This is a genomic window from Promicromonospora sp. NPDC023987 (genome assembly GCF_040639055.1).
Classification (GTDB): domain Bacteria; phylum Actinomycetota; class Actinomycetes; order Actinomycetales; family Cellulomonadaceae; genus Promicromonospora.
In genome coordinates, this window is the sequence record NZ_JBEZZF010000046.1 from 1 (window position 1) to 48,320 (window position 48,320).

Annotated in this window: 35 protein-coding genes; 30 read left to right on the forward strand and 5 right to left on the reverse strand. The window is 71.7% G+C overall.

From position 1 onward, the window contains the following. Window positions 1–220 precede the first annotated feature (220 nt). The 11 genes from AB0F40_RS18810 to AB0F40_RS18860 all read left to right on the forward strand — a co-directional run bounded on the left by AB0F40_RS18810 (window position 221) and on the right by AB0F40_RS18860 (window position 18,601). Window positions 221–3,490 (forward strand): FtsX-like permease family protein, encoded by a 3,270-nt coding sequence (locus AB0F40_RS18810; RefSeq protein ID WP_357470843.1) that lies wholly within the window; start codon window positions 221–223, stop codon window positions 3,488–3,490. Next, on the forward strand, window positions 3,490–6,333 hold the full coding sequence (locus tag AB0F40_RS18815; RefSeq protein WP_357470846.1) for an FtsX-like permease family protein: 2,844 nt from the start codon (window positions 3,490–3,492) through the stop codon (window positions 6,331–6,333). The genes AB0F40_RS18810 and AB0F40_RS18815 overlap by 1 nt, the downstream gene beginning before the upstream one ends. 39 nt (window positions 6,334–6,372) lie before the next feature. Then, window positions 6,373–7,401 (forward strand): ABC transporter ATP-binding protein, encoded by a 1,029-nt coding sequence (locus tag AB0F40_RS18820; protein WP_357470849.1) that lies wholly within the window; start codon window positions 6,373–6,375, stop codon window positions 7,399–7,401. Next, entirely contained in the window at window positions 7,398–8,090 is a 693-nt protein-coding gene (locus AB0F40_RS18825; protein ID WP_357470852.1) for an ABC transporter ATP-binding protein, read from the forward strand. Before AB0F40_RS18820 ends, AB0F40_RS18825 begins: the two co-directional genes overlap by 4 nt. A 237-nt stretch (window positions 8,091–8,327) precedes the next feature. Beyond that, a complete protein-coding gene (locus AB0F40_RS18830) occupies window positions 8,328–8,780 on the forward strand; it encodes a hypothetical protein (protein ID WP_357470856.1) in 453 nt (150 codons plus the stop codon). A gap of 913 nt (window positions 8,781–9,693) precedes the next feature. After that, complete coding sequence (locus tag AB0F40_RS18835; RefSeq protein WP_357470859.1) at window positions 9,694–11,370, forward strand: ABC transporter substrate-binding protein; 1,677 nt, start codon at window positions 9,694–9,696, stop codon at window positions 11,368–11,370. A 153-nt stretch (window positions 11,371–11,523) separates the two neighbouring features. Further along, window positions 11,524–12,450 (forward strand): ABC transporter permease, encoded by a 927-nt coding sequence (locus tag AB0F40_RS18840; RefSeq protein ID WP_357470862.1) that lies wholly within the window; start codon window positions 11,524–11,526, stop codon window positions 12,448–12,450. After that, window positions 12,443–13,402 (forward strand): ABC transporter permease, encoded by a 960-nt coding sequence (locus AB0F40_RS18845; protein ID WP_357470865.1) that lies wholly within the window; start codon window positions 12,443–12,445, stop codon window positions 13,400–13,402. Before AB0F40_RS18840 ends, AB0F40_RS18845 begins: the two co-directional genes overlap by 8 nt. Then, a complete protein-coding gene (locus AB0F40_RS18850; protein WP_357470868.1) occupies window positions 13,399–15,141 on the forward strand; it encodes an ABC transporter ATP-binding protein in 1,743 nt (580 codons plus the stop codon). Before AB0F40_RS18845 ends, AB0F40_RS18850 begins: the two co-directional genes overlap by 4 nt. Window positions 15,142–15,425: 284 nt before the next feature. Beyond that, window positions 15,426–17,363, forward strand: a complete 1,938-nt coding sequence (gene typA / locus AB0F40_RS18855; protein WP_357470934.1) for a translational GTPase TypA — start codon at window positions 15,426–15,428, stop codon at window positions 17,361–17,363. A 32-nt stretch (window positions 17,364–17,395) separates the two neighbouring features. Continuing rightward, complete coding sequence (locus AB0F40_RS18860) at window positions 17,396–18,601, forward strand: PIG-L family deacetylase (RefSeq protein ID WP_357470871.1); 1,206 nt, start codon at window positions 17,396–17,398, stop codon at window positions 18,599–18,601. 38 nt (window positions 18,602–18,639) lie between these two features. Here AB0F40_RS18860 and AB0F40_RS18865 read toward each other — a convergent pair whose 3' ends face one another. Then, window positions 18,640–19,209 carry a hypothetical protein gene (locus tag AB0F40_RS18865; RefSeq protein WP_357470874.1) on the reverse strand — a complete coding sequence of 190 codons (570 nt, stop codon included), beginning with the start codon at window positions 19,207–19,209 and terminating at the stop codon, window positions 18,640–18,642. A gap of 94 nt (window positions 19,210–19,303) precedes the next feature. Here AB0F40_RS18865 and AB0F40_RS18870 point away from each other — a divergent pair, with 94 nt between their 5' ends. Next, window positions 19,304–19,666, forward strand: coding sequence for a hypothetical protein (locus AB0F40_RS18870; protein ID WP_357470876.1), 363 nt, complete (start codon window positions 19,304–19,306; stop codon window positions 19,664–19,666). 412 nt (window positions 19,667–20,078) lie between these two features. Here the strand turns inward: AB0F40_RS18870 and AB0F40_RS18875 are convergent, their stop codons facing one another. Next, window positions 20,079–20,900: a hypothetical protein gene (locus AB0F40_RS18875; protein WP_357470879.1), complete on the reverse strand. Its 822-nt coding sequence runs from the start codon at window positions 20,898–20,900 to the stop codon at window positions 20,079–20,081. Window positions 20,901–21,117: 217 nt separating this feature from the next. Here AB0F40_RS18875 and AB0F40_RS18880 point away from each other — a divergent pair, with 217 nt between their 5' ends. From AB0F40_RS18880 to AB0F40_RS18900, 5 genes are all read left to right on the forward strand, one after another. Beyond that, window positions 21,118–23,238 carry a VanW family protein gene (locus AB0F40_RS18880; RefSeq protein ID WP_357470881.1) on the forward strand — a complete coding sequence of 707 codons (2,121 nt, stop codon included), beginning with the start codon at window positions 21,118–21,120 and terminating at the stop codon, window positions 23,236–23,238. 19 nt (window positions 23,239–23,257) lie between these two features. After that, the gene (locus AB0F40_RS18885) at window positions 23,258–24,097 is read left to right on the forward strand and encodes a hypothetical protein (RefSeq protein ID WP_357470884.1); all 840 of its coding nucleotides are present in this window, start codon (window positions 23,258–23,260) and stop codon (window positions 24,095–24,097) included. Next, window positions 24,094–25,080 (forward strand): prephenate dehydratase domain-containing protein, encoded by a 987-nt coding sequence (locus tag AB0F40_RS18890; RefSeq protein WP_357470887.1) that lies wholly within the window; start codon window positions 24,094–24,096, stop codon window positions 25,078–25,080. The genes AB0F40_RS18885 and AB0F40_RS18890 overlap by 4 nt, the downstream gene beginning before the upstream one ends. After that, on the forward strand, window positions 25,077–26,153 hold the full coding sequence (locus AB0F40_RS18895) for a prephenate dehydrogenase/arogenate dehydrogenase family protein (protein WP_357470890.1): 1,077 nt from the start codon (window positions 25,077–25,079) through the stop codon (window positions 26,151–26,153). The genes AB0F40_RS18890 and AB0F40_RS18895 overlap by 4 nt, the downstream gene beginning before the upstream one ends. 156 nt (window positions 26,154–26,309) lie before the next feature. Beyond that, on the forward strand, window positions 26,310–26,471 hold the full coding sequence (locus AB0F40_RS18900; RefSeq protein ID WP_357470893.1) for a hypothetical protein: 162 nt from the start codon (window positions 26,310–26,312) through the stop codon (window positions 26,469–26,471). 41 nt (window positions 26,472–26,512) lie between these two features. Here AB0F40_RS18900 and AB0F40_RS18905 read toward each other — a convergent pair whose 3' ends face one another. Together AB0F40_RS18905 and glgX are read right to left on the reverse strand one after the other, a co-directional pair. Continuing rightward, window positions 26,513–28,228, reverse strand: a complete 1,716-nt coding sequence (locus tag AB0F40_RS18905) for an FAD-binding dehydrogenase (protein WP_357470895.1) — start codon at window positions 28,226–28,228, stop codon at window positions 26,513–26,515. 69 nt (window positions 28,229–28,297) lie between these two features. Continuing rightward, a complete protein-coding gene (glgX, locus tag AB0F40_RS18910) occupies window positions 28,298–30,610 on the reverse strand; it encodes a glycogen debranching protein GlgX (protein WP_357470898.1) in 2,313 nt (770 codons plus the stop codon). Between the two features lie 72 nt (window positions 30,611–30,682). Here glgX and AB0F40_RS18915 point away from each other — a divergent pair, with 72 nt between their 5' ends. From AB0F40_RS18915 to AB0F40_RS18950, 8 genes are all read left to right on the forward strand, one after another. Beyond that, on the forward strand, window positions 30,683–31,510 hold the full coding sequence (locus tag AB0F40_RS18915; RefSeq protein WP_357470902.1) for an electron transfer flavoprotein subunit beta/FixA family protein: 828 nt from the start codon (window positions 30,683–30,685) through the stop codon (window positions 31,508–31,510). Between the two features lie 41 nt (window positions 31,511–31,551). Then, on the forward strand, window positions 31,552–32,529 hold the full coding sequence (locus AB0F40_RS18920; protein WP_357470905.1) for an electron transfer flavoprotein subunit alpha/FixB family protein: 978 nt from the start codon (window positions 31,552–31,554) through the stop codon (window positions 32,527–32,529). A gap of 144 nt (window positions 32,530–32,673) precedes the next feature. After that, on the forward strand, window positions 32,674–33,765 hold the full coding sequence (locus AB0F40_RS18925; RefSeq protein WP_357470908.1) for a HesA/MoeB/ThiF family protein: 1,092 nt from the start codon (window positions 32,674–32,676) through the stop codon (window positions 33,763–33,765). Between the two features lie 116 nt (window positions 33,766–33,881). Beyond that, on the forward strand, window positions 33,882–36,107 hold the full coding sequence (locus tag AB0F40_RS18930) for a PhoX family phosphatase (RefSeq protein ID WP_357470910.1): 2,226 nt from the start codon (window positions 33,882–33,884) through the stop codon (window positions 36,105–36,107). 202 nt (window positions 36,108–36,309) lie between these two features. Continuing rightward, on the forward strand, window positions 36,310–37,599 hold the full coding sequence (locus tag AB0F40_RS18935; RefSeq protein WP_357470937.1) for a cysteine desulfurase family protein: 1,290 nt from the start codon (window positions 36,310–36,312) through the stop codon (window positions 37,597–37,599). Next, window positions 37,596–38,879: a tRNA 2-thiouridine(34) synthase MnmA gene (gene mnmA, locus AB0F40_RS18940; RefSeq protein WP_357470913.1), complete on the forward strand. Its 1,284-nt coding sequence runs from the start codon at window positions 37,596–37,598 to the stop codon at window positions 38,877–38,879. The genes AB0F40_RS18935 and mnmA overlap by 4 nt, the downstream gene beginning before the upstream one ends. 99 nt (window positions 38,880–38,978) lie before the next feature. Beyond that, the gene (locus tag AB0F40_RS18945; RefSeq protein WP_357470917.1) at window positions 38,979–40,016 is read left to right on the forward strand and encodes a hypothetical protein; all 1,038 of its coding nucleotides are present in this window, start codon (window positions 38,979–38,981) and stop codon (window positions 40,014–40,016) included. A gap of 149 nt (window positions 40,017–40,165) precedes the next feature. Further along, complete coding sequence (locus AB0F40_RS18950) at window positions 40,166–41,188, forward strand: hypothetical protein (RefSeq protein ID WP_357470920.1); 1,023 nt, start codon at window positions 40,166–40,168, stop codon at window positions 41,186–41,188. A gap of 75 nt (window positions 41,189–41,263) precedes the next feature. Here the strand turns inward: AB0F40_RS18950 and AB0F40_RS18955 are convergent, their stop codons facing one another. After that, window positions 41,264–43,483: a prolyl oligopeptidase family serine peptidase gene (locus AB0F40_RS18955; RefSeq protein ID WP_357470922.1), complete on the reverse strand. Its 2,220-nt coding sequence runs from the start codon at window positions 43,481–43,483 to the stop codon at window positions 41,264–41,266. 323 nt (window positions 43,484–43,806) lie between these two features. On the opposite strand from AB0F40_RS18955, the gene AB0F40_RS18960 reads away from it, so the two are divergent. From AB0F40_RS18960 to AB0F40_RS18980, 5 genes are all read left to right on the forward strand, one after another. After that, complete coding sequence (locus AB0F40_RS18960) at window positions 43,807–45,486, forward strand: ATP-binding protein (RefSeq protein WP_357470924.1); 1,680 nt, start codon at window positions 43,807–43,809, stop codon at window positions 45,484–45,486. After that, entirely contained in the window at window positions 45,483–45,896 is a 414-nt protein-coding gene (locus AB0F40_RS18965) for a roadblock/LC7 domain-containing protein (protein ID WP_253876930.1), read from the forward strand. The genes AB0F40_RS18960 and AB0F40_RS18965 overlap by 4 nt, the downstream gene beginning before the upstream one ends. Window positions 45,897–46,006: 110 nt before the next feature. Beyond that, the gene (locus AB0F40_RS18970) at window positions 46,007–46,360 is read left to right on the forward strand and encodes a DUF742 domain-containing protein (protein WP_129789316.1); all 354 of its coding nucleotides are present in this window, start codon (window positions 46,007–46,009) and stop codon (window positions 46,358–46,360) included. Beyond that, entirely contained in the window at window positions 46,341–46,952 is a 612-nt protein-coding gene (locus tag AB0F40_RS18975; RefSeq protein ID WP_357470929.1) for an ATP/GTP-binding protein, read from the forward strand. The genes AB0F40_RS18970 and AB0F40_RS18975 overlap by 20 nt, the downstream gene beginning before the upstream one ends. Beyond that, window positions 46,949–48,211, forward strand: a complete 1,263-nt coding sequence (locus tag AB0F40_RS18980; protein WP_357470931.1) for a cytochrome P450 — start codon at window positions 46,949–46,951, stop codon at window positions 48,209–48,211. The genes AB0F40_RS18975 and AB0F40_RS18980 overlap by 4 nt, the downstream gene beginning before the upstream one ends. The last annotated feature ends 109 nt before the right edge of the window (window positions 48,212–48,320 follow it).

Sequence of the window (48,320 nt, forward strand, 5' to 3'; positions counted from 1 at the left end):
AGCCCCTCCTCCCCAATCCTGCGGGTGTAGGTGGTCACGCCGAACGGGCGACCGCCGACCCCCCCGACCCCACCTACAGGGATCGGGCCCAGAACTGACGTCGGTTCTGGGCCCGATCCCTGGGTAGACGTGCGCCGTGGCGTGAGCACGTGACCGGATCGTTGCCTCGGGCGGCGATAGTTTTGTCGTCAGTGTCACAGGGCACGGCTAGTTTGGGCCCGTGAGTCGAGCCACCCTCCTTGCCCGCCGGTCGACGGCGCACCGTGGCCTGCTCGCGCTCGTGTGGCTGCTGGTCGCGGTCCTGACGGGCGCCCTTGGCGTGACCGTCGGCTGGACGCAGGCCGCCGCCACGGCCGAGGCCCGCGACGGGTTCGCGGCCGCCGAGCCGTCGGGCCGGGCGGTGCAGCTCGCCACCCGCCTCGCGGACGACGGCGGGGCCGACGCCCAGGACACCCGCGTCCAGGAGGTGCTCGCCGACCTGCTCGGCGGCGTGCCGCACCGCGTCGCCTACGACGTGCGGACCGAGCCGCAGTACACGAGAGGCAGCGACGGCGAGGACCTGGGCCGCTGGTCGGTGGCGCTCCTGCCCGCCTCGTCGCGGGCCGAGGCATTGGCGGGGGAGGGGGCCGCCGGCGTCACCGTCGTGGACGGGACCTGGCCCACCGGCGCGTACGACGCGGCGGTGCAGGCCGACGCCGCGGAGGCCGCCGGCCTGGCGGTCGGCGACACGATCCGCCTGGGCGTGGACCCCGACGCCCCGACGACCACCGGAACTCCGCTCGCCATCACGGCGACCTGGCGCGTCACCGACCCCGACGACGCGGTCTGGCTCGGGGACCCGGTAGCGCTGACGGGGGCCGACGGCGCCCATCCCGGCCCGGTGGTGGTGAGCCAGGACGTCGTCGCGGGCCTGGACACGGATCCGTTCGCGCGCTGGACCGTGGTCCCGGACAGCACCGAGCTCACTCCCGCGCACCTGCCCGCCCTGGCGGCACTCACCGCCGAGGTCGAACGCGGTCTGGGTGAGGACGACTCCGTCGCGCCCCGGGGGCTGACCATCACGGGCACGCTCAGCACGACGGCCGCCGATCTCGGGGCCGCGCTGCGTGCGGCGGACGCCGTGGCCCTGGTGCCGCTCTGCCTCCTTGCGCTCGTGGGCCTGGTCGCGCTGGTGCAGGTGGCGCGTCTGCTGGCAGCGACCCGTGAGCCGGAGGTCGCGCTGCTCGTCTCGCGCGGAGCCGCGCCCGGGACGGTGGCGGGGGCGGCCCTCGTGGAGGGGGCGCTGCTGGCGCTGACCGCCGCGGCGGCAGGCGGCGCCGCGGCGTGGGCGGCGCTACGGCTCGTCACCCGGTCGGACGCCGGGGCAGCCGTCCCCGCCGCGACGCCCCTGGCCGTGGCTCTGGCGGTCGCCGTCGTGGCGGCCGCGACCCTCCTGCTGGTCGCGGCGCTGCAGGCGCAGGCAGCGGCGCGACGACAGGTGACCGACCGCTCGGGGCGGGTGCGCCAGGTGGCGGCCCTCGGCACGGTGGTGCTGACCGTGGCCGCCGCCGCGGTGAGCGTCACCCAGCTGCTGCGCTACGGCTCACCGCTGTTGACCACGCCGGACGGTCCGCGCACCGATCCGACGGCCGCCGCGGCTCCGGCGCTCGCCCTGGCAGCCCTCGCCGTCGTGGCCATGGCGGTGCTCGGCCCGGCCACCCGCCTGTGGGCAGGGCTCGCCGGCCGGTCGCGCGGTGTCGTCGGGCCGTTGGCGGCACGGCAGGTAGCTCGACGGCTCGTCGTCTACGTGGTGCCGGTGGTCCTGCTCGTGCTCGCCGGCGGTGCCGCGACGCTCGCGGGTGGCTACGCCGGTACCGCCGAACGGCTGCGGGCCGACGTCGACGTGCTCGCCAACGGCGCCGACGTGCGGGTCACGGCGCCCGAGAGCGGACGTCTTGATCCCACGCCGTACCTGGAGGGCGGTGCCGACACCGGGGGGCCGGGTCCGGACGCCGTCGCCGCGGCGCCCGTCCTGTCCGCTACGGCGTACTCAGACGGGCTACCGGTCACGGTGCTGGCGCTGCCGGCGGCCGCGGCTTCGGCGGTGATGCGGGCGCCGGTGGAAGTGCTCGACGTCGGGCGGCTGGCCGACGACCTGGCGAGCGACGCCTTTGCCACGGCTCCTGCCCTGCCCGACGGCGTGCGCGACGTCGGACTCACGGTGAGCGGCCGCATCAGCCCCACGACCGACGTGCCGCTGCCGCCGGGCGCGCCCGAGCACCGGCTCGACGTGTCGCTCGTGCTCGCGGCGCCCGACGGCACGCTGGCCACGGTCGACCTCGGGCAGCTGACCCAGGGCGACGGGAGCGGCGACACGCTGGGTGCGGACCCGACGACCCACGAGCTGTCCGGAGCGGTGCCACCGCCTCCGGAAGGTCAGGCATGGCGGGTCGCCGCCCTGGACGTAGGTACCGAGCCCGGGCGGGCGCCGGCGGAGGTGACGCTGTCCGTGGTCGGGCTCACTGCCGACGGAGCACCCGTCGAGGACGCGAGCTGGACCAGGTCGGAGACGCTCGACGGTGCCGCAGGCCTGGAGCTGGGCACGGACGCACCACCTGGCCAGGTCGAGCTCACCATGCCGCTCGGCAACGATGGGACGGCAGCCAGCAGACTGCGTCTCCTGACCACGCCGGACGCCGGTCCGATCCCGCTGCTCGGCTCGGCGTCGCTGTTCAGCGATCTGGGCATCGCCACGCAGGACACCTTCGAGATGACCCTCGGCGGGACACGGCTGCCGGTGGTCGCCGTCGCGTCGTCGGGCACGGTCCCCGGGGCGCTCGAGCCGTACGCGGCCCTGGTGGACCGCGGTGCGCTCGCCGCCGCGCTCGTCCGGGAGGTGAGCGACCCGGTCCTCACGAGCGAGGTCTGGCTGGCCGCGGGCCCCGCCGGCGCCGGCGCTCCGGTCGACGCCGTGACCCGCCTCGCCGGTGCCGCTACCGCCGTCGCGGAGGCCACCGGCGCGAGCAGCCGCGAGCAGCCGACGGTCACTACACCCGGCTACGGCTCGACGGACACGGCCGCCCCGGTACGCGTCTCGTTCTGGCTCGCAGCCGCCGGTGCGAGCGTGCTCGCCCTGGCCGGTGTGCTCGCCGTCGCCGTGGCGACCCTGCGTGAGCGACGCGGCGAGGTCATCGTGCTGCGCGCCGTGGGCCTCGGCCCCGTCGCGCAGGCCAGGGCGCGCTCCGCCGAGCTGATCGCGGTCGGCGCGGTGGCGCTCGCGGTGGGTGCCGTCGCAGGATGGGCTGTCGCCCGGCTCACTGCCGGTGGGCTCGCCGGCGCGACGCTCACGGGTATCGACGCAGCGCCGCCTGCCCGGTTCGTCCTGGAGACCGCGGGGACCGGCTTGGTGCTGGCCGCGGCCGTGGCAGGTCTCGTCCTGGTCGCGATCGGGGTGGGCGGACGCGTGGCCGCGCAGGCCCGCGACACCACCTACCGCGAGGAGGTCCGCTGATGGGGGCACTGTCCGGGCTGGGCCTGCTCGCGCGGCGACAGCTGCGCACCTCCTGGGGTGCGACCGCGACGCTCGGCGTGGTCGCCTTCCTCGCGGCCGGTGTGCTGTCGACCGCGCCGCGCGCTATCGCGACGATGCACGCCGACCAGGTGACCTATGAGACGGCGGCGGCCTCTGGACCGGCGCGTGACGTGGTCTCCGTCGCCGGTGCGATTCCCGGGGAGCCGCCCGGTGGGATCTACGGCTACGCACCGCCCGACATCGGAAGTGGCGTCCCCGCCGAGCCTGACTGGGCGCCGTTCCTCGCGAACCTGGACACCGTCCGCACCGAGACGGAGGATCCGCTGCGCTCGGTGATGGGCGCCCCGCACTTCCACGTGACCTCGGCGGAGCCCGCGTACACCGAACCGGTGCCCAGCTCCCAGCTGGCCGAGGCCAAGGTCTTTCTCCGCTCGGCCACCGACCTGGCGGACAACACCGAGCTCCTCGAGGGCCGGTGGCCCGGCGCGACGCCAACGCCGTCGTTCGAGGAGGACACGTGGTCCCCCGCGACACCACAGGAGGAGGCGCCGGCGTTCGAGGTGGCCGTCTCGCGCGCCGTCGCGGAGACCTACGGCTGGGAGCTGGGCGGCCGGTACGACAACCTCGGCGGCTCGGGCATCATCGCCCTGGCCGAGCGCTACCCGGCCCTGGTCGTGACCGGGATCTTCGAGGCGGGCGACCCGGACACCGACTACTGGCTCCACCACAGCCTGGCGGCCCGGGCATCGGTGATCACCGACCCGAACCGCGGCCTCCTCGGCACCGCGTCCGTCTACGTCAGCCCGGCGATGATCACGCCGATCACCCTGGGTATCGGGAAGACCCGCGTCTGGTATCCGGTGAACACCGACGGCGTGACCGCGGCCGACGTTCCGCTGCTCCTGGCCCAGGCCAACGGTCAGTCGGCCCAGACGTTCCGCGTCCCGGTGGGTCCCGACGACTCCGTAGCGATGGAGCTGCGCCCCACCACCCGCCTCAGCGAGATCCTGGAGCGCCTGCTCGCACAGCGGACCGGCGTCGACGCGATAGTCGCGGTGCTCGCCGTCGGGCCGCTCGGCGCCACCGTCGCGGTGCTCGCCCTCGGCGCGCGGCTCGTCGTCGACCGACGACGCCCTGCGCTCGCCCTGCTCCGCGCCCGCGGGGCCTCCGGGACACAGCTCCGCCTGCTCATGGGCGGCGAGGGCCTCGTCGTCGGGCTCGGATCCGCGGTGGCGGGGTTCGCGGGCGGGCTCGCGCTCACCTCCGGCCTCGGCCTCGACGCGCCGGTCACCGTGAGTCAGGTGGCGTTCGCCCTCGCCGCGGGACTCGCGCCCGCGACCGCCCTGGCCCTCGCCACCTCGCCCGGCGGCCTGCGGACCACCCGTGCGGACCTCGCGCCCCGCTCGCGCAGCCGCGTGCGGTGGGTGCTCGAGGTGCTGGTCGTCGCGGGCGCGGCCCTCGCGTCCTGGCTGCTGCTCTCGCGCGGTGTCGTCGCGGGCTCGGGGGCCGGCCCCGGCGTCGACCCGCTGGTCGCCGCCGCGCCGCTGCTGGTCTCCCTCGCGCTCACCCTGCTCGCCGTGCGGGCCTACCCCTGGCTCGCGCTCGCGCTCGAACGGGCGCTCGCGCCCCGGCGGGACCTCGTCCCGTTCCTCGGCGCGGCGCGGGCCACGCGCGACCCGGCCGGCGGACCCGTACCGGCGGTCGCGCTCGTGCTCGCCGTGGCCGTCGCGGCGACGTCAGCGGTGCTCTACTCGACGGTCTCCGGTGGCGTGGTCCGCGAGGCGTGGCGCGCCACGGGGTCCGACCTGCGTGTCTCCGGCCCGATCATCGACGAGCCGGCGGCCGAGCAGCTCGCCGCGCTCGACGGGGTCGAGGCAGTCACCGCCGTCGCCGACGTGGGTGACGCCGTGCTGCATGGCACCGCGTCGTCCCCGCGCACCGGGGTGTACTCCGTCGACGCCGCGGCGCTCGCGATGGTCCAGGAGGACGTGCCAGGGGCGCCCGAGTCGCTCGGTGAGCTGACCCGGGTGCCCACCGGTGGGGCGGACGCCGCGGTGCCCGTGATCCTCACCAGGTCGGCCGCCGGTCCCGGTGTCGGTCCGGGGAGCACGGGGCTCACCCTCGCGACACAGGAGGGCAGCGTGCCGATCAGTGTGGTCGACGTGGTCGACGAGCTGCCCGGCCTGCCCGCCGGCCGCGCGCTGGTACTGGCGGACACTGAACGGCTCACCGCGAGCACCGGCGAGACCAGCTACGCGCGGCTCGCGCTCGTCGGCCTGGCCGACGACGCCGATCGCGCGGCGGTGACCACCGAGATCTCGCAGGTGCTGCCGTCGGCGCTGGTGGAAGACCCAGACCAGGAGGCGGCCACCATGCTCGAGGCGCCCGTCTCGGGCGGGCTGGTGATCGCTTTCGTGCTGGCAGTGCTGCTCGCGGGGCTGCTCTGTGCGGCGGCAGTGGTGATGACGCTCATGCTGGCCGCACCCGCCAGGGCCCGGCTGCTCGCCGTGCTGCAGACGCTCGGCCTGTCGCCGCGCCAGGGCCGCGGGCTCGTCGGCTGGGAGATCGGGCCGTGGGCGGTGGTGGCGCTGCTGGTGGGCGCCGTGCTGGGGGTTGCCGTGCCGTCGCTCGTGCTGGCCGCGGTGGACGTCACGGCCCTGACCGGCGGCGTCACACAGCCCGCCCCGGAGTACGACCCGCTGCTGCTCGGTGCGGCCGCCGCAGGCTTCGTCGCCGTGGTAGTGGCCGCCGTGGGCGTCGCCGCGGCGCTGAGCAGGCGTGGCGAGGTAGCCGCCCAGCTCCGGATGGGCAGCAATGACTGACATGACTACCGCGGACCCAGGCGTTCGAGAGGAGACCCGATGAGCACGACCATCGAGCTGACGAACGGCGGCGCGCCCGCGTCGGCCGGGCCGGCCCAGGACGGCGGCGAGATCCGCTGCGACGACCTGGTCCGGATCTTCGCCACGGACGGCGTGGAGGTGCAGGCCTTGCAGGGCCTCACGCTGAGCGTCGACCCGGGCGAGATCGTCGCCGTCGTCGGCGCGTCCGGTTCCGGGAAGTCCACGCTGCTGACGATCTTGTCCGGCCTGGACACACCGACGGGCGGCTCGGCCGTGGTCGCCGGCACGGACCTGCTCACCATGCGGCACGCCGAGCGGGTGCGCTACCAGCGGTCGACCGTCGGCTTCGTGTGGCAGCAGACGTCGCGCAACCTCCTGCCGTACCTGACGGCGAGCGAGAACGTGCGGCTCCCGCTGGAGCTGGCCAACACCCTGCCGCGGCGTGAGCGGCGGCGTCGCGTCGAGGCCCTGCTGGAGCTGCTGGAGGTCGGCCAGGTGGCCGGACGGCGGCCCGGCGAGATGTCCGGCGGCGAGCAGCAGCGGACGGCGATCGCCGTCGCCGTGGCCAACAGCCCGCGCGTGCTGCTGGCGGACGAGCCCACCGGCGAGCTCGACGAGGCCACCTCCGTCGAGGTGCTGGAAGCCCTGCGCGGCGTGAACCGGGAGACCGGTGTGACCACGCTGATCGTCACGCACGACCCGACGGTGTCCGAGCACGTGGCCCGCACCATCCAGATCCGCGACGGCCGGACCTCGACGGAGACGCTGCGGCGCACGGAGACGGACGAGCACGGCCAGGCACGGCATGTGTCGGAGGAGTTCGCGGTGCTCGACCGGGTGGGCCGCCTGCAGCTGCCGCAGGACTTCGTGCACGCGCTCGACCTCCGAGACCGCGTTCGCCTGGCCCTCGAGCCGGACCACGTGGGCGTCTGGTCGGCGACGCCGGCTTCGTCGGTCGAGGCGGGCCCGGTGGTCGAGCCGAGCCCGGTGGTCGAGCCGGGCCCGGTGGTCGAGCCTGTCGAGACCCCGACCGAGGAGGACCGATGACCGCCACCGCTCCGGCGCGCACCGTGCTGCGTGCCCAGGGCCTCACCCGCGTGTTCGGCACCGGCGCTGGCAAGGTGCGCGCGCTGACGGACGCCGCCCTGCAGGTCGCGGCGAGCGAGCTACTCGTGGTGCGGGGCCCGTCCGGCTCCGGCAAGACCACGCTGCTGAACTTGCTGGGTGGCCTGGACCGCCCGACGTCGGGCAGCGTGTGGCTGGGCGACGCCGAGCTGACCGCGCTGGGGGAGAAGGCGGTCCTGACGGCACGGCGGGAGCGGATCGGCTACGTGTTCCAGTCGTTCGGGCTGGTGCCCGTGCTGTCGGCGGCGGAGAACGTGGAGGTGCCGCTCCGGCTGCGGCGCACCCCGCCGGCCGAGCGGGCGGAGCGAGTGGCCGCGGCGCTGGACGCCGTCGGGCTGGCCGGGCACGCCAAGCAGCGGCCCTACGAGCTGTCGGGCGGCCAGCAGCAGCGCGTGGGCATCGCCAGGGCCCTCGTCGCCGAACCCGAGGTGCTGCTCGCGGACGAGCCCACCGGACAGCTCGACTCGGGGACGGCCGCCGTGGTGATGGACCTGCTGGCGCGGGTGGCGCACGAGCGCGGCGTGGCCGCCGTCGTCTCGACGCACGACCCCGAGCTGATGGCCCGCGCGGACCGCGTGGTGGAGCTGCACGACGGGCGGGTCGTGGACTGAGGCATCCGTGCAGGCCGTGACGGCGACAGCTCTCACGGGAACTGTGCTCGTGGCAATTTATTGCACACGGGCCGCCTGGGAGGTAGCCTCGCTTAAGTTAGCGGTCCGTCCCAAAGGGGGATGGCTGGTCCAGACTGGAGGGGTGGTTGCGGTATGGGTGTGGCTCAATGGTCTGCGCGGATGAGGTCGCATAGTCCGTTTCGGGTAAGTCGTTCACGACCGCTTGTTGCTGCCCTCGTGGCGGCGCTTGTCGTCTTCGGGGTAACCGCGGTCAACGCTCCAGTGAAGGCTTCGGCTGCCAAGACGGTTGTCAAGCACGTGAACAATGAAAGGGCGATCTGGACGACGACGAACTACAGCAACGCTGCTGGTGACAAGGTCACGCTGTCGGTGATTCCGCAATTCAGGAACCACACGGCGAACTCCGTCAAGGTCACGACCTTCAAGCTGTGCTTCTCGACGACGAGGAACGGTGGTGACTATGGTGTTTCCATCTCGCCGATGATCACCGACAATCGGACCGGATGGGCTCGCGACTGGCAGTATCGGACGTTCGAAAGCGGAACGTGCAGAACGTATACGGTCAACAGGACCTTCCGGAAGAACGGTTCTATCCACATGTTCCGAATCGAGCCAAGGGTCTCGTCCGCCTACATCGGCGGGAGCACCACGGCAGCCTACGTGCGCTAGCCCGCTGGCCGATGGAGGTGGGTCGCCGAGCGGAATGCAGACGCCGATGGTCGTACCGGTGTCTGCGCTCGGCGGCCGCCTTCGTCGCGTCGGACCGGCCCGCGAGCCGACGCGTGGTGAACGCGCGGACCGCCGGCTTGGACAGAAGTGCGATCGGGATTCAGTCGGTCGTCGCAATAGCCGCTCGCTGAAATGATCGCAGGCGCCCGTCGAATGCTTCGGTCGGAATCGATCCGGCGTTCTCGCGAAGAGGCGCGTCGAGTTCGACGGCTCGTATCAGATCTGCGATGCGGTCAGTGTGAGAGTGTGCTCGCACGTGACCCTTTTCTCCTTGGTGGACGACTGTCCCGGGCAAAAGCAGGTCGGTGAACCGGTCCGTATCTCTCGGTGAGGGCCGGTGCGTCAAGATCGTGAATCGCGCGAGGTGCTCCGCCGGGATGTCGCGCACCGAGCGCTATCGCCTCAATGACGAGGTCCTCGAGCGTCCGAGAACGACCTCAGCGCGCGGTTCACTCATCATCGGCTGGGGGCCATGCCGTGACCGCTGTCCATGGCTGGTCGTTCGAGGGCTGTCGAACCGCTGGTGCACCGCTCGACGTGCCAATGCGCGAGTGGCTGGCCGAGTGCCACCGGAGGTAGGTGGTGGACCGAGGCAACAGGGTGAATTTCCTGGCGAACGCCCTCACGACGCTCATGTTACGGGTGTGAGAACCGCCTGGTCAGAACTGTTACCTGGTGTTACTCCCACATACCGAGATGGTCACAACTCGGTGGAGGTTCCCTCACGGTGGTCATCGGTATCTGCATGGAGCGACTACGTTAGGTCTGATAACACTGGGCGCAAAGAAGCGTCCGCATCGCTCCGGAGGACAACTCCGTCGGACGGAGTGGGCACAACGAACCAGGAGGACACGTGACACCTCGAAAGCGACTCATGGGAGTGGGAGCGTTTACGCTCGCCACGGCTCTGGTGCTCTCGGCTTGTGGTGGCGGCGGCAGCGGCGACGGCGAGGAGACCGGTGACAACGCCGGTATCGTCACCGTCGGCAGCGGCGAGCCGCAGAACCCGCTTATCCCGACGATGACCAACGAGGTCTACGGCGGTCTCGTCGTCAGGAACATCTTCGCCGGCCTCGTTCGCTACGACGAGAACGGTGGCATTGAGAACGAGGTTGCTGCGTCCATCGAGTCCGAGGACAACAAGGTCTGGACCATCACCCTCAACGAGGGCTGGGAGTTCTCCGACGGCACCCCGGTGACGGCACAGAGCTTCGTCGATGGCTGGAACTACGGCGCCTACGGTCCCAACGGACAGAGCCTGAGCTACTTCTTCACCCCGATCGAGGGGTTCGAGGACGTGCAGCTCTCCGCGGACCAGCTCAACGACGACGGCACGCCCAAGGAGGGCGAGGTGCCGAAGGCCGAGACCCTGTCGGGCCTCGAGGTCGTCAGCGACACCGAGTTCACGGTGACCCTCACGCAGCCCGAGTCGGACTTCCCCGTGCGCCTGGGCTATGCCGCGTTCTTCCCGGTGCCCGAGGCGTTCAACGAGGACCCGGAAGCCTTCGGTGAGAACCCGATCGGCAACGGCCCGTACGTGCTCGCGAACTGGGAGCACGACTCCGTCCTCGAGCTGCGGCCCAACGAGTCCTACGCGGGTGGCAACACCGTCGAGAACGGTGGCGTCGACCTCCTCGCGTACACGGAGGAGGACGCCGCGTACAACGACCTGCTCGACGACAACCTCGACATCGTCATCAACATCCCGTCGTCGGCCTTCGGCACCTTCGAGGAGCAGCTGGGCGAGCGCGCGATCAACCAGCCGGCCGCGGTGATCCAGGTCATCAACGTCCCGGAGTACAACGAGAAGTTCTCCGGCGAGGCAGGCCTCCTGCGGCGCCAGGCGATCTCCATGGCCATCGACCGCGAGGCGATCACCGAGACCGTGTATCACGGTGCGCGCACGCCGGCCACCGACTACACGTCGCCGGTGATCAACGGCTGGACCGAGGACCTCGAGGGCAACGAGGTGCTGCAGTACAACCCGGAGGAGGCCAAGAAGCTCTGGGACCAGGCCGAGGAGATCGAGCCGTGGGGTGACGAGCCGTTCCTCATCTCGTCCAACGCGGACAGCGACCACCAGTCCTGGATCGACCCGACCTGCAACGGGATCCGCGACGTGCTCGGGATCGAGTGCGAGTTCGACCAGTACCCGGTGTTCGACGAGTTCCTCGACGCTCGTGACAACGAGACGCTCCCGGCCACGGCCATGTTCCGTGGTGGCTGGCAGGCCGACTACCCGTCCATGGGTAACTTCCTCGGCCCGATCTACGGCACCGGTGCCGGCTCGAACGACATGGGCTACTCCAACGAGGAGTTCGACGCCAAGCTCGCCGAGGCGGCCGGTGCGGAGACTCCGGAGGAGGCCACCGAGCTGTACAAGGAGGCCCAGACCATCCTCCTCGAGGACCTGCCGGGCATCCCGCTCTGGTACCAGAACGCAACCGGCGGCCACTCCACGGCGGTCGACAACGTGGCGTTCGGCTGGGACAGCGACCCCATCCTGACCCAGGTCACCAAGTCGGAGTGATGGTGATGACGCCCGGTCGCAGGGCGTAGCCCATTACCCAGGTGCGAGGCGGAGCGTGCAACACTGCACGCTCCGCCTCCCCCTGTGCCGCGTCCTGGCTCCCGGAATGGTCCGGGATAATGGGCGGCGGAAACTTACCAAGGAGATTCAACGATGCTCTGGTACATCGGACGCCGACTGATACAGGTGATCCCCGTGTTCCTCGGCGCCACGCTGCTGCTGTACGCGCTGGTGTTCCTGCGACCCGGTGACCCCGTCGCGGCGCTAGGCGGTGAACGGGGCCTGCCCGAAGCCGTCCAGGCCCAGATCCGCGAACAGTTCCACCTGAACGAACCGTTCATCATGCAGTACCTGTACTTCCTCAAGGGCGTCGTCACGTTCGACATGGGGAACGACTTCACGGGGCAGCCGGTGGCACAGACCATCGCCAACGCGCTGCCCGTGACCTTCCAGCTGGCCATGATGGCCATCGTGATCGAGGCCGTGCTCGGCATCGCCTTCGGCCTGTGGGCCGGCATGCGCAAGGGCAAGTTCTTCGACTCAGTCGTCCTCGTGTGGAGCCTGCTGCTCATCTCGGTCCCCACGTTCGTGACCGGTCTGCTGCTGCAGATCATCGTGGGCGTCCAGCTCGACTGGCTGCCCGTCACCGCGGGACGAGATCCGAACTTCTACAGTCTGCTGCTGCCCGCCATCGTGCTGGCCGCCACGTCGTTCGCCTATGTGCTGCGGCTGACCCGCACGTCGGTCTTCGAGAACATCACCGCGGACTTCGTGCGTACCGCGCGGGCCAAGGGCCTGTCCCGCGCCGTGGTGACGCGGCGACACGTGCTGCGCAACTCCCTCATCCCCGTGGTCACGTTCATCGGTGTCGACCTGGGCAACCTCATGACCGGGTCGATCGTGACCGAGGGCATCTTCAACATCAACGGCGTGGGCGGCACTCTCTTCGAGGCGATCCAGCGCGGCGAGAACACGACGGTCGTCGCGCTGTCGACGGTGCTCGTGATCGTCTACATCGGAGCCAACCTGCTCGTGGACCTGCTGTACGCCGTTCTGGACCCGAGGATCCGTTATGCCTGAGAACACCCGACCAACACCCCGTCCCGGCCAGGAGCACTTCGTCGCAGGCCCCGATGTGGTCAAGCTCCAAGTCATCGACTCCGTGGACACCAGCGAGGCGCCGTCGAGCATGTGGCGCAACGCCTGGAACGAGATGCGCCGCCGCCCGCTGTTCTGGGTTTCGGCCGTCATGATCGTCGTGGTCATCGTCGTGTCGATCATTCCCGGCGTGTTCACCACGGCCCTGCCACGGGACGACTGCGAACTGCGCAACGCGTTCGCGCCGCCGTCCGGCGAGCACCCGTTCGGCACCAGCCAGTTCGGGTGCGACATCTACGCCCGGACCCTGTTCGGCGCCCGGGCCTCCGTGCTGGTGGGCACGCTGACCACCGCCTTCGTGGTGATCCTCGGCACCACCATCGGGGCGATCGCCGGCTACTACGGCGGGTGGCTCGACACCATCCTGTCGCGGATCACCGACATCTTCTTCGCTGTGCCGTTCGTGCTGGCCGCCATCGTGATCCTGAGCCTCGTGCCGGACCGCACCGCACTGACCGTCGCTGTCGTGCTGGCCGCCTTCGGGTGGACGTCGATCGCACGCATCGCCCGCGGGTCGGTGCTCAGCGTGAAGAACAACGAGTTCGTCACGGCGGCCAAGGCGCTCGGCATGGGTCGGTTCGCCATCATGGTGCGACATGCGCTGCCCAACGCCGCCGCGCCGATCATCGTGTACGCGACGGTGGCCCTCGGTACGTTCATCGTGGCCGAGGCCACGCTGACATTCCTCGGTATCGGCCTGGACCCGTCGACGGTCTCGTGGGGTGGCGACCTGTCCATCGGTCGGAGCGCGCTCCGTTCGCACCCGGAGATCATGTTCTACCCGGCGGCCGCGCTCGGCTTCACCGTGCTCGGCTTCATCCTGCTGGGTGACGTAGTCCGGGACGCCCTGGACCCGAAGGCGAGGAAGCGATGAGCACCACCGTCTCCCTGAACGACGCCGTCGAGCAAGAGCCGGAGCCCTGGGAGTCCCAGGACGCGTCGACACCGCTGCTCGAGATCAAGGACCTGCACATCGGGTTCACCACGGGGCAGGGCGTGGTGCAGGCCGTGCGCGGTGTGGACCTCAACGTCTACCCCGGGCAGTCCGTCGCGATCGTGGGTGAGTCCGGTTCGGGCAAGTCCACCACCGCCCACGCGATCATCGACCTGCTGCCGGGCACCGGCAAGGTGACCGCCGGGTCCATCAAGTTCGGCGGGCGCGAGCTCGTCGGGCTGGGCCGTCGCCAGACCGAGGACCTGCGGGGCCGGGAGATCGGCCTCGTGCCGCAGGACCCGATGTCGAACCTGAATCCCGTGTGGCGCGTCGGCACGCAGATCGACGAGGCCCTGGTGGCCAACGGCTTCCAGGGGGACCGGTCGGCGCGCAAGGCGCGCGTCGCCGAGCTGCTCGGCGAGGCCGGGCTGCCGGACGCCGAGGTGCGGGCCCAGCAGTACCCGCACGAGTTCTCGGGCGGTATGCGCCAGCGCGCGCTCATCGCGATCGGCCTGGCCTCGCGGCCCAAGCTGCTCATCGCGGACGAGCCGACGTCGGCGCTCGACGTGACGGTCCAGAAGAAGATCCTGGACCACCTGGAGGGTCTCACCAAGGACCTGGGAACGGCCGTCCTGTTCATCACGCACGACCTGGGCCTGGCCGCCGAGCGCGCCGAGCACCTCGTGGTGATGTACAAGGGCAAGGTCGTGGAGTCCGGCCCTGCGCGACAGATCCTGCAGGATCCGCAGCACGAGTACACCAGGCGGCTGGTCGCCTCGGCGCCGTCGCTGGCCTCGCGCCGCATCCAGTCCGCGCACGAGCGGGGCAAGCCGGCCGACGAGCAGCTCGCCGCCCACGCGGACGAGACCGCGAAGGCCGCACCCGACGTCGTCGTGGCGAAGGACCTGACCAGGGTGTTCCGGCTCCGCGGTGCGCGTCCTGGTACGCACACCGACTTCACCGCCGTCGACAACATCTCGTTCACGCTGCCGAAGGGCCGCACGATCGCCCTGGTGGGCGAGTCCGGCTCGGGCAAGTCCACCGCGGCCAACATGGTGCTGGGACTGCTGGAGCCGACGTCGGGCGTCGTGACCATCAACGACCAGGACATGGCCACGATGTCCGGCAAGCAGTCGTTCGCCATGCGCCGCCGTGTGCAGCCGGTGTTCCAGAACCCGTACGGGTCCCTGGACCCTATGTTCTCGGTGTTCTCCTCGATCGAGGAGCCGCTGCGGCTGCACCGGGTGGGGGACCGGAAGTCCCGCGAGGTACGCGTGCGTGAGCTGCTGGACATGGTGTCGCTCCCGCAGGCGACCATGCGCCGGTTCCCGAACGAGCTGTCGGGCGGACAGCGGCAGCGCATCGCCATCGCGCGTGCGCTGGCGCTCAAGCCGGAGGTGCTCGTGCTCGACGAGGCCGTCTCGGCGCTCGACGTGCTGGTCCAGGCGCAGATCCTGACGCTGCTCAACGACCTGCAGGCCGAGCTCGGGCTGTCCTACCTGTTCATCACGCACGACCTCGCCGTCGTGCGGCAGATCGCCGACCTCGTGGCCGTGATGAAGGACGGCAGCATCGTGGAGCACGCGACCACCGACGAGGTGTTCGACAACCCGCAGCAGGAGTACACGCGGGATCTCCTGGCGGCCATCCCGGGCGCAAGCCTGGAGATCGGCGGCTGACCCGCTTCCCTGCTTCACTCACTGCGCCGAAGTAGAACCAGGGCGAGATAGAACTGCAGCAGCCTGCGGTTCTATCTCGCCCTGGTTCTATCTCGCTGCAGTTCTACTTCGCCCTGGTTCTACCTCGGCACAGCGAGGGTTGCGCAGGTGTTCACCGCACAGTGACACGGTCGACACCTGAGGATTTCGAATCACGGGTAAGATAGTGCTGCCGCGAGACCGGTCCTTTCGGATCAGCGTCCGCGCACCTTGACTCCCCTTCTGGAAATGAGTGCTCCGTGACCGTGCCTGCAACCGCGCCGACCTCGGTCCGTGCGACCCGTTCCGACCTGCGAAACGTCGCGATCGTGGCCCACGTCGACCACGGCAAGACCACGCTCGTGGACGCCATGCTCAGGCAGTCCGGGTCCTTCGGCGCCCGGCAGCACCTCGAGGACCGCGTGATGGACTCGGGCGACCTGGAGCGTGAGAAGGGCATCACGATCCTCGCCAAGAACACCGCCATCCGGTACTCCGGCCCGGCGGCCGCGGCGCACGGCGAGCCCGACGGCATCACGATCAACGTGATCGACACCCCCGGTCACGCCGACTTCGGCGGCGAGGTCGAGCGCGGCCTGTCGATGGTCGACGGCGTCGTGCTGCTCGTCGACGCGTCCGAGGGCCCGCTGCCCCAGACGCGGTTCGTGCTGCGCAAGGCGCTGGCGGCGAAGCTGCCGGTCATCGTCGTGGTGAACAAGGTGGACCGTCCGGACGCGCGCATCTCCGAGGTCGTCGCCGAGACCACCGACCTGCTGCTCGGCCTGGCCAGCGACCTGTCGGACGAGGTCGAGGACCTCGACCTGGACGCCATCCTCGACGTCCCCGTCGTGTACGCGTCGGCGAAGGCCGGCCGCGCCTCCACCGAGCAGCCCGCTGACGGCGGCCTGCCCGACAGCGAGGACCTCGAGCCGCTGTTCGCGACCATCCTCGAGAAGACCCCCGCGCCGACCTACGAGGAGGACATGCCGCTGCAGGCGCACGTCACCAACCTCGACGCGTCGCCGTTCCTCGGTCGTCTCGCCCTGCTGCGCATCCACAACGGAACCCTGGTCAAGGGGCAGAACGTCGCGTGGGCCCGGCACGACGGCTCGCTGCAGACCGTGAAGATCACCGAGCTGCTGGAGACCAAGGCGCTCGACCGCGTGCCGACCGACAAGGCCGGCCCCGGCGAGATCGTCGCCGTCGCAGGCATCGCCGACATCATGATCGGCGAGACCCTCACCGACATCGACGACCCGCGTCCGCTGCCGCTCATCGCGGTCGACGACCCCGCGATCTCGATGACCATCGGCATCAACACCGCGCCGCTCGCCGGCAAGGGCGGCAAAGGCCACAAGGTCACCGCCCGCCAGGTGAAGGACCGCCTGGACGCCGAGCTCGTCGGTAACGTGTCGCTCAAGGTGCTCCCGACCGAGCGTCCCGACGCGTGGGAGGTGCAGGGCCGTGGCGAGCTGGCCCTGGCGATCCTCGTCGAGCAGATGCGCCGCGAGGGCTTCGAGCTCACGGTGGGCAAGCCGCAGGTCGTCACCAAGACGATCGACGGCAAGATCCACGAGCCCATGGAGCGGATGACCATCGACGTGCCCGAGGAGTACCTCGGCTCCGTCACGCAGCTCCTCGCGCAGCGCAAGGGCCGCATGGAGACCATGACGAACCACGGCACCGGCTGGGTCCGCATGGAGTTCATGGTCCCGGCGCGTGGCCTCATCGGCTTCCGCACGCAGTTCCTCACGGACACGCGCGGTACCGGTATCGCGGCGTCGATCGCCGATGGCTACGAGCCCTGGCACGGCCCGATCGAGTCGCGCATGACCGGCTCGCTCGTCTCGGACCGCGCCGGCAAGGTGACGCCGTTCGCCATGATCAACCTCCAGGAGCGCGGCTCCTTCTTCGTGGACCCCACGCAGGAGGTGTACGAGGGCATGATCGTTGGCGAGAACTCGCGCAACGAGGACATGGACGTCAACATCACCAAGGAAAAGAAGCTGACCAACATGCGCTCGGCCAGCGCGGACAACTTCGAGAACTTGATCCCGCCGCGCAAGCTCACGCTCGAGGAGTCCCTGGAGTTCGCCCAGGAGGACGAGTGCGTCGAGGTGACCCCTGAGGTGGTCCGCATCCGCAAGGTGCTCCTGAACGCCACGGACCGCGCCCGCGCGACGGCCCGCGCCAAGCGCGGCTGACCTCCCCTCCGCTGAGTGCTGGATATTCGCCCATGAACGACCGTTCCGGGGGCGAATATCCAGCACTCAGCGCGTTCGGGGGGCTGCTGGCCGTGCATGCTCATCCCGATGACGAGTCCTTGGCCACCGGGGGGCTGCTCGCCACGTTCGCCGCGGGCGGCCAGCCGGTCTGCGTCGTCACCTGCACGCGCGGAGAACGGGGCGAGGTCATCGCCCGCCCGGGCACGACGTCGGAGGGGCGGGAAGGCCTCGAGGGTGACGGGCCGGCGCTGGGCGCCTACCGGGAGACCGAGCTCGCGGGTGCGCTGACGCGGCTGGCCGGCGGCGTCGCCGACGCGGTCGAGCACGCGTTCCTCGACACCCTCCCCTCGTCAGCCCCTCAGGTCACTGGCATGACCGCTGCGGCTGACAGGTCAGGGGAGGTGCGGTACGAGGACTCGGGAATGGCGTGGGTGGCGCCCGGCGTCGCCGGCCCCGCACCTGATTCCCCGCCGACGGCGTTCGCCCGGGTGCCGCTCGACGAGTCCGCCGGACGGCTCGCCCGGCTGGTCCGCGCTCGGCGCCCCGTCGTCGTCGCCACCTACGAGCCCGGTGGGGGCTACGGGCACCCGGACCACGTACGCGCGCACCAGGTGACGGTCCGCGCGCTCGAGCTCGCGGCGGACCCGGCCTGGCGGCCCGACGGCGCAGGGGCGCCGGGCGGGGGGAGCGAGCCGGGCGGAGAGGGCGCACCGGGTGGGGCTGGCGCGCAGGGCGGGGAGGGCGCGCCGGACGCCGTCGTCGGACGGCGGGACGAGCCATGGGCCGGTGCCGAGCTGTGGCAGGCCGTCTCCCCGGCCGCCGAGCTGCGCGAGGCGCGGGCGGCGCTCGCCGCGATGCCAGACGCGGTCGCGCTGGCGGCGGCCGAGGGCCTGACCTTCGCGTCCCCGGAGCACCTGCCGCCGCTGGCGAGGCATGACCTGACGGTGTGGTCGGTAGAACGTCAGGAGATCGGCACCCCGGGGTACCGATCTCCTGACGTTCTACCGATCACCCGCTCCGGGCAGGTGGTCCGGGTGCAGACCTCGGGTGTGGTCGAGAGGGTGGTGGGGGCGCTGCGGGCTCATGCCACGCAGGTGCAGCATGCGACAGGGCTCGCACGTCCCGAGGGGGCGGTCGCCGGGTGGTATGCCCTGTCCAACGATGTGCTGACCCCGATACTCACCGTCGAGACCTACCTCGCCGCAGAGATCGGCTAGAAGCGGACCGCCTGGAGCGGGCGGGAACCACTGCGGAGTCAGCGCTCCTGGAGCGCGTCCAGGCCGATCGACATCGCGGTCACGAGGCGGCGGTCGAGCCGCGGGTCCTGGATGTTCACGACGTACCGGTCGCGAAGGCCCCACTTCTTCTCTACGGAAAAGGCGGGCTGGCCGTCGATCAGGAAGTCGAAGTGGTAGGGCAGCCAGGCCGCCTCGACGAGCCGGCGGAGGATGGCGACCGTCATGTTGCGCTCGGTCCCGGTGGCTGTGCCCAGCCCGGGCTGCTCCACGTGCCAGGTGCTGCGCAGCAGCGACTTGGCGAAGTCCTTGCGGAACGAGCCGATCGGGCTGCCGCCCGCGTCGACGATGTCGTAGGTGGCGCCGAGGTCGATCACCTGGCGGGCCTTGAACCCGAGGACGGGCTCCCGCTTGGTGTCGTCGGTGTAGAGCGTGACCTCTTCGCGGAAGGCCATCCGCTTCTGCTGGGCGAACGCGTAGAGCTCGCCCTCGGAGCCGTCCGGCTGCGCGCCGCGGACCTCGTACTGGTTGACCATCAAGCGGATGCGCTGTCGAACGATGAGCTGCGTCTGTGCCTGGAGGGTATTCACCCGCCGGAGTGTTGCACATGTGCAGCGTCCTCCCAGGTGAATGCTGGACAATGGCTGGGTGAACTCACCCGGACGACACCTCGGACGAACGATCGTGCGCACCTTGCTGGCCGTGCTGCTCGGCGTGGTCATGGGCGGACTCGGGACTGTGGTGCACCGGTTCGGCCACGATTCCTGGTACCTCGGCCTGCTGCTCGCGCTGGCTCTGACGGTCGCGGCAGGTGTGCTCGCACGCGCCTGGGCCGGCTACGGCACGCTGCTCGGATTCGGTGTGGGCTGGGTGGTCATGGTGCAGGCCTTGTCGCTGCCGGGTTCCGGCGGCGACGTCGTGGTCCCGGCCGGTGTGCTGGGCATGGTCTGGTCGTACGCGGGGGTGGCGGTCCTTGCGGTCGTCGCGTTCCTGCCGCCGTCGTGGTTCGCAGAGGTCCCAGCACGCCGAGATCGGTCTGCTGCCTGAGGTCTGCGGTCCTTCGCAGACTGGTTCAGGATGAGGTGAAGGATTGATACACAACCTCCACCTCGGGGCGTCCAGTACGCGGCCTTGGGCAGGATTCTGGCTGGATAGGATGCCCGGCAGGGCGGCCGCGTCCGGCGGATTCGCCGCAGGTCAGGTACGCCCTTGGGGGACGCGGAGAGCCCGCGTCTCGGGTAGTTGCACGGAGCGTGCCGATGGGTCAGCCGACCGAGCGTGACGAACCGCTCGAGCCGACGTCAGACGAGAACGCTGGGGCACGACCTGCCCCGGTGACACCTCCCCGCTTGTCCCAGACACGCCCTGGCAGCGTGCCGAGACAGGTGACGAAGCCCCCGAGACGGCCGACGGACCCCGGGGCAGCGCAATCTTCAGTACCGGCCGGTCAGCCGACCGCTCAGCCGGCCCCCAGATCCCCAGAGAAGGCCCAGCCAGTGACCCCTTCGGAGCAGTCCGAGGCCCCCCAGGCCCCGCGCCCGCCCGTAGTGCCGCCCGCAGCAGCGCCTGCGGCAGCCGAGAGCGCCCCCCAGAGCACGGCGCCGGGCGCCGGAGTGCCGGACGGCACCCCGAGCAAGCCCGCGCCCTCGACCCCGCCGGCGCCTACGACCAAGCCGGTGCCCGCCAAGGAGTCGACCGATCCGAACCCGGACGGTCCTGACCCGGTAGAGGTGCTGCAGACCGTCGTGGAGAAGCTCGCGACGCCGTCGACCAAGGCGTCCACGGCGCCGAGGAACGGATACACGCCGCGCGTCTTCGCGTTCGACCGTCCACCAAAGACCGCGCCCGCGGCGAAGATCGCCGAGAGCCCGAGCGCGGGGCCGCAGAGCCCTGTGCCGCCAGCCGCGGCGCCGGCTGTGCCAGCGGCTGCCTCGACGCCTGCGGCTGGTGCGGCGGGAGCGGCAGCGGCCGCGGTAGGAGCAGGCGCGGCGGCCGCAGCCGCAGCCCAGGCTTCCGCTGTCCCTGGTCCCGCGCCCGTTGGCCCTGCGCCCGCTGGCTCCGCGGCCCCGGCGCCGGCATCCCCGGCGCCCGCAGCCCCGGTTCCCGCCGACTCTCCGTCCCCTGGTCGTGCGCCCGCGGGCCCTCCGGCCGTTGCGGCCTCGTCCGCGGCTCCCGCTGCGGTCGCTGCCTCGAACACCGGTGCGCCCGACGGCGCCGCGCGTCCGACCGCTCCGGACACCGCGACCGGCTCCGTAGCCCCCGACAGGGCGGCGTCGAGCACGGCACCAGCGAAGCCGGCGTCGCAGAGCCCCGCACCTCAGAAGCCAACGTCTGACGGACCTGCGCCTCGGGAGTCAGCACCTGACAGCCCGGCGCCCCAGAGGCCGGCATCCGAGAAGCCAGCACCCAGCACGGCAGCGGCAGCCGGTGCGGCAGCGGCCGGCGCAGCAGCAGCCGGCGCAGCCGCAGCGAGCGCTGTTCCGACGCCGGGGCCGCCCGTGCCAGGGTCGGCCACCCCGTCCCCGCCGTCGGCACCGCCGTCGGTCCAGCCCCGATCGCTCATCCCGCCGTCGAGCGCGGTGCCGCCCGCTGCGGTGGGTCCCGGTGCGGTGCCCCCGCCGCACACGGGCCAGAACCCCTTCCTCAAGCCGCTGACCGGGGCGATCCAGCGGGTGTCCCGCCCGCTGGCCGGTACGCGCTGGTCGCCCGTGCGCCCCGAGGAGACGTCGATGATGGCCTCCGCACAGGGTCCCGCGACGCCGAACGGCCAAGGCCCCGCCGGTCCGTTCGGCCCCGCCGGTCCGAACGGCCCTGCGGGTCCGAACGGCCCCGGCGGCCCCGGCCCTCACGGTCCCGACACCCCCCACGGTCCCAACGGCCCGACGGGCTCGGGCGGTTCCGGCGCGGGGGAGTTCTTCGGCCTTGCCGGCGACGGCGCCCCGCGTCGCGGCCCCAAGGTCGCACTGCTCTCGGTGCTGGCCGTCGTCGTGCTGTTCGGCATCTACGCCCTGGCGGCGTGGGGCGTGAGCGACACCACGCCCCGCGACACCACTGTGGCAGGCGTCGACGTCGGCGGCATGACGCAGGCCGAGGCGGCGTCCGCGCTCACCGAGCAGCTGGCCCCGCGGGTCAAGGAGCCGATCGAGCTCACCGCGGGTGAGGGCAAGGCGCAGCTCTCTCCCGAACCGAGCGGCCTCTCGGTCGACGCCGAGGCCACGGTCGCGGAGCTCACCGGGTTCTCGCTGAGCCCGACCCGGTTGTGGGCACACATGTTCGGCGGCTCCGACGAGGAGCTGGTCCTGGCTGTCGACGAGGAGAAGTTCGATTCTGCCGTGGCGGGTCTCGAGGACTCCCTGGCGGTCGACGCGGTGGACGGCACCGTCGCGTTCGTCGACGGGCAGGCCGTCAAGACGGACGCGAAGGAGGGGTCGCGGATCGTCGCGAGCGAGACCGAGCGCATCATCCAGGAGCGCTGGCTCCTCCAGGACGGTCCGTTCGACCTGCCGGTCGAGCCGGTCAAGCCGGCGATCACGCAGGCGGAGACCGACGAGGGCTTCACCGTGGCGCAGAAGATCATCTCGGCACCGGTCACGGTGTCCGTGGGTGAGCAGTCGCCGGAGCTGTCGCCCGAGGTGCTCGCCGGGCTCTTCCGGTTCGAGCAGAAGGAGGGCAAGCTGGCCACCATCGTGGACCGGAAGGCGACCGTCGAGGCCGTCGTCGACGGTACCAGCGACCTGCTGCAGCTCCCCGACGACGCGCACTTCGAGTTCGTCGGCGGCAAGCCGACCGTGGTGGAGGGAAAGACCGGTACCACCCTCGATCCCGTCGATGCAGGCAAGGCGGTACGGATCGCGGCGACGAGCGACGACCGTGAGACGTCGGTCGAGCTGGTCGAGCAGGACCCGGAGGAGACCGTCGAGTCCCTGAAGAAGCTGGGCGTCAAGGAGGTGGTCTCCGAGTTCCACACGCCGCTGACGAACGAGGCCGTGCGCACGCAGAACCTGGTGCGTGGTGCGCAGATGATCACGGGCGACCTGATCAAGCCGGATGAGACGTTCTCCCTGCTGGACGCGCTCGCGCCGATCACGCTCGAGAACGGGTACTTCGACGCCGGTGTGGTCGAGAACGGCAAGCATGTCGAGGCGGTCGGCGGCGGCCTGTCGCAGATGGCTACGACCACCTTCAACGCCGGCTTCTTCGCTGGGTACGAGGACGTCGAGCATCACGCGCACTCGTACTGGTTCCCGCGCTACCCACCGGGTCGTGAAGCCACGATCTACGTGGGTGCCAAGGACATGCAGTTCACCAACGACACCCCGTACGGTGCGGTGCTGCAGTCCTACGTGGAGGGCGGCGAGCTCTGGGTCAAGGTCTGGAGCACCAAGCACTACCGGGTCGAGGAGAGCAACAGCGGCAAGCAGAGCATCGTCCCGACGACCGTGATCCACGACTCGTCGGCGGACTGCGAGCCGTATCCAGGTGGTGAGGACGGGTTCTCGATCAGCATCCACCGCAAGGTCTTCGTGGGCGACAAGCTGGCCAAGGAGAACTCGTTCAACCACTCCTACAACCCCGACAACCCGGTGGTGTGCGACAAGCCGCGAGGCTCAGGCGACTGACCGGCGGTAGGTTGCGCACATGCTTGGACGTAGCGAGCGGGAGTCTCCCGCGCACGCGGTGCTTGCCGCGCAGATGGCGGGTTGGAACGACCCGGTCGAACTGCTGGACCTCGGCACCATGGCGGACACGCTCGCCACGGTGGCGGGTATCGAGGCGCTGGCGGCCGTTGTGCACCTGGGACACCCGGAGCACCCGGCGCCAGGCCTCGAGCGTGCCCTCCTGGAGGGAGCGCCCTCACTCATCGTGACGGGCGCGGTGGCGGTGCCCGGGCAGTGGGTGTGGGTCGGCTCGGGTGCCACGGTCGGTCAGGTGGTGATCGACGAGGCGGGCATGCGCGACTGCGCGGGGGTGCTGCGGACGCTGGGCGCGAGCCCGCGGCTGGTGCCGACGCGCGCGACGGTCGAGGAGCGGATAGCACTGGCCGGCGAGAGCGGGTCGCTCGTGATCGAACGGTCCCGGGTCCCGGCGGGATTCACCGAGCTCCCGGACAGTGCGGCCCTCGCCGAGGGCGGGCCCGTCTGGTACGGGCTGCTGGAGTCCCGCGGCGACTGGCCCCCGTTCACCGAGCCCGCGCAGGTGTGGCTCGCCTTCGGCCCGGCTGACGACCACCTCGGCTCCCTGCAGCCGACGCTCGCGCTCATCGCGGACGCCGGCCTCGACCTGGACCACCTCCGCAGCCAGCCGTCCACCGGTGGGCCGCACGTGTTCTTCACGTCGTTCTCCTGCCCGACGTCGGCGGCGCTGAGCGATCTGGTCTTCGCGCTCACCCAGCGGGGCGTCTCGCACCGCACGCTGGCCGTCCTGCCGGGCGAGGCGTTCGTGCCGGGGCCGGACGCCCTGACCCCGCGGTGGGCGTGACGGTGCCGGGCACCGAGCGCGGTACGCGGGCTGCGTACCTGGGGCCGGAGGGGACGTTCACGCACCAGGCGGCGCTCGACTGGGCGCGCCTGCACGCCACGACAGGGGAGCCCGCAGGTGACTTGAGTGCCGAGCCGCTCGACACGGTCAAGGACGTGCACGACGTCGTGGCCGCCGGCCGCGCCGACGTCGGCGTCGTCGCTATCGAGTCCTCCGTCGAGGGCTACGTGGTGCCGTCGCTGGACGCGCTGCTCTCCAGCGCGGACGTCGTCGCCGTCGACGAGGTGGCGCTCGACGTGTCGTTCGACGCCTTCGTGCGTCCTGGCCACGGCGAGCTGACCGAGGTCTCCGCTCACCCGCACGGGCTGGCGCAGTGCGCGGGCTTCGTCACGAGCACCGGGCTGGGCAGCGCTCCGGCGTCGTCCAACGCTGCCGCCTGCCGCGACGCGGGGCCGGGGACCATCGCGCTCGGCCCCACGATCTGCGGCGAGCTCTACGGTCTGGAGACCTACGCGAAGGCGGTCGAGGACTTCCGTGGCGGACGCACCCGGTTCCTCGTCCTGACCAGGCGGAGCGCGGCCGAGGGGCGCCTGACGCGGTCGCGCGACGCCGGTGTGACCGCCTGGCGGACCATGCTGGCGATCACCCCAGCCGTGACCGGGCCAGGCGTGCTGGCGCGGATCACCGCAGCCTTCGGCGACCGCGGCGTCAACATGTCGAGCCTGATCACACGACCCCTCAAGGCGCAGCAGGGCAAGTACGTGTTCGTCGTGACGTTCGACGAGGCGCCGTGGGACCAGGGCGCGCGGGAGGTGCTGAGCGACCTGCTCAGCGCCGGCGACGCCCTCAAGACGCTCGGCCTCTTCCCCGCCCGTGGATCCTTCGGGGCGCTCGACGGCGTGCTCGACCCCGACCACGTCCCGGTCGGCTCCGTGTCGTCGAAGGACTCCGGCCCGGTCCGGGACCGAGGACTGCTGTGGTGAGCGGCTTCAGCGCTCAGCGCGGCTCGGTCGGCATCGTGGGCCTCGGGCTGATCGGCGGCTCCCTGGCCAAGGCCCTGCAGGCGGCAGCCGTGCCGGTCGTCGCGACCGACCCGGCTTCGGCGGAGGAAGCCCGCGCGGCGGGCCTCTCGGTGGTGGACGACGTCGCAGGGCTCGCCGTGCACCGGCCCGAGATCGTGGTGCTCGCCGCACCGCTGCGCGCCATGCGGAACGTCGCGGGCGAGCTCGCCGAGGCGCTCGCGGGGGAGCCGGGCTGGGACCCGACGGTGACCGACGTCGGCTCGGTGAAGGCGCCGGTGCGCGAGGCGGTGGCCGACGCCGGCCTGGGCGACCGCTACGTGGGGGCGCACCCGATGTCGGGGACGGAGCGGAGCGGGTTCGGGGCGGCGTCGGCGGAGCTGATGCAGGGCATCCCGTGGGCCGTGACGTGCGCGGCGGCCGGGGCCGGCTCGGTGGGGACCGGCGTGCCCGGGACCGATCCTGCCCGGCTGGAGCAGGTGCTGCGCCTGGTCACGGGCCCGCTCGGCGGGACGGCCGCAGTGCTCACCGACGACCTGCACGACGAGGCGGCGGCCCTCGTGTCGCACGTGCCGCACGTGCTGGCCAACCAGCTGCTCGGGGTCGTTTCCGGTGCGCCGGTGCGAGACCTGGCGCTGGGTCTCGCGGCGGGATCGTTCCGGGACGGGACCCGGGTCGGGCTCACCGACCCGCGCCGCACCGAGGCGATGGTCACGGAGAACGCCGCGTGGGTGGCTCCCGTCCTGCGACTGGCGGCCCGGGACCTCGAGCGGCTCGCCGACGAGCTCGACTCCAACGCGCCGACGCACTGGTTCTTCGACCGGCCCGACCCGGTACGGGCCCAGATCGGCCGTCCCGGCGGTACGCGCGTGACGGGGCTGCACCCGGGTGACGGGGCAGCTGGTACCGGCGCCGACGTCGGCCCGGATGTCGAGACGGTGCCGCTGACGGGCGACTGGCCCGCGAAGCTGGTGGCCCGCTGCGCGGCGGGGGCCGTAGTGCTCGGCGTGGAGGACGGCAAGGCGCTGCTGCGGTAGCTGGTGCCGCAATCTGCCGTCCCCCAGACCGGGCGCCGTCTACGAGTCACTGTTCCCGGAGCGCGCACCGACGTCGATCCGACACCGCATACGCACCGCCGCGTGTACCTCTTCTCTGACGAGAGTGGAGATCTACAGTTCCGAGACCACCCTCAGGTGACGAGGTACTTCGCGGTCGGCACCCTGTTCATCGACGAGGCAGCGCTGCGGGCGCTCCGGACGTCACTCAGTGACCTGCGTGACGAGCTGGCCTGGCGCAGCCACGGCCTGGACTCCGCGTTCCACGCTTCTGAGGACTCGCAGTATGTGTGTGTCTAGAGCCTAGCCTCCGGATTGGAATGTGCGCCGGTCGCCCGGCCTTACAACGACTCCGCCAGAGCCCGGCTCGTCGTGCGGCCTGTGAAGAGGCAGCCGCCCAGGAACGTGCCCTCCAGAGCGCGGTGCCCGTGCACGCCACCGCCTCCGAAGCCCGCGGCCTCGCCCACCGCCCAGAGGCCCTCCAGCACTTCACCGTCCGGGGTCAGCGCGCGGCCGGTCTCGTCGCACCAGAGCCCGCCGAGCGTCTTGCGCGTCAGCACCGACAGGCGGACCGCGAGCAGCGGCCCGTCCTGGGGATCGGTGAGGGCACGCGGCGGCGCCACCCGGATCGCTTTGTCCACGATGAAGTGCCGTGCGGCCGCAGTCGCCACGACCTGCGGGTCCTTGCCCAGCCCTGTGGCGACCTGCGCGTCGCGGGCGGTGATGAGGGCGGCCAGCGCCTCGCCGTCGATGTTCCCGGACGAGCCCTCGGTGGCCTCGGTGAGGGCATTCATCTTGCCGGCGAGCTCCGCGGGCGAGTCCGCCCAGAGGAACTCCTCCGACTGCTCGGCGAAGGTCCGCACCGGCACCGACCTGCCGCGCACGCGCTCGAGGAGCAGGGGCACCGACTTACCGGTCAGGTCCGGGTTCTGCTCGGAGCCCGACAGCGCGAACTCCTTCTCCATGATGGTCTTGTTCAGCACGAACCAGGAGTGGTCGTCGCCCCGCGTGGTCACGTGCCGTAGCGCCCCGAGCGCGTCGAAACCGGGGAACAGCGGGCCCGGCAGCCGACCGCCGTCGGCGTCGAGCCACAGCGACGACGGGCCGGGCAGGATCCGGATGCCGTGCCCCGACCAGACCGGCGAGTGGTTCGCGATGCCCTCGGGGTAGTGCCACATGCGGTCCTCGTGCACCAGCGCGGCGCCCGACGCCGCGGCGACGCCCAGCATGAGCCCGTCCGTGGAGTCGGGTACGCCGGACAGCATCCGGGCCGGCAGGCGCCCGGCGTCGGCGGACCAGTGGCCGCGTGCCAGGTCGTGGTTGGCACCGATGCCACCGCTCGCGACGACGACGGCGTGCGCTGACAGCTCCACCTCGCCGGTCACCGTGCGGCCGGAGGGCTCGCCGCGGCCGGCGTCGTCGTCGGCCAGGATCTCCGCGCGGACGCCGGTGACCCGGCCGTCCGTGGTGACCAGGGACGTGACGCGGTGGCGGAAGCGCAGGTCCAGCAGACCGGCCCGGTTGGCCTCGCGCGCGGCGACGACGAACGGCTCGACGACGGCGGGGCCCGTGCCCCACGTGACGTGGAACCGGGGAACGGAGTTCCCGTGCCCGCCCGTGGCGTAGCCGCCGCGCTCCGCCCACTGCACCAGCGGGAACCAGCGCACGCCCTTGGCGTGCATCCACGACCGCAGGTCGCCGGCCGCGAACTCGACGAACGCCCTGGCCCACCGGTACCCGAAACGGTCGGGACCCTCACCGCGCTCGGCGCCGGGCGCGAACTGGGCGGAGCCGAGCCAGTCGGCGAAGGCGAGGTCGAACGAGTCCTTGACCTTGAGGCGGCGCTGCTCGGGGGAGTCCACGAGGAACAGCCCCCCGAACGACCACCAGGCCTGCCCGCCGAGCGACGCGGCGGGCTCCTGGTCGAGCAGGATCACCCGCTTGCCCGACGCCGTCAGCTCGGTCGCGGTGACGAGCCCGGAGAGTCCCGCACCGATGACTATGACGTCGGTGTCGACCGCTGCGGCAACGTCGTTGTTGTGGACGGAGTCAGTCATGAGCGCACTTTAACCAGGACATACCTCCCATGGTGCGGCCGGCCGGTCGATTCAGGGGTGAAACGGCGCTCACCTGCCCGGCGAGAGCAGCACCTGGAGGCTGAGCGCGTCCATCGTCACCGACGTCCGCGGGCCGGCCTCGTCCTCCGGCACGAAGGGGAAGTCCCAGGAGGAGTCCCAGACGAGCACCCAGGGCGCGCTGTCGGCACGAGCCTGCTCGGGCAGCGTCACGTGCGCGTCGTCCAGGCTGCCGTTCACGACCAGGAGCACGTCCGCGTCACTCGCCGTCGGGCCGGGCCGCAGCATCTGCAGCACACGCCGGCAGGTCTCGTTCCACGTGGCGGGCTCCATCAGGGTTCCCGCCCCGGAGTACCAGAGCAGGTCCGGGTCCGACTCGTTCGGCCGGGGCGAACCAAGGAAGAACGAGTCGGCACGCAGCGCCGGATGCTCCCGCCGCAGCCGCAGCAGGTACCGGGTGGTCTCCAGGAGGTCGTTGGCGGCGTCGTCCAGGGCCCACCGCAACCAGGAGACCTCGTTGTCCTGGACGTACGCGTTGTTGTTACCGCCCTGGCTGCGGCCGAACTCGTCGCCCGCCGTGAGCATGGGCGTGCCGGCTGCGAGCAGCAGGGTGCCGAGCAGGTTCCGCTGCGACCTGCGGCGCGGCGGCACGATCGCCTGCCAGGGCTCCGTGGTGGCGTCGTCGCCGGTCGGGGTGTGGCCCTCGATCCCGTGGTTCCACGACAGGTTGTTGTCCGTCCCGTCCCGGTTGTCCTCGCCGTTGGCCTCGTTGTGCTTGTGGTCGTAGGCCACGAGGTCCGCGAGCGTGAAGCCGTCGTGCGCCGTCACGTAGTTCACGGAGGCGACCGGACCGCGCACCAGCGGCGGGTCGCCCGGCCCGAACAGGTCGGCGCTCCCCGCCAGGCGCGTGGCGAGGTCCCGCAGGCCGAGCATCTCCTGCCCGCGCGCGCCCTGCTTGGGCGCGTCCAGCCAGAACCCCCGTGCGGCGTCGCGGAACCGGTCGTTCCACTCCGCCATGGGCGGCGGGAACGAACCTGTCTGCCAGCCGCCCGGTCCCACGTCCCAGGGCTCCGCGACGAGCTTGAGGCCCGACAGCACGGGGTCGGTCTGCAGGGCCACCAGGAACGGGTGGTCCGGGTCGAAGCCGACGTTGCCGCGGCCAAGGGTCACCGCGAGGTCGAACCGGTACCCGTCCACGCCGACCGTCTCGGCCCAGTACCGCAGCGAGTCAAGGGCCATCTGGATCACGCGCGGACGCCGGAAGTCCAGCGAGTTGCCCGTGCCGGTGACGTCCGCCAGGGCGGCGGGCGAGGCGCCGTCGTGCAGGTAGTAGACCGGGTTGTCGAGGCCGCGCCAGGCCACGTGCAGCCCGTCGTCGCCGCCCTCGCAGGTGTGGTTGTAGACCACGTCCAGGAGCACCTCGATGCCCGCCTCGTGCAGCAGGTGCACCATGCCGCGCACCTCGTCCAGCACCGCCTCGGCGCCCTGCTCCTGCGCGGCCCGGGTCGCGTACGCGGCGTTGGGCGCGAAGAACCCCAGGGTGTTGTAGCCCCAGTAGTTCGGCAGGTCCTGGGCGGCAAGGCGCGACTCGGCGACGCTCTTGTGGATCGGTAGCAGCTCGAGCGTGGTCACGCCGAGGCTCAGCAGGTGCTCGACGACGGCGGGGTGCGCCACGCCGGCGTAGGTGCCGCGCAGCTCCGCCGGGATGTCCTCGCGGAGCATCGTCAGCCCGCGCACGTGCGCCTCGTAGATGACGGTCTCGGCCCACGGCACGCGCGGCCGCGACAGGGGAGCGGGCGGCGGCAGCGGCGCGACGACGACGGAGTGCGGCACGTACGCCAGCGAGTCGGTCTCGTCCGCCGCCCCGTAGGGGTCGCCGAGCCACCAGCCGGGCTCGCGCTCCGTCGACACCGAGCCGACCACCTCGGGACCGTAGCGGAGCCGGCCGGCGAAACCGCGGGCATACGGGTCGATCAGCAGCTTGGCCGGGTTGTGCCGCAGCCCCGCCCGCGGGTCCCACGGCCCGTACACGCGAAACCCGTAACGCTGACCAGGGGCGACGTCCGGGACGTGCGTGTGCCAGACGCCGTACACCGGGCCCACCATCTCGATCCGGCGCTCGGTGTACCGGTTCGGGTCGTGCTCGTCCAGGGCCGGGTCGGCGACGTCGATGAGGCAGAGGTCGACGGCGGTCGCGTGGGAGGCGAGGACAGCGGCGTCGATCCCGCCGTCGGGCGTGACGTAGACCCCGAGTGGCGGGACGTGGCTACGCCGCGCCGATGGACGGATGAGCGGCCGGACTACTGGCCGCGGCGCCGGGTCGCCCGGCGCCCGCTGCGGTTCTGCTCGGGGTGACTGCACCATGCGCCCAATCGTTGCAGGCCCGTCTGTGGACCGGATCCGTCACACGCCGCCCGACGTCGTACCGTTTACTCCATGCGCATAGTGGTCACCGCCAAGTACGTCCCGGACATCAACACCGAGCGCGGTTTTGAGGACTGTCGGGTCGTGCGCGACGCAGGCGAGGGCACCCTCAACGAGCTGGACGAGAACGCCATCGAGGCCGCCCTGCGGCTCGTCGAGGCGGAGCGCGCGTCCGGCGGCATCGGGCCGGACGACGGCGAGGTGATCGTCGTCACGATGGCCGGACCCGACGGCGACGTCGCACTGCGCAAGGCGTTCCAGCTCGGCGTGGACCGCGGCATCCGCGTGACCGACGACGCCCTGGCCGGCTCCGACTACTTCGGCACCGCCGCCGTGCTCGCCGCCGCCGTCCGCAAGCTCGGCGAGCATGCCCCGGTCGACCTCGTGGTGACGGGTATGGCCGCACTCGACGGCCTCGGCTCCGTGGTCCCGACGCTGCTCGGCGCCGAGCTCGGGCTGCCGACCCTGAACCTCGCCAAGAAGGTCGAGCTCGGGCCGGCCGAGGGCTCGGCGCGCACGCTCACGATCACCCGCGAGATCGACGACGCCACCGAGCGGCTGTCCGCCCCGCTGCCCGCCGTCCTGTCCGTGACGGACGCGGCCAACCAGCCGCGCTTCCCGGGCTTCAAGCTCATCATGGCGGCCCGCACCAAGGAGATCGAGGTGTGGTCGCCGGCCGACCTCGGGCTCGACCCCGCGGTGGCAGGCGTCGCGGGCGCCCGCACCCGGGCGCTGTCCGCGGCCCCGCGCCCGGAGCGCGCCGAGCCCGAGATCGTCACCGACAAGGGCGAGGGCGGCGTGGCGCTGGCCGACTTCCTGATCCGCAACGACCTGGTCTGAGCCGGGCCTGATCCGCCCGACCCCAGCCTGAAAGGCACGTGATGACGAACCGCACAGTCCTGGTCCTGCTCGAACCCGCTACCGAGGTCCGCACCAGCGTCCTCGAGCTGCTCACCATCGCACGCGGCCTCGGCCGGGTCGAGGCAGTCGCCATGGAGGCCCCGACCGTCGAGGTGCTCGCGCAGCTCGGCGCGTACGGCGTCGGCTGCGTCCACCAGGCGGAGATCGCGCGCGCCGGCGTCCACGTGAGCGGCGACGAGCGGCACCTGCCCGCCGTCGTCGCAGCGGGTCTGGCTGCCGCCGTACGCCACACCGACGCCGACGTCGTGCTGCTGCCCACGTCGTTCGCCGCGAAGGAGGCCGCGGCGCTCGCGGCCCACGAGCTCGGTGCGGGGCTCGTCATCGACGCCGCCGCCGTGCGCGAGGCCGACGGCCGGATCGTGGCGGGCAAGCGGGTCTTCGCCGGCGCGTGGGACACGGAGTGCGCGGTCACCACCGACGTCGCAGTGGTGACGGTCCGGGCCAACTCGGCGGTCGCGCAGCCTGCCGAGGCCGCCGTCGAACCGGTGACAGAGGGCTTCGCCGTCGAGGTGGCGCCGTCGCCGGTGGCGCTCCTGTCGCGCGAGGTCAAGGCCGACACGAGCGGCCGGCCGCCCCTCGACCAGGCGGCGGTGGTCGTGGCGGGCGGACGCGGTACCGACGGCGACTTCGGACCCGTCGAAGACCTCGCGGACGCCCTCGGCGCGGCCGTCGGCGCGTCCCGCGACGCGGCGTTCGAGGGCTGGTGGGACTCCTACGTGGGGCAGACCGGCGTCACCGTGGCGCCGCGGGTCTACATCGGCGCGGGTATCTCGGGCGCCCCGCACCACCGCGGCGGCATGCAGGCGTCCCAGGTGATCGTGGCCGTGAACAGCGACCCGGAGGCGCCGATCTTCGAGATCTGCGACTTCGCCGTGGTGGGCCAGCTCGCCGACGTGCTCCCGCAGGCCGCGGCGGAGATCCGCAAGAGGAGGCCCTGAGGCGGCCGGCTGGGTCGCCGGTTTGGACGGCTCTCTTCGAGGCCTAAGTTACTTCGCTTTGGGCGCCCTCAAAGCGAAGTAGCTTAGGCCTCGAAGGGGCGGGCGGCGGGCAAGGCCCCGCGTGGCGCGTGGTGGAATGGCGGGATGGAGCAGTTGCGGACAAGGGCCGGTCAGGGCTCGCTGGTGCCCGCCGAGCGGCGGCGGACGGCGCGGCATCTCCTGCTCGACGGGTTCGGGCTGGTCGCGCAGGAGCGCCTCGCGGAGTCACGCGTGGTGGTCGTGGGCGCGGGTGGGCTCGGGTCGCCGGTGCTGCAGTATCTCGCCGCGGCCGGCGTCGGCACGCTGGGCATCATCGATGACGACGTCGTCGAGGCGTCCAACCTGCAGCGACAGGTGCTGCACTCGGTCGCCGACGTCGGGCGGGCCAAGACGGAATCGGCAGCCGACGCGCTGCGCGGGCTGGCCCCCGGCGTCGAGGTGATAGCGCACCCTGAGCGGCTGACCCGCGACAACGCCGCAGCGATTCTCGGCGGATACCACCTGGTGGTCGACGGTTCGGACACGTTCGAGACGCGGTATGCCGTGTCCGATGCCGCGGCGAGCCTCGGCCTGCCCGTCGTCTGGGGCACCGTGCTGGGCTGGGACGGCCAGGTGAGCGTCTTCTGGTCGGCGGCGCCGGACGGACGGGCGATCACCTACCCGGACGTGTACGGCCCGCAGCCGTCCGAGGGGGACTCGTGCTCGACCGTCGGCGTGCTGAGCCCGGCGTGCGGCGTCGTGGGCTCGACGATGGCGGTCGAGGCGGTCAAGGTTCTGACCGGCACCGGTGATCCGGCGCTGGGACGGCTGCTCGTCTACGACGCGCGCACCTCCGCGTGGGACACGGTCGAGCTGGCCCCGGTGCCGTCTGGCCCGGCTGCCCTGGCCGCTGCACCGTTGACGGTCGCTGATCCGACGGCGTCCGACGGGCCGGTGACCGCCGCCGAGCCGCCGGCGTCCGCCGAGCCCGGCGTCCTGCTGCTCGACGTCGGTCTCCGGCCCGGCGCCGTGCCGGGTGCGGTGTTCGTGCGGCTGGAGGACCTGGCGGCCGGAAACCTGCCCCCCGAGCTGCTGGACCACCCGGTCGACGGGCCGGTCGTCGTGGTCTGCGAGCGCGGCCTGCGGTCGCGCGGCGCGGAGCAGCTCCTCCGCGCCGACGGGTGGCGCGACGTCACGAGCCACGCCATGCTCGGATGATCACCCACCTGGACACGTCCCGTTCACCTGGACGTACCAGACCTTTCGCGGGTGAGACACCGCCTGCTCCTAGGTTGACGTCGACCTACCCCCCAGCTCGGACCGGAGAACCTCCGATGACGATCGCTCCTGAACATCGCCAGCTGCTGACGGTGCACACGCACGCGCGTGGCAAGCGCAGCCCCGTCACCTGCCGTCTCAAGTGCAACGACGCGTGCCTTCACCCCGCTCCCAACGAGAGCGCCAACGAGTACTTCAAGGACGTCGTGAGCTCGGTGCTGTCCCGCCGCGCGATGCTGGGCACCATGGCGGTCGCCGCCGGCGCCGTGGTCATCGGCGCGCAGGGTGTCGGCGCGCCGTCGGCCGCCGCCGCGACGATGCCGGAGGGGCGGTTCCCCGGCCACGGCCACGGCAAGGGCCTCGCCTTCGGTGCGATCGACCCGCAGCACGTCGACGTCGACCAGCTCGTGGTGCCGGACGGCTACACCTGGGAGCCGATCATCCGCTGGGGTGACCCGATCCTCCCGGGTGCCCGCACCTTCGACCCGAACAACCAGTCGCCGGAGCAGCAGGCCAAGCAGTTCGGCTACAACTGCGACTACCTCGACATCCTGCCGTTCGACGCGGGCGACGAGCGCCGCGGCAACCGTGGGCTCCTCGTGTCGAACCTGGAGTACACGAACGCGTCGGTCATGTTCCCGGCCACGGAGAAGTACTGGGAGACCGACGGCGACGGGAACGTCACCGGAGACAAGAACGCCTACGCCCGTGCCATCGAGCGCGCCGCACACGGCATGGCGGTCGTCGAGGTCCGGCGGCGGGCCCCCGGCAAGCCCTGGTCGTACCAGCGGATCAGCCCGGTCAACCGCCGCATCCACATGGACACCGAGTTCGTCATCGACGGGCCGGCCGCCGGCACGGACCTGATGAGGACGACCGCCGACCCGTCGGGCACCCGCGTGCTCGGCACCATGAACAACTGCGCGGGCGGCACCACACCGTGGGGCACCGTCCTGTCGGGCGAGGAGAACTTCAACGGCTACTTCGTGGCCGCCGGAGCCAACCCGACCGCTGACGCCCGCTACGGTCTCGGCCGCTCCACCAGCTACGGCTGGGAGGCCGACGACCCGCGCTTCGGCGGCGGCGCCGGGTTCGAGAACGAGTCCAACCGCTTCGGCTGGATCGTCGAGCTCGACCCGCACGACCCGTCGGCACCGCCCGTGAAGCACACCGCCATGGGCCGGTTCAAGCACGAGGGCGCCAACGTCACCCTGTCCCGCCGCGGGCACGCCGTCGCCTACATGGGTGACGACCAGGCGTTCGACTACATCTACAAGTTCGTCTCCAAGGACCGGGTCGCCAAGGGCAGCTCCCGGCGGGCGCGGGAGCACAACAAGACGCTGCTCTCGGAGGGCGACCTGTACGTCGCCAGGCTCACCGGCGACTCGCCGGCCGCCGAGATCGACGGCTCAGGGGCGCTCCCGTCCGACGACGCCTTCGACGGCTCCGGCGAATGGCTGCCCCTGGTGCTCGACGGCGCCAGCCAGGTGGACGGCATGTCCGTCGAGGAGGTGCTGATCTACACGCGCCTGGCGGCGGACACCGTCGGCGCCACCAAGATGGACCGCCCCGAGGACGTCGAGATCAGCCCGGTCACCGGCCGCATCTACGTCGCGTGCACCAACAACTCGGGCCGCACCCCGGGCAACGCCGTCGAGGGTGCCACCGAGGCCAACCCGCGTACCCACAAGGTCGTGAACGGTGCCACCACCAACGGCAACCGGGACGGCCACGTCGTCGAGATCATCCCCTCGGGCGACCAGACCTCCACCCGCTTCACGTGGAACCTGCTGCTCGTCGCGGGCGACCCCAGCGTCGAGGGCACCTACTTCGGCGGCTACCCGCGCGACCGGGTCTCGCCCATCTCCTGCCCCGACAACCTGGCGTTCGACGCCGAGGGCAACCTCTGGATCTCGACGGACGGGCAGCCCAGCTCCAGTGGCATCGCCAAGTGCGACGGCCTGTTCAAGGTGCCGGTGGCGGGCCGCGAGCGAGGGCACGTGCAGCAGTTCCTCTCGGTGCCCGCCGGCGCCGAGACCTGCGGCCCGGTCATCGACTCCCGTGACGGCATGGTCTACGTGAACGTGCAGCACCCGGGCGAGGACGGCACGTACGACGCACCGCAGTCGTTCTTCCCGGACTACATCGCCGAGGGAGCGCGGGTCGAGGCCGGCGACTTCCGGGGTCCGCGTCCGACCGTGGTGCAGGTCTACCGCGACCGAGGCCGCGGCAACGGCCACGGGCACGGCAACGGGCACGGCAACGGCCGTCCCAGCCGCTGACGACGGACCGCTCACCCCGCTGACCGTTGAGTGCTGGCTATGTGTCGTCCCGAGCAGGGATTACCAACAGATAGCCAGCACTCAACGATCAGCGGGGGCCACGTCGCGTCATTTCACATCCCCGGGATGCGATTTGGGGCTCGCGGCGTTCGTAGACTTGATGACCGTGACCACCCCGCCCCCCGAGCCCGCGCGCGCACCCATGACGGTGAGCGGCGCGCACGGCACCCCGCCCCGCGAGCCGGACGGCGCGTACCTCGACCACGCAGCGACCACGCCGATGTCGGCGGCGGCGCTCGCGGCGTTCGTGGCCGTGGCGCAGCGCACCGGCAACGCGTCGTCGCTGCACTCCGCGGGCCGCACGGCACGGCGCACCGTCGAGGAGGCGCGGGAGACGCTCGCGAAGGCGCTCGGCGCGCGGCCCAGCGAGGTCATCTTCACCTCGGGCGGCACCGAGGCCGACAACCTGGCGATCAAGGGCATCTTCTGGGGTCGGCGCGCGCAGGACACGCGTCGCAGCCGGGTGCTCGTCTCCGCCGTCGAGCACCACGCGGTGCTCGACCCGGCGTTCTGGCTTGCCGGCCACGCAGGCGCCGAGATAGTGCTGCTGCCCGTCGACGGCGAGGGTCGGCTCGACCTGGACGCCCTGCGCGCCGAGCTCGCCGCGCACGCCGACGAGACCGCGCTGATCAGCGTCATGTGGGCCAACAACGAGGTGGGCACGCTCCAGCCCGTCCGTGACGTCGTGCGCGCGGCGCGCCCGTACGGCATCCCGGTGCACACCGACGCCGTCCAGGCGGTGGGCCAGACCGAGGTCGACTTCACCGAGTCGGGCGTCGACGCCATGACGGTGAGCGGTCACAAGCTGGGCGGCCCAGTCGGCGTCGGCGCCCTGCTCGCCAAGCGCGACCTCGCGCTCGACGCCGTCCTGCACGGCGGCGGCCAGGAGCGCGGCGTGCGCTCCGGCACGCTCGACGCGGCATCGATAGCGGCCTTCGGCGTCGCCGCGCACCACGCCGTCGGATGCATGCCGGAGCGTTCTGCCCGGCTCGCCGCGCTGCGCGACGACCTCGTCGCCCGGGTGCGCGCAGCGGCGCCCACCGCCGTGCTGCGCGGCCCGGAGCCGAAGCCCCACGCCGTGCACGACTCCGGCGCATCGCGTGGGCCCCAGGAACCGGTCGACCGGCTGCCCGGCAACGCGCACTTCACCTTCCCCGGCGCCGAGGGCGACTCGCTGCTGTACCTGCTGGACTCGGCGGGAGTGCAGGCGTCGACCGGTTCGGCGTGCCAGGCGGGCGTGCCGCAGCCCTCGCACGTGCTCCTGGCCATGGGTGTCCCCGAGACCGAGGCCCGGGGTGCGCTGCGGTTCACGCTCGGGGCCACGTCCACAGCGGCCGACGTCGACCGCCTGGTCACCGCGCTGCCCCAGGTCGTGGCGCGGGCGCAGGCCGCAGGACTGGTGTCCGGCCGTTCGATCGGAGGTATGCGATGAGGGTGCTCGCCGCGATGTCAGGTGGTGTGGACTCCGCGGTCGCCGCGGCGCTCGCCGTCGAGGCGGGGCACGACGTCGTGGGGGTGCACATGGCGCTGTCCCGGAACCGCGACCAGTTCCGCACCGGGTCGCGCGGCTGCTGCTCCATCGAGGACGCGGGCGACGCCCGCCGTGCCGCCGACGTGCTCGGCATCCCCTACTACGTGTGGGACCTGTCCGAGCGCTTCGAGGACACCGTGGTGGCCGACTTCCTGTCGGAGTACGAGGCGGGCCGCACTCCCAACCCGTGCGTGCGCTGCAACGAGCACATCAAGTTCGAGGCGCTGCTCGACAAGGCGACGGCCCTCGGGTTCGACGCCGTCGCGACCGGCCACTACGCGCGGATCGAGACGCGCCAGATCGCGCTGCCCGACGGCGGCCGGCGCACCGTGCGCGAGCTGCACCGTTCGCCGAACGACGCCAAGGACCAGTCGTACGTGCTGGCGGTGGCGGGAGCCGACCGGCTCGCCCGCGCGATGTTCCCGCTCGGCGGGTTCGCGTCCAAGGACGAGGTACGGGCCGAGGCCGCGCGCCGTGGCCTGTCGGTGTCGGCGAAGCCCGACTCCTACGACATCTGCTTCGTGGCCGACGGCGACACCCGCGGCTTCCTGCAGTCCCGCCTCGGCTCCCGGCCCGGCGAGGTGGTGGACACCGCGGGCGAGGTGGTGGGCGAGCACGACGGCGCGTACTCGTTCACCGTGGGCCAGCGCAAGGGGCTCGGTCTGGGGCGCCCGGCCGCCGACGGCAAGGCGCGGTACGTGGTCGACGTGCAGCCCGCGACGAACACCGTGGTCGTGGGACCCGCGGAGCTGCTGAGCGTGGACCGGATCACGGGGGAGAAGGCGCTGTGGTTCGACGGCGTGCTCCCGACCCCGTTGGTCGACCCGACCCCCTTGGTCGAGCCTGTCGAGACCCCCGCCGACATCGTCCCCGACGCCGACGGCTGGTTCGACGCCGAGGTGCAGGTCCGCGCGCACGGTGCACCGGTCCCGGCGCGGGTGCGGTCAGTCGCCCTCCCCGGTGACGCGTATGGTGACGACGTCCCGGAAGGCGAGCGACCGGCGTCGGCCGCTGACGGTTCCGGCCAGGCCGCTCCCGCGATGGAGATCGAGCTGACCGGTGCGCCCTTGCGCGGTGTCGCACCGGGCCAGTCCGTAGTGGTGTACCGCGGCACACGCGTGCTGGGCCAGGCGACGGTCGCCCGGTCCTGGCGCGCACCAGCACCTGACCGAGCCCGCTGACTTCGGTCGCTTGGGATGAGATCGGTCGATCAACCGACCGATCTCATCCCATCAGACCGATCTCATCTGCGTGGCGGTGCCCAAGACCAAGGAGAGCTGATGACCGCTGTGACCGGACACGGGCCGTGGCCCGGGGGCGAGCGCGATGTGCTCGAGGCGCAGCAGACGGCGCTGGGTGAGTTCGCGGAGCTGCCCACCGGTGTCGACGCGATCCCGTTCCTGACGCAGCTGACGCAGCGCGGTCCCGGCGCCGATGCCCTGGGGCGGACGGCGGTGCGCCTCACCGAGATGCCCGTCGAGCTGGGCCCGCACGGCTGGAAGCTCACCGAACGACGCGGCGCCGACGCGCGCCGGGCCGAGGCGTTCTGGCGCGAGGATCTCGGGGCGCTCGCCATCGCCGCGCACGGCTACACGGGTCCGCTCACCGTGGAGCTGCTGGGGCCGTGGACGCTGGCGGCCCAGCTCTGGTCGGCGCGGGGAGACCGCGTCCTGGCCGACACCGGCGCCCGCGCCGACCTTGCGCTCGCGCTCGCGGAGAGCCTGCGCACGCTGGTGTCAGACATCGCGGCCCAGGTACCGGGCGCCGAGGTCACCGTGCAGCTCGCGGAACCGCTGCTCGGTCAGGTGCACGCGGGTGTCCTGCCGACGTTCTCCGGATTCTCGCGGCTGCGGGCGGTGGCCGGGCCCGAGATCGTCGAAGGGCTGGAGCCGGTGCTCGCGGCGGTGCGGGACGCCGGTGCGCGGTCCGTGGTGCACCTCGGTAGCACGTGGGTCGGCGTACCGGCCGTGGTGCTCGCCGGTGCCGATGCGCTGGGCCTGGACCTGGCCGCCGTCGGGCCGGACGGCTGGAACGAGCAGGCCTGGGAGCTGCTGGCCCGCGCCTCGGAACGCGGCACCGCGCTCTGGGCCGGGCTACCGCCGGCGCAGGTGTCGCAGTGTGCGGGCCCGGCGCTCGGCGAGCTCGCCGACCTGGTGACGGTGCCCTGGCGGCGGATCGGCCTGCCCGCCACGGGGCTCGCCGACGTGACGCTGCTGGCGGCCCCCCGTACGACGCTCGGCTCGTCCGACGCCCACCGCGCGGAGCTGGCCAACCTGGGCCGCATAGCGGAGTCACTGGCGGAGCGCGCCGAGGCGTAGACGATCCCGTGCCTACGGTCCTGACTCGATGTACCAGGTACGTCGCGTCAGGGCCGCGGGCCCATCACCCTGATCGTAGATCGTAGGTTTTCCACAGGTATTGGCAATGAACCAGCCGTTTGGCAGCTCTTGGTTGCGATGATGGCCGGATGCGAAAGCAGCCTGACTACCGCACGAATCTCGACCGCATCGCAACGTGGCAACGCGCATGGCGGGACGGCACGGATCTCACGGCGCGGCTCTACTCGGCGGACCGGACCACGGGACCGGTCGTGCCTGCGTCGTTGCCCTATGACACCCGCGGCACCAGGAGGGCACTAGCCCGCGACGCGCGCGCGGGACGCGTCGAACGGGTGCGGCGTGGCGTCTACCTGCCGGTCCAGGTGGAGTCCGGCAACAGGAGCCAGGACGCCGAAGCGGCACTGATGCGTACCGTGCGTGGCCTTGCCGACGCCTCGGGCACCCAGCTCTGCTTCACGCACACGACCGCAGCGGTGCTGCATCGGTGCTGGCAGTACCGGATGCCGCAGGCCGTCCACGTCACGTACCCGGTCAAACCGAAGATCAGGCGGGGCGACGACGGCGTCCGCCGACACTGGGCAACGCTTACCCCGCGGGATCGCACGGTCGTCGACCGGATCCCCGTGACGACGCTGGAGCGCACGGTGTTCGACTGCGCCCGCACGCTGGAGCACGACTGCGCGCTGGTGCTTGCCACGTCGGCCTTCCGGCTCGGTGCGGACCCGGCCGTCGTCGGTGTGATCGTCGACGAGAACCACAGGGTGCCGAGCATCGCGGCCGCGCGGACGGTGCTCGAGGCGATCGAACCGGGATGTGCTTCCCCCGGCGAGGTCCTGACCTACCGGGCGGCACGGCTCGTGCGACCGGAAGGGCTGGAGACCCAGATCCAGGTGGGGACCCGGCGCGGCACGTACTGGGTGGACTCGGGCTGGCCGGCGCTCAAGGTGGGCCTTGAGTTCCACGGGGCGGTGAAATACTCCGGCGGTTCCTTCGGTGATCCGTCCGTACGTCACGAGGAGCGGGGCCTGCGGGCCCAGGCGCTGATGGAGGAGGGCTGGCGGATCCTCGATCTGGGGTGGAACGAGGTGATCGACCAACAGCGCCTCGAGCTAGCCATCCGAGAGACGCTCCTACGCCGCAGGCAGTGGTGACCGCGACCTTCGATGGCCTGCGGCCCTGACCGGACGTACCAGGTACATCCAGTCAGGGCCGCAGGCCCGGGCGGCTCACCTGCTCAGCCGGTTCCACAGGAACGTCCAGTGCGTCGCCGCCATGTAGGCAGCCTGCGCATTGTTCGCCGCGCCGCCGTGGCCGCCCTCGATGTTCTCGTAGTAGGTCACGTCCTTGTCCGCGGCCAGCATGAGGGCCGCCATCTTGCGGGCGTGGCCGGGGTGCACGCGGTCGTCCTTCGTCGACGTCGTGAAGAGCACCGGCGGGTAGTCCCGGGCGGCGTCGAACAGGTGGTAGGGCGAGAAGGTCCGGACGAACGACCAGTCGTCGGTGTCCGGGTCGCCGTACTCGGCCATCCAGGACGCGCCGGCGAGCAGGTGGGAGTACCGCTTCATGTCCAGCAGCGGGACGCCCACGATGATCGCCCCGAACAGCTCCGGGTAGCGCGTGAGCATGTTCCCGGCGAGCAGACCGCCGTTCGAGCGGCCCTCCATCCCGAGCTGCGCCGGGACGGTGATGCCGCGGACGACGAGGTCGCGCGCGACGGCGGCGAAGTCCTCGTACGCCCGGTGGCGGTGCTCCTTCAGCGCGGCCTGGTGCCACGCCGGCCCGTACTCGCCGCCGCCCCGGATGTTCGCCACGGCGTACACCCCGCCGCGCTCGAGCCATGCGCGGCCGACGGTGCCCGAGTACCCGGGCAGGATCGCGTGCTCGAACCCGCCGTAGCCCCACAGCAGGGTGGGCGCGGGACCGGCCTCGCCCGCGACGAGGTCCGCCCGGCCGACGACGAAGTACGGCACGCGCGTGCCGTCGTCCGACTCGGTGAACTGCTGGCGGACCGCCAGCCCGGCGGACTCGAAGTACGAGGGCGCCGACTTGAGCACCTCGGGTGCCTCCCCGTGCTCACCCGGCCCGACGGTGGTGAGCCCCAGCGTCGACGGCGTCAGGTAACCGGTGGTGACCACCCAGACGTCGTCGGAGTCGACGACGTCCACCGCGCCGACGCCGACCGTGAGCAGCTCGCCGCCCACGGAGAGCTCGGACCGTGCCCACGACTGATCGCTGGTTGAGCTTGTCGAAACCTCGGTCTCGACTCGCGGTTCCTGAGCCTGTCGAAGTGCGACCACCGGAGCGGGCGGCGTCAGCACATGGAGCAGGTTCTTCACGTCGTCCAGCACGTTGAGGACCAGATGGTTCCGCGTCCAGGTGATCCCGGAGAGCGACGTCGTCCGCGTCGGCTCGAAGAGGACGGTCAGCTCGCGGGACCCGGCCATGAAGTCGTCGAAGCCGGCGGCCAGGAGGGATCCGGCGCGGTAGGTGACCTCGCCGAGCGTCCAGTCGTCGCGCAGCCGCACCAGCATCCACTCACGGTGCAGGCCGACGTTCGCCGAGTCGGGCACATCGATCTTCGTGAGGGTCTGCCCGGGCGTGCCCACACCCGTGGCCAGGTACGTCTCGTTGGCGTAGAACCGCAGGGCACGGTGCACCAGGTCGCGCTCGAAGCCCGGGGTGTGCGACCGGGACGCGCTGATGTACATGTCCTCGTCGGTGCCCTCGTAGACGAGGGTCGCCTCGGCCGGCGGAGTGCCGCGGCGCCACCGCCGCACCTGCCGCGGGTAGCCCGACGGCGTCATCGTGCCCGCGCCGAAGTCCGTGAACACGTAGACCGTGTCCGCGTCGACCCAGGACAGTCCGCCCTTGGCCTGCGCGCGGACGAACCCGCCGTCGCTCTCGGGCACGAACTGCTTGGTGACCAGGTCGAACTCGCGGGTCACGTCGGAGTCGGAGCCGCCCGGCGAGAGGTCGACCAGCGCGTGCCTGCGGGGCTCGCCCGCCGCGAGCTGCTCCGGCGTCGGGCGCAGGACGCTCGCGCCGTGCCAGACCCAGCTCTCGCCCTCCTGTGCCGCGAGGGCATCGAGGTCGAGGACGATCTCCCACTCGGGGTCGTCGGTCCGGTAGGAGTCGAGGGTCGTGCGGCGCCACAGGCCGCGCTCGTGCTCGGCGTCCTGCCAGAAGTTGTAGTAGTGCTCGCCGACCTTCGAGACGTGCGGGATCTTGTCGTCCGAGTCGAGGACCTCGCGCACCGCCCGCTCGGTCTCGGTGAAGGCGGGGCCGCCGAGCGCCTCGGCGCTGTGCGCGTTGCGCTCGCGGACCCAGCTCAGGGCGGCGTCGCCGTCGACGTCCTCGAGCCACGCGAACGGGTCGGTGCCGGCGGGGTCCAGGGGAGTGGCCGGGAGAGCGGATCGGGGGGCGGTCTGGGTGTGCTCGACGCTCATGGTGAGCACCCTACGCGGCCGGTAGCGGCTTCCGCCGTCCGTGGGCCGCTTGCCGTAGCCTGAGCGATGCGCGCCCGTTTTTTGCCGTAATGTGGGGTTATTGGACCGCGGTGCTGCCGCATTCCTCACTGGCACATATTTTCGCTGGTCGCACCACGGCCGTGCCCTTCCACGCGTGGGACGCGCTGTGGTAGAAACTGCACTCCAGGGGGTTGTTCGCCCCCTCCAGCCGAGTTCGTGAAGCAGGCCGCGGTAATCCGCCGTGTCCGGGCTTTCCAAACTCTGACGAGACAACTATTAGGGGGATCGGCTCGGTGAGCTCGATGTCTTCTTCTCCTCCGCCGAGCAGGCTGCGCCAGGTCGCGCCCTGGGTGTGCGTCGCCGGCGTGCTTGCCTATGTACTCGTAGCGCCCGTCCTGTTCACTGCCACCGGGGCCTCGTCCACGTGGCCCGCATGGCTCGTCGGCATCGCCGCCGTCGGGCTCGCCGTGGCGGCCGCGCTGATCGCAGCGCGGTCCTCACGGGACGACCTCGCATCGCACGAGGACCTCGTCCTCGCGCACCGTCGGGCCGAGGAGCGTGCCGAGGCGGCCTCCGCGGCCCTCGACGCCCTGGCGAAGGAGCAGCTGCCCGCCTTCCTCGACAGCGAGCCGGCGCCGCCGTTGCCGCACCTTCCCGGCGACGCGGGCGCACAGGCCCGGCTGGACGAGGCGGCGGCCATGCTCGCCCGGGTCCAGGAGGAGCGGGTGGCCCGCCGCGACGCCGTCCAGGTCGCCGTGGTCGCCCTGAGCCGCAAGGTCCAGGCCGCCGCGCACCGCATCCAGGAGGAGGCGGCGCGGATGGTGCAGCGCCACCCCACCGACCCGGACATCCTGCAGACGTCCATGCGCGTCGACCACGCCGCGGCCCAGCAGGCCCGCCAGGCACAGAGCCTCGCGGCCCTGTGCGGCGAGTGGCCGGGCCAGCAGTGGAGCGAGCCGCTCCCGCTGCCCGACGTCGTCAAGGGCGCTGCCAGCCGCATCACCGCTTTCCACCGGGTCGAGGTGTCGGGCGACCCCGGGGTCGCCGTCTCGGCGCGCATCGTCGAGCCGCTCATCCACCTGGTGGCCGAGCTGCTGTCCAACGCCACGCAGTCGTCTCCGCCCACGACGCAGGTGCTCGTGTCGCTCCGCCAGGTGCAGCGTGGCGCGGTCGTCGAGATCGACGACTGCGGTGTGGGCCTCGACCTCAAGCAGCTCGAGCAGGCGCGCGACATCGCCTCGGGCAAGCGCGAGATCAGCATCACGGAGCTAGGCGAGATCCCGCAGACCGGCCTGGCCGTCGTCGGTACCTACGCGCGGCGCCACGGCTTCCGCGTCGACGTCACCGAGTCGGTGTACGGCGGGCTCCGCGCCATCGTCATGATCCCGGCGGAGCTCACCGAGGCAGTGGTGCCGACGGGGATGCTCACGCCGGCGGCGACGCTGCCGAGCGCGAGCAGCCCGTCCACCGGGGTCTCGGCCCTCGGCTCCGGACGGAGCGCCAGCACCACCGCCGTCGTCGAGCCGCAGCTCGCGCCAGAGCTGCCCGGCGCCAAGCCGGCGGACGACGACGAGTGGCCTGCCCCCGCTGCACCCGACCCTGCGACCGTTGTCCCTGTCGAGCCGCTGAGCGCGCCCGGTGACGTGGTCGACGACGAGGAGGAGACGCCCGTGGCCGGTGCCCAGGTGAAGGCCCCAGGCGAGCTGCCCCTGCGTCCCGGGCGGGCCCGCCCCGAGGACGACGAGTTCCCCGAGCCGTCCGCACTTCCGCAGCGGCGATCACGCCGTGGAGAGGCGGAGGCGCCCGACGACCGGACCAAGACCGCGGAGGCCCGTAGGGAAGCTCCGGGTCCCGTGCAATCGGCCGAAGAGGCCGGTGAGTGGATGGGTGCCTTCTTCAGTTCGAGCGAGGCGCGGTTCGGGGACTCACCTGACAGCAGCGAGCCGCCGGCTGGAGCCGGTGGAACTTCGGAGGACCGATGACTACGCAGGCCGACGGCATGACCAGCACCGACGGCAACAGCTGGATGCTCGAGCTCATCAGTGGCGTACGGGGGGTCAAGCATGTTGTGGTGCTCACCTCGGACGGCCTGATGAAGGTTCGGACGGACCAGACCCCGCTCGACACGGCCGACAAGGTCGCCGCGGCGTGTGCCGGACTTGCGGCACTGGGGATCGGAATGAGCAGGGAGTTCGGAAACAGCGACACGATTCGCCAGATTGTGGTGGAATTCGACGGAGGGTTCCTCTTTGTCCGGGGGGCCGGTGATGGTTCGCGGCTCGCGGTCGTCACCGATCCGGTGATCGACCCGGCGCTGATTGCCCAGCAGATGCAGGCCCAGGTCCTCATGATCGGGGAGCGCACCCTGGGCACGGAGCGGATCACGAGCTGATCCCGCACCGGGCGCCGTCGAAGGAAAGCAGTGCTCGGGCCTGGCAGGGCTCGAGGGTTCAGGCACCACCAGCTCGACCGATACCTGACCGACCGACAGGGGGCGAGGGGATGGACACCGAGGAGTACCACGACCACCCGGTGCGCTCATATGTGCTCACCTCGGGGCGGGCGCACCCGTCGCGCAACACGTTGCGACCAGAGACTCTTGTCCGTGCTGTCGAGAGCCGTCCCGTGCTCTCGACGGCGGGCCGGCTGGAGCGCGAGCTGGTACAGCTGTGCCGAGGCACGCTCGCGCTCGCGGAGGTCGCGGCCTACCTGCAGCTACCGGTCAGCCTCGTGGCGGTCATGGTCTCCGACCTGGTCGATTCGGGGAACCTGACGATTCGTTCCAACCATCAAGCGCACGTCCTGCCCGGCAAGGACATCCTGGAGAAGATTCTCGATGGACTCCGCAAGCTCTGACCGCACCACGCCCGAGCGGCACCTGGCGCCGACCGTGGCACGGTCGGTCAAGGTGCTCGTCGTCGGTGCCTTCGGGGTGGGCAAGACGACACTGATCGGCGCGGTCAGCGAGATCGACCCGCTGCGCACCGAGGAACGCATCACCACGGCGAGCGTCGGCATCGACCCGGGGCAGCCGAACAAGGAGACGACGACGGTCGCGATGGACTTCGGTCGCATCACCGTGACCGAGGACATCGCGCTGTACCTGTTCGGCACCCCGGGCCAGCGCCGCTTCTGGGACCTCTGGGCGGGCCTGGCCGACGGCGCCGTCGGCGCCCTCGTCATGATCGACACCCGGCACCTCGAGGACAGCTTCGAGGTCCTGGACCAGCTGGAGCTGCGGACCAAGATCCCGTTCGCCGTGGTCGTCAACCAGTTCCCGGACTCGCCGGACTATCCGCTGGAGCGCGTGCGCGCGGCCCTGGACCTGCTGCCGGAGACGCCCATCGTCGAGTGCGACGCGCGGGACCGGCAGTCCGCCGTACTCACCCTCATCACCCTGGTCGAGCACGCCATGACCTTCCCGGTGTTCCAGAAGGTCAACGCGTGACGTTGGCCAACAGACTGCATCTGAGGCTGGAGGACGTCGCGGACCGGATGCAGCTGTCGGACATCACGACGGCCCGGGATCCGCACAAGCTGTACGAGCAGCTCCGTGACGAGTGGGGCCCGGTCGCGCCGATGGACCTGGAGCCGGGCGTGCCCGCCTGGCTCGTGCTGGGGTACGACGAGGCGAGCAGCGTCATGCGCAACGAGCTGCTGTTCTCCCGCAACTCCCGCAACTGGCGGTACGTGCAGGAGCGTTCCCTGCCCGCTGACTCCGGGGTGTTCGCCGCCCTGGCACCCCGGGAGAACGCGTACTTCCTCGACGGTATGCAGCAGCGCCGCCTGCGCGCCCCGCTCGACGACGCCCTGAGCGGCGTGGACGAGAAGCGGCTCGCGCGCACCGTCGCGGTGACGTGCGAGGCGATCATCGACCGCTTGATGCCGCGTGGCGAGGCCGACCTCGTGAGCGAGTACGCGGTGTCCGTTCCCGTGATGGTCATGACCGAGATGTTCGGCATGAGCCTGTCCGACGGGAGCAAGATGCACGAGCTCACCGAGGCCGTGTACGCGGGCAAGGAGAAGGCCCGCGCGGCCGCGGCCGAGCAGGAGGCGCTGCTGGCGGTCATCGTGGCGACGCACCGGGCGGAGCCGGGCGAGGACCTGACGACCGCCCTCGTGAACCACCCGAACCACGCGAACGACGTGGAGGTGATGGCCTCGATCGGCGTGATGTTCAGCCTGGGGCACGACGCCGAGATCGCCTGGATCGCCAGCACGCTGCACATGATCCTGACGGACCCGGCGTTCGCGGCCCGCGTGCGCCGCGGTCGCCTCGACCTGGACGACGCGCTGGACGAGGTGTCGCGCCGGCACCCGCCCGCGCCGCACGTGCTGCCCCGGTTCGCCCGGCAGGACTGCGAGCTGGGCGGCCGCCGGATCGCCTACGGTGATGCTCTCGTGCCGGCCGTCGCCGCCGCGAACGCCGACCGGGCCATCCGCACGGACGACCCCTGGGAAGAGCTCGGCAGCCGGTTCCACCTCACGTGGGGTGCTGGTGCGCACGCCTGCCCTGCCCACCGCATCGGCCCGCTGATCGGCCGCATCGCCGTGGACACCCTGCTGCGCAGGATCCTCGACATGGAGCTGACCGTGCCGGCGGACGCGCTCAAGATGTCGATCTCGCCGTGGTCGCGCTACCCGCGCAGCCTTCCGGTCCGGTTCACCTCTCCGCCGACCGAGGGCGGCCCCCGCATCGAGCGCTGACCCCACCGAGGTAGAACTGTGGCGAAGTAGAACTGTGGCGAAGTAGAACGGGGGCCGGACCGCTGATCAGCGGTCCGGCCACAGCCCGGTGGGTCTCGTCATCCGGACG

Bases quoted from the DNA above. Each gene is read 5' to 3' on its own strand.
- AB0F40_RS18815 (WP_357470846.1), top strand. From the start codon at position 3,490: ATGGGGGCACTGTCCGGGCTGGGCCTGCTCGCGCGGCGACAGCTGCGC.
- AB0F40_RS18820 (WP_357470849.1), top strand. From the start codon at position 6,373: ATGAGCACGACCATCGAGCTGACGAACGGCGGCGCGCCCGCGTCGGCC.
- AB0F40_RS18825 (WP_357470852.1), top strand. From the start codon at position 7,398: ATGACCGCCACCGCTCCGGCGCGCACCGTGCTGCGTGCCCAGGGCCTC.
- AB0F40_RS18840 (WP_357470862.1), top strand. From the start codon at position 11,524: ATGCTCTGGTACATCGGACGCCGACTGATACAGGTGATCCCCGTGTTC.
- AB0F40_RS18845 (WP_357470865.1), top strand. From the start codon at position 12,443: ATGCCTGAGAACACCCGACCAACACCCCGTCCCGGCCAGGAGCACTTC.
- AB0F40_RS18850 (WP_357470868.1), top strand. From the start codon at position 13,399: ATGAGCACCACCGTCTCCCTGAACGACGCCGTCGAGCAAGAGCCGGAG.
- AB0F40_RS18860 (WP_357470871.1), top strand. From the start codon at position 17,396: ATGAACGACCGTTCCGGGGGCGAATATCCAGCACTCAGCGCGTTCGGG.
- AB0F40_RS18885 (WP_357470884.1), top strand. From the start codon at position 23,258: ATGCTTGGACGTAGCGAGCGGGAGTCTCCCGCGCACGCGGTGCTTGCC.
- AB0F40_RS18905 (WP_357470895.1), bottom strand. From the start codon at position 28,228: ATGACTGACTCCGTCCACAACAACGACGTTGCCGCAGCGGTCGACACC.
- glgX (WP_357470898.1), bottom strand. From the start codon at position 30,610: ATGGTGCAGTCACCCCGAGCAGAACCGCAGCGGGCGCCGGGCGACCCG.
- AB0F40_RS18915 (WP_357470902.1), top strand. From the start codon at position 30,683: ATGCGCATAGTGGTCACCGCCAAGTACGTCCCGGACATCAACACCGAG.
- AB0F40_RS18920 (WP_357470905.1), top strand. From the start codon at position 31,552: ATGACGAACCGCACAGTCCTGGTCCTGCTCGAACCCGCTACCGAGGTC.
- AB0F40_RS18925 (WP_357470908.1), top strand. From the start codon at position 32,674: ATGGAGCAGTTGCGGACAAGGGCCGGTCAGGGCTCGCTGGTGCCCGCC.
- AB0F40_RS18930 (WP_357470910.1), top strand. From the start codon at position 33,882: ATGACGATCGCTCCTGAACATCGCCAGCTGCTGACGGTGCACACGCAC.
- AB0F40_RS18935 (WP_357470937.1), top strand. From the start codon at position 36,310: ATGACGGTGAGCGGCGCGCACGGCACCCCGCCCCGCGAGCCGGACGGC.
- mnmA (WP_357470913.1), top strand. From the start codon at position 37,596: ATGAGGGTGCTCGCCGCGATGTCAGGTGGTGTGGACTCCGCGGTCGCC.
- AB0F40_RS18945 (WP_357470917.1), top strand. From the start codon at position 38,979: ATGACCGCTGTGACCGGACACGGGCCGTGGCCCGGGGGCGAGCGCGAT.
- AB0F40_RS18950 (WP_357470920.1), top strand. From the start codon at position 40,166: ATGCGAAAGCAGCCTGACTACCGCACGAATCTCGACCGCATCGCAACG.
- AB0F40_RS18955 (WP_357470922.1), bottom strand. From the start codon at position 43,483: ATGAGCGTCGAGCACACCCAGACCGCCCCCCGATCCGCTCTCCCGGCC.
- AB0F40_RS18960 (WP_357470924.1), top strand. From the start codon at position 43,807: ATGTCTTCTTCTCCTCCGCCGAGCAGGCTGCGCCAGGTCGCGCCCTGG.
- AB0F40_RS18965 (WP_253876930.1), top strand. From the start codon at position 45,483: ATGACTACGCAGGCCGACGGCATGACCAGCACCGACGGCAACAGCTGG.
- AB0F40_RS18970 (WP_129789316.1), top strand. From the start codon at position 46,007: ATGGACACCGAGGAGTACCACGACCACCCGGTGCGCTCATATGTGCTC.
- AB0F40_RS18975 (WP_357470929.1), top strand. From the start codon at position 46,341: ATGGACTCCGCAAGCTCTGACCGCACCACGCCCGAGCGGCACCTGGCG.